The sequence below is a fragment of the Colwellia sp. M166 genome (genome assembly GCF_024585285.1).
Classification (GTDB): domain Bacteria; phylum Pseudomonadota; class Gammaproteobacteria; order Enterobacterales; family Alteromonadaceae; genus Cognaticolwellia.
This window is the reverse complement of the sequence record NZ_CP040755.1, coordinates 1,614,799-1,672,469: the sequence shown is the minus strand read 5'-3', so window position 1 is coordinate 1,672,469 and position 57,671 is coordinate 1,614,799. Positions and strand designations below refer to the sequence as shown.

Here is a 57,671-nt window from a genome sequence, read left to right as displayed (position 1 = left end):
TAACTACGGCCCGAGACAAAATCATAAAGGATATCTAGCTGGTATTATTCCAATTACCGCATGGCGTATTCATAATGACATTGCCCCGGAGATACATGGCGAAGGTAATCAAAGTCGCGATTTTATTTATGTTAGTGATACTGTTGATGCCGTTGTTAAGTTATTTACCGTTATGCCAGTAGGTGAAAGTGTCAATATTTCAACAGATAATCAGTGTAAAGTTAAAGATTTATTACAGAAAATACTTACTCACTATAACTATCAAGGCGAGTTAGTTAAAAAAGAAGCTCGTGGTGCAGATGTACTTGGGCATAACGCCAGCAATGAAAAGGTTAAAAGTCTTATAGAGTACAATTTAACACCTTTCGATGTTGGCTTAGCAAACACGCTAGATTGGTATCAAGCAAAGTTTTCAGGTTAATAGATAATGAAAGATAGAATTAAACTAATTAAGCCTTATATTTCTTTTGATGAAGTAGCTTCAGAGTTAGAAGAAATATTTGACTCAGGTCAATTAACTAAAGGCCAGCATGTTGCTAAGTTTGTTAAAAGTTTAACAAACTACACTGGTGGTTTATATGCCGTGCCGATGACTTCAGCAACAACAGCATTGACCATGTGTTTGAAAGCTCTTGGCATAAAAAAGGGCGATAAGGTTGCAATTTCTGACTTTTCGTTTCCTGCAACAGCGAATGTCGTTGAAGATGTTGAAGCAACACCCATTTTCATCGATGTTGATCAAGACACTTATAATATGTCAGTAGATGACTTGCGCAGTAAATTAGATGATAAAGTCAAGGCAGTGATATTTGTTGATGCTTTAGGCAGCCCCTCTGGTATAGATAAAATAAAAGCTGTTTGTGAAGAGTTTAGCATACCGTTAATTGAAGATGCCGCATGTGCAATTGGCAGCTCTGTAAATGGTGTGAAAGTTGGCAATATCGCAGATTTAACCTGCTTTAGTTTTCATCCACGTAAGTTGCTGACTACGGGGGAAGGTGGTGCGATTCTTACTAATAACCCTGAATATGCAACTTGGTTAGATATGAAAGCCAATCATGGTGCATCAGGCTTACGTGGTAAAGTATTTGACTTTATAGACTTTGGCTATAACTATCGTATGAGTGAAATACAAGCACTCATGGGCTGGAAACAAATTGCTAAACTTGATGGCATTACCGAACGACGCAATTTAATTGCTGACCAATATGCCGAAGCTTTAGAGCCATTAGGTATGAAGCGGCAAAAAATCGCTCAAGGTGTATACCATAATATTCAATCATTAATTTTTACAGTACCAGAGACTGTAAAACGTGATGATTTAATTGATTATTTAGCTGAGCATAATATTGAGTCAACACTGGGCACTTATTGTTTGAGTGGTACAACTTTTTATACCAACAAATATAATTCGGTGCAAGCAACAGCGCACTGGCTTGAAAATCACACTATCACATTACCTTGTTATGATGGTGTTGACGTTCAAACGGTTACTGACGTAATATCTGGTTTTTTTGCCTAGCATGCCAAATATCACTAAGCTTTTAACAAGATTTATTCACTACCTTCGCTTTCGAATGAAACGTAAATTTAATCGCCATGTCTCGTTAGGTGATTTGTTGACAGATCGCTGGGAAACGGCAAAATTTTTAGGTTTTGGCGAAGGTACATCTTGTTATAATAATGTCTTAGTTTTGGGTAATGTAAAAGTTGGCAAAAACACTTGGATCGGGCCTAATGTTATTTTAGATGGCAGTGGTGGTGAGCTGGTTATTGGTGATTTTTGCTCAATAAGCGCCGGTGTGCAAATATATACTCATGACTCTGTTTCTTGGTCAACCAGCTTAGGAGAGAGTGCTGTTAAAAAAGCACCTACTTATGTTGGCAATGGTGTATATATTGGGCCTAACACTATTATTCAAAAAGGCGTTAAAGTAGGAGACAAAGCGATTATCGGTGCGATGTCTTTTGTTAATAAGAACGTGCAGTCTAATGCAAAAGTATTTGGTATTCCTGCTAAGTAGAGACTAGGTTATAAAATGATCTCAATAATTGATTATGGTGTGGGAAATTTAGGCTCAGTAAAGAACATGCTGAAGTTCCTTAATATAGAAAGTAAAATTATTACTACAGCTGAGGAATTGAGTACCGCAACTAAAATTATACTTCCAGGTGTAGGTAGTTGGGATAACGGTGTTGCGAAACTAACGGAAAGTGGCTTGCTTTCAGTACTTAATAAGCGTGTATTATCTGACAAAGTGCCAGTGTTAGGTATCTGTCTAGGTATGCAAATATTGCTTGATGCTAGCGAGGAGGGCGAGTTAGCAGGTTTAGGTTGGATCCCAGGTGAAGTAAAAAAGTTTTATTTTACACCAGAGCAACAAACTGCCAATAAGCTAAGAATTCCACACATGGGCTGGAATGTTACGCATAACAAAAAACAAACTGCGCTTACTCAATTGAATGATGATGAAACTCGTTACTATTTTGTTCATTCTTACCATGCTGAGGTTGCAAACAAAGACCATGCATTGATGACTTGCAATTATGGCTATGAATTTACCTGCGCCATTCACAAAGACAATATATGGGGTGTTCAGTTTCACCCTGAAAAAAGTCATAAATTTGGTATGGCATTAATGAAGTCATTCGCGGAGCTATAATAGAGTGCTTAGAACACGAGTTATGCCTTGTTTGCTATTACAAGGTAGAGGTTTAGTTAAAACGGTAAAGTTTAAAAACGAACGTTACGTTGGTGATCCTATTAATGCTGTACGAATTTTTAATCAAAAAGAGGTAGACGAATTAGTGCTGTTTGATATTAACTGCACGAGTGATTCAGGCACCATTAACTACTCCTTACTTGAGCAAATAACATCAGAATGCTTTATGCCCGTATGCTATGGCGGAGGTGTGAGAACCTTAGAGGACTTCCGAAAGCTTTTCTCTCTAGGCATTGAAAAGGTATCTGTAAGCTCTTTGCTGTTTGATAGCCCTGACGTTGTGGCTCAAGCAGTAGCAATATATGGCTCACAGAGCATAATTGCGACATTAGATATAAACCTATCTAAATATAGAAAAAAATATCAAGTATGTACCCATTCGGGTAAACAAAAGAGAAAATATACGCCCGTTGAAGCTGCAAAATATGCGTGTAGTCTTGGGGTAGGAGAAATTATTGTTAATGCTATCCATCGCGATGGTACTTGGTCTGGTTTTGATCAAGAACTCATTAGTCAAATTTCTGCAAACGTTAATGTTCCTGTTGTAGCTGCCGGCGGTGCTGGCACATTAGACGATATTAAAAATGTTGTTGTAAGCGCTAATGCTTCAGCCGTTGCGCTTGGCAGTATGGCAGTATTTCAAGCAAAAGATATGGGGGTTTTAATTAAATTTCCCAAGCAAACTGAACTAACTAAAATTTTACCCTAGGCAATAAAAATGACTTATCAAATCTGTACTCGCTGTATTTACGATACTGAAGTTCCAAATATATCCTTCGATGTTCGAGGCGTATGCAATTACTGTGTGCAAATTGATGAACTTTCAGCGCAGTTCCCAAATGATGAAAAAGGCGAAATTGAATTACAACGTTTAGTCGATGAGATGAAGCAGGCAGGTAAAGGAAAAAAATACGATGCGTTAATTGGTGTTAGTGGTGGTTGTGATTCGTCTTATTTATTAGACCTAATGACAAATAAATATGGCTTGCGATTATTAGCTGTGCACTTTGATAATACATGGAACTCAACGGTAGCGACTGAAAATATTCATTGTATGACAGAGAAACTAGGTATCGACCTATATACTCATGTTGTGGATGCCCATGAGTTCGATGACTTGATCTTAGCGCACTTGAAAGCCGGCGTTAAAGAAATTGAAAACCCAACGGATATTGGTTTAGCTACAACCATGAATCTTGCCGCTGAAAAATACGGTATTAAATATAAAATTGACGGTCATTCGTTCAGAACTGAAGGCTCTGCACCTATGGGCTGGATATACATGGACGCTAAGTACATACAGAGTGTTCATAAAGAGTTTGGTACTGTACCGATGAAAACATTTCCCAATTTATGGCTTTCAAAACAATTGAAATGGATGTTGTTTAATCAAATAAAATCGATTAGACCGCTTTATTATCTGCAATACGATAAAGAAGCAGCTAAAGCAATGTTAGCTAAAGATTACGGATGGACATGGTATGGCGGTCATCATCTAGAGAATAGAACCTCATCATTTTTTCATAGTTATTTCTTTCCTAAACGTTGGAATACAGACTTTCGAATTGCAGGATATTCAGCTTATTGTAGAGATGGGCGAATGACTCGGGAAGAAGCCCTAAATCTGATGAAAGAAGAGCCTCATATTGAAGACGGTTTATTAGAGTTTTACAAAAAACGTTTGAATCTTTCAGATGAAGAATTTGAGCGCTTAATGAATTTGCCTAAAAAGCACTATACGGACTTTAAAACGTATAAAAAAACCTTTGAACGCATGCGGCCATTTTTCTATTTAATGGCGAAATGGAAGCTCATACCATGGAGCTTTTACATTAAATATACCTTGCCCCATAATGTAGAAAAAAAATAGTCGCATTATTTTAATCCAAGCCTTTGTTGCGTATTTAGTTAGGTATTTTGTTATTTTGAAAAAACTATTAATTACATGCACGAGTATCATGCAAATGATACTCGTTAGAATTAGCTACTATATTTGTAGATTTTTTAATATAAAAAAGCAAGATGGCTGGGTTGTTGTTGCTGTTGAAACGGCTTCAATGCTGAAGAATATTTCAAGCGCATTACCGAATTCAGTGTCGGTTAATTTTGCTCCTAATCGCTTTTATGATTTCAATTATAATTATGAAGTATATCCAAAAAAAGGTCTTTTAAAGCTCATCACCTTAGTATATTCCCCAATATTATTCGGCTATTTACTTAGTAAATACGATAAATTTATGTACCTTGGCGCTATTGGTTTTGTAAGTCCATACACAGATGGCCGCCAGCAAGAATTTAAGTTTCTTAAGAGTATAAATAAGCAGCTAGTATGCTATTTTTTAGGCTCTGAAATTCGCTCTTTTAAATTATTAAATCAATTTTCTCAAGATCGTTCACTAGATGTACTGACTACTTACCAAGCAATTTCTCATGTGGGTATTGATGCGCCAAAAAACGAGTATAAAAGAAAACAATTGGGGCAAATAGCCGATAAATATTCCGACGTTATATTTAACCCTAGCACAGATCAAATGGCCTATATTCAACGAAAAACCTTCCCATGTATTTATTTTTTAGCCGATGACTTATTTGAACCATCGTTAAACAAATTTGATGACCTCAGTGAAATTATTGTGCTTCATGGGCCCAGTTCACCAATTATCAAAGGTACGCCGATTGTTAGGGCCGCAATAAAAAAACTCCAAATGGAAGGTTACAAATTTAAGTATATAGAGTTAATTAATGTACCACATGAACAAATGCTTAAGACATTGTGTTCGGCTCATATTGTGCTTAACGAGTTTTATGCGTTTGTGCCTGGTGTTTTTGGTTTAGAAGCAATGGCAAGTTCTTGTGCATTGCTTACATCTGCAGATGAAAATATCGAGACTACATTAGATGAAGGTGCTAACCAGGCTTGGAAAGTTACACCATATTGGATGGTTTATGATCATTTAAAACTATTTTTAGATAATCCTGACATGATAAAACCACAAGCGCTAGCAGGTCATAATTGGGCTAAAAAACATTGCACCTATGCAGCTGGCGCCAAAAAAATGAACGATATTATTAATGATTAAGGCGTTTTTTAAGGACTCTCTACTTTATACCTTTGCGAACTTATTTACTCGTGGCATTGGTTTTATATTATTACCTATTTATACTCGTGTATTATCTAAGCAGGAATATGGGCTATTTGATTATCTTACAACTATAGGTCTGATGTTAGGTGTAATAATGACATTAGAAATAACACAAGCTATATACCGCTTTATTCCTGAATATAAAGGTCAGCCCCTTCAACAAGTGAAGTTAGCATCTACAAGTTTTTGGTTTTCACTGCTGATGTACTCATTTTTATGTGTGATTTGTTTTATTTTTTCAAATGAATTATCTAAAATTTTGCTTGATGACGCAAAGTATGCGGAACTGATTAAAACCACTAGCATACTATTCTTAACTAACGCTATTTTGTTTAATTTTTCGACGTTAATGCGAGCAAATCTCTTATCTAAGCAGGTGGTATTAGTATCAACTTTTAACGCGATTTTTGTAGCGAGTTTTTCGTTGGTATTAGTGGTTTATTTAAAATTAGGTCTTCTCGGCCTTATTGCAGGGCAGTTGATAGGTGTTAGCTTAAGTATTATTATTGCATTGTTTTTTGTAAAAGCTTGGATCAAGTTAGTTTTTTGTTTTAAAGAATTAAAAGACATGTTGTCTTATTCTGCACCTTTAGTTTTCTCTAGCATTGGTGTTGTATTATCAATGTTCGTAGATAGGGTGATGCTGAAAGAGTTTTTAGGTGCGGAGCAATTGGCACCTTATGCGGTAGCAATAAAAATTGCCAGTATAGCAACGTTACTGTTGATTGGTTTCCAGTCGGCATTAACGCCTTTACTTTATTCACATTATAAAGAAAAAGACACCCCTGAAAAAGTAGCTAAATTATTTCACCTTTACTTAATCATTTCACTTTTCAGTGTAATTATTTTATCGATATTAGGTAGTTGGCTAGTTAAGATTGTTGCTGGGGAGCAATATGTCGAAGCTGTAAACTATGTTGTTCCGTTAGTTTGCGCTGCATTATTTTCAAGTATGTATATTTTCTTTCCAGGGTTGAGTATTGCAAAAAAAACATCGATTATAGCGATTGTTAATGTTCTTGTAGGCCTACTGAATGTTATACTTAATTATGTGTTTATTCCTAAGTTCGGGGCATTAGGTGCTTCCTTTAGTACGTTGCTCTCAATATCTATTGCATTGCTTTGTAATGCACTACTCGCTCAACGATTTTATAAGATACCAATTAACTATATGCTTACACTTTTAATATTCAGCAGTATTTTTTGCATTTTGATTTACTCTATCCCTTTATGAGTTATTCTTTTTATACGACTTATGCACAAAATTTATGGAGTTCATTACAAATATCATCTAAATAAATTCATTATTCGTTTCCAAATAGAGCTATAAACCTTAAAATTATCTTTCACTTAGCAAATATATAGCCATAATAACCTAAATTAATTACGCTTTATCTTGAGGGATAAATATGCCAGGAATTACTTATTGTAAATCAAAAATAGCGATTGACGATATAAAATCATTTAAACAAGATATGAATTATTCGAGTACTATTGAGCTTAATAGTTATATAGAAACTGAGAATGAACTGTTTTTCTCTAACTATGCAATAAATTATCCTAATAAGGAGTATGTAGTAGGTTCTTATATCGTCTTGATTTCAGGCATGATTTATAATTTTACTGATGATGATTTATTGGGTAGATTAAAAGATATAATTGATAATATTGGTAATAACCAAAGCTTCCTGCGAAAGATAAAAAATTTCGTTGGTAGTGCTGATGGCGATTATATTTTGGTGATTTATAGTAAAGTCAATGATTTTAGGTTTATATTCAATGATATTTTGGGGCGTTTACCTCTATATTACTACGAAGGTGAGAATGGTCTTTGTATTAGTAGCGAATTTAAAGCAATATTACGATTTAGTGACAACGTTGAATTTAATATATTTGAAGTTGTCAATAAGGTGACGCTTGGCTATACGCTAGGGAAAAATACTATTTACAATAATGTTTATAATATCCAACCAGGTGAATTATTATGCGTAGGTCAGGGCTTTGCAATTGAAAAATTTAATACAACCCAAATAGACTATTTATCAGTCGAGCTTTATAAAACTAAAATGGATGCAATTAAGGATATTAAGAATCACTTCTTTGAATCTATTGAAAATAGAGTTAACAAGGTTGAAAGATTAGGTTATCGAGTAATATCAGATTTAAGCGGCGGCTTTGACTCTAGAGCTGTGATTGGAGGTGTGTCCAAGTTTTGTAGGACAGTCAACTATTATACGTTTGAATATACGCATGATGAAAGCCCTATAGCATTCGAGCTTTTTAACACTTTGGAACAACCAGGGAAATACAAAAAATTAAAATTCGAGAATAAATTAGATATACAGGAAACACCCAGAGTTTTATTTAATTTAGACTGTTTAACGAATTATTATACTTCATATATTTGTTATAAAGATGTAGACTTTTTATACCATAGCGAAGCATTAGGGAAAACAGTCCGTTTTGGCGGCCTAGGTGGTGAATTCTTTAGGCATCCATACAATACTGATATCACCCCTAGAGCTTTTGCTATTTTAGATGGTTCTTACAAAAAAGAACTTGAAGACCTTTCATCAATATTAAATTTTCAGGTAAAAGATTATAAATCTTATCTCTCGACGTACTTTAAGTCATATGCTGGTACTCATGAACAACAATTAAAAAAACTTTATGTTGAAGAGTATTACAGAATTGAAGTTGGGACAGATGCTGAGGATAGGGAGAGAATACATTTTTGGGGGGTCCAACCATTTTGGACTGTAAAATTAGTAAGAGCTTTTAATAATGTCCCTTTGTCATGGATAAATTATGATTTTTTTACACAGATTATGAATGAGATTGATAGTAAATTATTAGAAGTGGATATATTTGGGTCCGATATTAATTTGAAGTCAGCTCGAAGCAGGTATATTTATGATCTGAAGTCTAAAGTCAAACTAAATATCATTCAATTTTTAACTAAAAAATTACCTCAAGCCAAAAGCTTAATTAAAAAGAATATATATAAAGGTCGCTCTGAAAAAGTCAACTCAAAAGATATTACAGAAGAAGCTAAATTTATAATGGATAAATACTCTAGTATTTCGAAATATAAATATATTTTTAATGAAAGCTTAATTTATGATTACCTAAAGTCGAATGAAAGAAATGCAATGATTGACTCATATATAATTTATATTAATACCATTGAGTCTAAATATTGTTAAATAATGCTGTTAATTATGTAAGTTATTTATTGAATAAAGTATAGAAAGAGAATGTTGAAAATTGACTTGTTAGATTTACTTTAGGCCTTATTTATATTATTACGCTAAATCCTAGCTTTCCCCATATTGTGATTATGCAATAGGATGCCACCAGTATTTAGTTTTATTGATTTAATTATTATAATGTGATTTTTAATAGTATTTGCGACATTTCTTACCTGCAAATCAAAAGAAGAAAGCTAAAAATGAAAAAAACCTTAATTATTTTATTAGCAAGCAACCTTGATTCTCGAGGTGGGGGAAGAGAAACCTGGATAGGTAACTTCTTAAATGATCATGATATACTGAAACTTTACGACTCAATTATTGTACTAGGTAGTGAAATTACCATTTCTAATAAAGAAGTAGTTTTCCCCCGTAAAATAAAAGTTGTTAAAGATAAATATCGCAATAAAAGTTATTTACCTGGAATTATTTACTACGCAATTTTTGTAAGGAAGCAGCTAAGGACGCTTTATCGAACGACCGCTTCATATGATGTTATCTCATGTGGCTCATGGGGGGAGTCGATTTCTCTTTATTATAGCTCATTTTTTCGAAAAAAAAATGTAAGAAGTATTTGTTGGCTTCGCTCAATTATGGTGAAGGAACTTGCTCGAATTTACCCAAAATATATCCTGAACTTATGTGAAATATTAGAAGTTTATATTCTAAAAAAGTACAAGTTTATTATTGCTAATGGGAGTGATACTAGTAAGTACTATGTAGATAAAAAAGTTGATAACTTAACAATAGCTAATGGTATACATACAAGTGATTTTATTATTAATAATTCAACTGATGTCAAATGCCAGTTTATTGGTAGAACTAGTGTTGAGAAAGGAATCCTTCATTTAGCTAAGGCTATCCGAGTATTAAATATGGAAGATTGCCTTAAGGATATAACGTTTTCAATTATTGGGGATGGCCCTAAAACTAAAGAGATAAAAGAATTAGCGATAGATATTGACGGTCTGACCTATATGGGGGCGCTTGGTCCCAAAGAAGTTAAGTGCGAACTTGCTCAGGCCAACATATCTTTTCACTTAACGTTAAGCAAGGATATAGGGGGAGGGGGAGTATCTCACAGCCTATTAGAGGCTATGGCTTCCGGTCAACGGATAGTGTGCTGGGATAATGATATCTTTAATCAAGTTATTGGTTCAGAGTTGTTTTTTAAAGCTAAAGAAGGGGATGTAGAGTCTTTAGTTGAACAGCTGAAATTAGCAATAATAAACTGCAGGGAAGATCCGTTTGAGTACCCTAAAAAAATGAATGAATATTCTAGGAATTATGATTTTTCTGTCCATGTTGAAAAATATTGCAATTTAGTACGTTAATTTTTGAATTTGTAAGGTCATATAATGTGAAGCTAGATTTTCATAAACTAACTTTTAGGGATTTTTTACTATTTTTAGTTTTTATAGTACTCCCGATTTTTGATTCAATTAATGGGTACTTAGTTGCTAAAGGCCTGATTGCACCTGCAGGTTTAGCTTCTCCTTCTCAGTTAGGGCGCTTAGCGGTTTCTAGTTTATTAATATATATTTTGGCGACTAAAAAATTATCAATACCACCAGTATTTTTTTTAATATATTTATTAACAGTAGAAGTTTTTTCAGGTCTTTATCATCAAAGTCAATACGGCTTTACATACGGAGTTATATCGGCATATAAAATAGGGTATTTGATTTTTCTAACAGTTCTCCTGAAACATTACTCAAAAAGCCCTCAAGGCATGGGGCAACTTGTCGTTTTTTTAAAATACAACTTAATTATAATTGCAACAATGCTGTATTTTTCTACAATCACAGGAATTGGTAATAGTACTTATGGTTTCGGTTTTGGCACCAAAAGCTTTTTCGCATCAGGCAATGGGTTAGGCTTATATCTAGGTGTTGGTAGCCTGTTTTTAATTGGGGCAAGGCATTATAAACTTACAGGCTTTAGTCAAAAGACGTTACTTTACATTGTATTATCCATTGCTCTTATTGGTTCTAAAACTGCATTAATCCTCTGTGCTTTTAATTTATTGTGTATTATTGTACTTTCAAAATACAGAGCCAGCTTTATAATAGTATTGTCTGCATTGGTATTCATCTTTTTGCCTGCAATAATAGATACTTTGAGTGTTTTATTCGATGTTATTTTAAATAGATTAACCAATTCCGATAATTTAATATTGTATTTAGGCAGTGGTAGAATTGATTATGTAGTTGATGCCTTTGGCCTCTTTCTTCAAGAGGACCCTAATCCTTTTAGGTTGTTATTTGGAATGGGGGCTTATACATCTTTTCAAGATCCTTTGTTTGTTCGAGAATTTGATACATTAGAAACAGACCTTTTTGATTTATTGTTCATGTATGGTTTATTTGCTGTAATTGCATATTTAGCTGTTATTGGTGTCGTGCTGTTTAAGCTAAGAAATTATAAAGTCTTGTTTTTAGGTATGTTACTGCTTTCGCTGCACTCAATTATTGCTGGGCACGTACTTTTTAATGGTATGAGTTCAGTCTGTTTTGCTTTATTTATCTGTGTTGCTAGTTTTTTATCTAACAAAAGGACGTTAAATGATAAAGTCGATACTTAAATTTTCTGTGTTAAAAATCAAAGGTCGTACTATTACTTTTGATGAAAAAGTGCGTGATATTGATTTGCTCAGTTTACTCTTCACGCAAGGGTTTGCCGTGTTAAGAGGCTTGTTAAGATTCAGGAAAGTGGTTTTTTTAGGAAACAATGTTGTCATTAAAGCTAAACGAAACGTTAAATTTGGCAAAGGTGTTTCTATTGGTGACTATTGTACATTAGATGCACTAGGGCATGAGGGACTATGCATTGGGGCGGGTTCATCAATAGGTTCTTTTTCATTGTTAAAAGTAAGCGGCACATTAAAGTCTCTTGGTAAAGGTATAAATATTGGATGTAATGTCGGTCTCGGGGATTTTACTCATATTGGTGGGGCTGGCGGTGTTGAGATTGGTGATGACACTATTGCTGGTGCTTATCTAAGTATTCACCCAGAAAACCACGTTTTTTCAGACACTAACGAGCTTATCCGCAACCAAGGTGTCTCCAGAAAAGGGATATCAATAGGTAGGAATTGCTGGGTCGGAGCTAAAGTCACGGTTTTGGATGGTAGTATAGTAGGCGATGGTTGTGTTATTGCTGCTGGTGCGGTCGTTAATGGGGTGTTTCCCAATCATGTTGTTGTTGGTGGGGTACCGGCAAAATTTTAAAAGAAATAAAAAATGTCAAATAATATAGATTTGTTTTATGTCCACCTTTTCAATGACTTTAGTGGCAGTCCTAGAGTGTTTAAAGACGCAATAGATAGTAATATTAATAATTTCGGTAAAACTTATGTTGTAACGAGCAAACATCAAGGTTTTCTAGATGGTGTTAATGCTAGTCGAATTAATTGCTTCTATGCCAGAAGTAATAATAGGTATATGCAGCTTTTTTACTTTATTCTCTCTCAAATATTACTGTTTGGTCAGCTATCCTGTTTTTTACTTAAAGGGCGGCTTGAAGGCCGTAAGTCAACGGTTATTATTAATACTATGTTGCCATTCGGTGCAGGGCTTTCCGCTAAATTTTTTGCTAATAGTATTGTATATTATGTTCATGAAACACACATTAAACCTGATGTATTGAAGTGTTTTTTACGTTTTTTTATAGAGCATTGTGCAACCCATGTTATTTTTGTCTCGAAATACCTTCAGCAAACGGAGTCATTTAAAAAACCATTGGCTGAAGTGATTTATAATGGCTTAAGAACAGACTTTCCTGTGGTAAAGGACGTTGATTCGAAGGCAAAGTTTATGCATAAGCAATTGTTTTTTGCTGGTTCATTAAAATCTTATAAAGGAATTGACCAATTACTTCAACTTGCTTTGCATTTACCTGATTTCAAGGTGATCGCTGCGGTTAATTGCGAAGAGGTAGAGCTGGCCCAATATAAAAAGAGTAATATAATACCTAAAAATATGTTGTTTCATATTCGCCCACTTAACATCCAATCTTATTTCGAACAAAGTTTTTTAGTATTGAACTTATCGCTGCCTGATGGTTGGGTGGAGACCTTTGGTTTATCGCTTTTAGAAGGGATGGCTTTTGGCTCACCTGTAATCTCGCCACCGGTAGGGGGGCCTATTGAATTTGTAAACAGTAGTAATGGTTATTTAGTGGATTCGCGACAGACAGAGAAAATTGTTGAGTTCATTTTACATTTAAACAGCTCCTTCGATGTGTGGAATGCTTATTCGCAACAAGCGTTTCAAACGTCAAAGCTGTTCACCGCTGAAGAGTATAAAAAATCCTTTAAAGCATATTTTCAAAAATTTGATTTAGTGTGAAATTTTCCTATGAGTAAAAGAGTTATGATATCAATCATTGGCACCGTTGGTGTTCCTGCCTGTTATGGCGGGTTTGAAACGTTAGTTGAGAATTTACTCGATGAAAATGAAAATGATAAAGTGATTAGCGTTTATTGCTCTTCAAAAAGCTATAGCGACAAAGCCAAAAAATACAAAAATGCACAATTGTATTATATTCCTTTAAACGCCAATGGCGTACAAAGTATTCCATATGATATTTTCTCGTTATGTCATGCAGTAATTAAAGGTACTGATAATATTCTGCTGTTAGGTGTATCCGGTGCTATTTCCTTACCTTTTATCAGGCTGTTCACTAAGGCTAAAATTATCACAAATATTGATGGTTTAGAGTGGCGCAGAGCAAAGTGGGGTAAATGGCCGAAACGTTTTTTAAAGCTTTCTGAAAAATTAGCAGTGAAATATTCTGATGTTGTTATTTCCGACAATCAAGCGATCGCGGATTATGTAAAAAATGAATATGGTGTTGTGTCAGAAGTCATAGCTTATGGTGGTGATCATGCGGTTGTAAATGATTTAAACCGTTCGGATGAGGGGTATGCATTAGCTTTATGTAGAATCGAGCCTGAAAATAATATTGAATTAATTTTAGAAGCATTTAGCCAAAAAGATAAAGCATTAAAATTCATTGGTAACTGGGACAATAGTGAGTTTGGTCGAACCATGAAAGCTAAATATGACCAGTATGATAATATAGAAATTATTAATCCTATTTATGATATTAATACGCTTTTTGATATTCGTCAAAAATGTAGTTTTTATGTACATGGGCATTCAGCAGGCGGTACTAACCCTTCTTTAGTTGAAATGATGCACTTTAATAAAAGCATTGTTGCTTATGATTGCAACTACAATATTGCTTCAACCGAAAGTAAGGCTCGGTTCTTTAAAAACACTGAGGAATTAGTCGAGTTGATAGAGAATTCTGCAACCTTCAATAACGGCGTTGTTATGCAAGAAATAGCAGAGCGCCGCTATACTTGGAAAATAGTAAAAGAACAGTATTTTAGTTTGTTTAAATAAAGAGAAAATTATGAGAAAAGGAATTATCTTAGCAGGTGGTAGTGGTACTCGCCTTTATCCACTCACAAAAGTGGTTAGTAAGCAATTGATGCCAGTTTACGATAAGCCAATGGTTTATTATCCTCTTGCTACCTTAATGCAAGCAGGGATACGAGAGATATTGATTATATCAACTCCTGAAGAAACTAGTCGTTTTGAAGATTTACTCGGTAATGGCGAAAATTTTGGAATTTCAATTTCCTATAAAGAGCAGCCTAGCCCTGATGGTTTAGCCCAAGCTTTTATCCTTGCTGAAGAATTTCTTGATGGAGCCCCAGCTGCATTAGTGCTTGGCGATAATATGTTTTATGGACATGACTTAACTAAGTCACTGCAAAGCGCCAATGCGCAAACAACAGGTGGTACTGTTTTTGGCTATCATGTTTCCAATCCACGTTCTTACGGTGTAGTTGAGTTTGACGCTAGTGGTACGGCAATTTCTATTGAAGAAAAGCCGGCTGAGCCTAAGTCGAATTATGCAGTGCCAGGATTATACTTTTTTGATTCACGTGTAGTTGAATTTGCTAAAAATGTTAAGCCTTCAGCGCGTGGCGAATTAGAAATTACTGATGTTATTGACCAGTACTTGCAAGCAGGTGAATTAAAAGTTGAAATTATGGGCCGTGGTACGGCTTGGCTTGATACCGGTACTCATGATGATTTACTCGCGGCTGCACAATTTATTTCTACTATTGATAAACGCCAAGGTCTGAAAGTTAATTGTCCTGAAGAAGTAGCTTATCGCAATGGTTGGTTGAGTGAAGAGAAGTTGCGTGAAATAGCACAGCCTTTGCGTAAAAGTGGCTATGGTGAGTATTTGATTAAATTAATTGAAGATCGGGTGTTTTAAGTATTCTTTATTTTTTGTAGGGAGCGCGGCTTTAGTCGCTTGTTTGTGGTTAAATTTTGTTTGTAGCACTGCGAATAAATTCGCCTCTACGGTAGACAACAGAAACATAGCTATAAGCTGACAGTTTTGAGCTTGCAGTAAACCACAACCATGATGTGGCACTTGTTTAACTGATAGCTGCAAGCTTCTAACTTACAGCTTTAATGAGATTTTATGAATTATATAGATACTGCTATAGCGGATGTAAAAATTATTGAGCCAAACGTGTTTGGTGATGAACGTGGTTTTTTTATGGAAACCTTTCGTGTTGATGAGTTTACTAAGCACTGTGCAGCACGCACTTTTGTACAAGACAACCATAGTAAGTCAGGGCATGGCATTTTACGAGGCTTACATTACCAACTGAAAAACACTCAAGGTAAGCTTGTGCGTGTTACTTCTGGTGAAGTTTACGACGTTGCGGTTGATATGCGTAAATCATCACCTACTTATGGCCAGCATGTTGGTGTTGTACTTTCTGGTGAAAATAAACGTCAATTATGGGTGCCTGAAGGCTTTGCTCATGGTTTTTATGTGATGAGTGATTCAGCAGAGTTTGTTTATAAATGTACCGATTACTATGCCCCTGAGCATGAAGTTTCATTGTTATGGGATGATCCTGCGTTAAACATCCAATGGCCGCTACGCGATGGTAATTTACCTTCGTTATCTGCAAAAGATGAAGTAGGGTTATTGTTTAAAGATGCGCCCTCGTTCTAGTAAATAGACTAGCCAATAAATAGATATAGTAATATAGACAATAAAATGAAAATAATTGTTATTGGAAAATCTGGCCAGCTTGCTTGGGAATTAGCCCAGCTTTCGACGCCTGAGCATGAAATCGTTTGTTTTGGGCGAGATGATGTTAACCTTGAAGATGTAACTGCGCTTACTAACATGTTGCATCTTCATAATGCTGCAGGTGTTATTAATGCGTCTGCTTATACCGCAGTAGATAAAGCTGAAAGCGATGTTGAAAATGCTTTTATGCTTAACGCAAAAGCTGTGGGTAATTTAGCCCAAGCCTGTAAAGCCTTAGCTGTCCCGCTTGTACATGTTTCAACTGATTTTGTGTTTCATGGTGATAAAGGCTCGCCTTATTTACCAAGTGATAAAATAAACCCACTAGGTGTATATGGCGCGAGTAAAGCCCAAGGTGAACAGCTAATTGCCGATATTTATCCCGAGCGTAGCGCTATTATTCGGACGTCTTGGGTGTATTCCACGCACGGCAATAACTTTGTAAAAACCATGTTGAATTTAATGGCGTCTAAACCAGAACTTGGTGTTATCAGTGACCAAATAGGTAGCCCAACTTATGCGAAAGGCCTAGCGGAAACATGTATTGCATGCCTGAATAACCAAGTGATTGGTATTCATCATTATACAGATTCGGGTGTGGCAAGTTGGTTTGATTTGGCTGTGGCAATTCAAAACTTTGGCTTGGAGCTTGGCTTGTTAGATAAAAGAATAGCTATTAAGCCGATCACCACTGCGCAATATCCAACGCCTGCTAAACGCCCACATTATAGTGTGATGGATAAAGCGAGTTTAGCAAACGCTTTACCGGAAATATCGTTAACACACTGGCAAGAACAGTTAAAAGCTATGTTGACAGCGCTAAAAGTAGAGCGTGAAGCACAATTAGCGTTTATTAATTAGAGATTATTATGAAAAGATTATTAGTTACAGGTGGTGCGGGTTTTATTGGTGCTAACTTTGTGCACTATTGGATGGCTAAATATCCGACTGATAAAGTCGTGGTGCTTGATGCACTAACTTATGCCGGCAATGTTGCTAACTTAGATTCTGTAAAAGACCAAGCTAACTTTACCTTTGTGCACGGTAATATTTGCGACCAGGGGTTAATTGAAACATTACTGCTTGAACATGGTATTGATACCTTAGTGCATTTTGCGGCGGAATCTCATGTTGACCGCTCAATTACTGGCCCAGATGCATTTATTGAAACCAATATCATCGGCACGTATAGTTTACTTAAAGCGGCTAAAAAAGTGTGGTTAGACGGCGAGAGTATTCATGAAGGCCATCGTTTTCATCATGTATCTACCGATGAAGTATATGGCACGCTTTCATCTACTGACCCTGCTTTTACCGAAGATACGGCGTACGCCCCTAATTCACCTTATTCTGCCAGTAAAGCAGCAAGTGATCACTTAGTGCGTGCTTATCATCATACTTATGGCTTAAATGTTACTACCAGTAATTGTTCAAATAATTATGGGCCATTTCATTTTCCTGAAAAGCTTATTCCTTTAGTTATTACTAATATTTTGCACGATAAAGCCTTGCCAATATACGGAGATGGCCAACAAATTAGAGACTGGCTATACGTTGAAGATCACGCTTACGGCATTGATTTAGTTTTACAAAATGGCCGAGTTGGTGAAAATTACAATATTGGTGGCGACAATGAATGGGCAAATATTGATATTGTTAAAACTATTTCAAAATTGGTTGAACATGAGTTTGTTAAAAACACAAATTTAGCTACCCGTTTTCCGGCGGCTAAAGCGGCGATGGCGCAAAACACTGAATCACTTATTACTTACGTGAAAGACCGGCTTGGCCACGACCGTCGTTATGCCATTGACGCGACTAAAACCAACAATGAGTTGAGCTACCAACCGAAAGAGTCATTTGAAACGGGTATTGCTAAAACCGTTGCTTGGTATTTAAATAATGAAGCTTGGTGGCAGAGTGTGATGGATGGCTCATACCAAAACTGGATAGCAGAGCAATATTCATAAATATTACCCGTAGCTAAAAATAACTGAAATATATTAAATTATTGAGTTGTTGTAAGCAGTTTTGGTGATTTAAAATAGCGCTTTGTACTAGCTTTAGGTGTCATTGTTAGCAATCGTTTGAAAGGGGGGAAACGCTGTAATTATTCTATCGCTAGACAATACGGCTTCAAATTTTTCATCTATAAATGTCATGACAAGTACTGAAACAACCCATACAATAAATATAAAGTTGCCAATAAGGATAAAAATGCCAAATAAGATCACAAAAGCGGTAATACCTGTCGCAGGTTTAGGTACTCGAATGTTGCCAGCAACTAAAGCTATTCCAAAAGAAATGCTGCCGATTGTTGATAAACCCCTTATTCAATACATTGTTAATGAATGTATTGCTGCCGGTATTAAAGAAATTGTGTTAGTTACGCATTCTTCTAAAAACGCCATTGAAAATCATTTTGATAAATCATTTGAGCTGGAAACGACATTAGAAAAGCGTGTTAAGCGCCAGTTACTTGATGAAATTCAAGCAATATGTCCAAAAGATGTCACCATTTTGCATGTTCGCCAAGGTGAAGCAAAAGGTTTGGGTCATGCGGTATTAAAAGCTCGACCGATTATTGGTAATGAACCGTTTGTGGTGGTGTTGCCTGATGTTATTTTAGATGATGCGACTGCAGATTTAAAAACTGAAAATTTAGCCGCGATGTTAAGCCGTTATAACGAGGTAGGTGGTTACAGCCAAATTATGGTTGAGCCTGTTCCTATGGAGCAAGTCAGTAGTTACGGTGTGGTCGATTGTGGTGGTGTTGATCTCGCACCTGGCCAGTCACAACCCATGACTGCTATTGTTGAAAAGCCAGCGATGGAAGACGCGCCGTCAAATCTCGCTGTGGTTGGCCGTTATGTGTTATCTGAAAAAATTTGGGATTTATTAAAACTAACACCGCCTGGTGCGGGTGATGAAATTCAATTAACTGATGCTATTGCGATGCTAATGGAAAAAGAAACCGTTGAAGCATTTCATATGACAGGTAAGTCACATGATTGTGGTTCTAAGTTAGGTTATATGAAAGCCAATGTTGAATATGGTTTACGTCACCCAGAAATGGCTGATGAATTTAGAAGTTATTTGACTGAGTTGATGAATAGTTAAATTAAGTTTTAAGCTATCAGTTTTAAGCTTTCAGTTTAAAGAAAAGAAAAGAAAAAAGAATCGCAGACAGCTTAAAGCTAATCAGGTTTACTGCATTCTTAACACTCAAAGGTTATATATGTCTTTAGATGTTCGATGGCAACAAAGGTTGAGTAATTTTAATTTAGCCCTTAATGGGTTATCTGAGGCTGTAAATTTAAATAAAGAACGCCCACTCAGTAAACTGGAAGAGCAAGGCTTAATTCAGGCCTTTGAATATAACTATGAGTTAGCCTGGAATGTTATTAAAGATTTTTATGAAGCGCAGGCGGAAGTTGGTATTCAAGGTAGTCGTGATGCTATTCGTATAGCCTTTAAACGCGGTCTAATTGATAATGGCAGTTTATGGATGGAAATGATTAAAAGTAGAGTGCTAACTTCACATACTTATAATCGTGAAACTGCTGCTAAAATATCTGCACAAATTATTAATGAGTATTACGATGCTTTTGTCTTGCTGAATACCAAATTAAATGATCTTCAAACAAAAGATCAGAGTTTACTTTAATAATGTTTGGCTTAGAACCTGATGCTATTGATGCCATTAAAGCTATATTTAGAAAATACTCAACTATTGATACGGTAATACTTTATGGCTCGAGAGCAAAGGGAAACTTTAAGATAGGGTCTGATATTGATATAACGCTTTTAGGTGAAAAATTGACTTATAAAGACCTAATTAATATTAGTATTGAGTTAGATGATTTACTCTTACCTTATGAGTTTGACTTGTCGATTTATGAAGATATAGACAGTAATAGTTTACTTGAACATATTAAGCGAGTTGGTGTAGAGTTTTATCGTAAAGCGGGAAAAGAAAAGAGATATAGCTAAGAAAAATCTGTCAGCTATCAGTTTTAAGCTTTCAGAAAAACATAGCTGTAAGCTGTTAGTATTGAGCTGTCAGCTGTCAGAGAAAAGAAAAACCATAAGTTTGGTGCTTGTTTTACTAACACTTTAAACTGTCTCTTGTCTGACAGCTTAAAACTTCTTTAGAGATTTATATGGATATTGAGTATTTAACCAAGCTAAGTACTAAAGCGCGGATACGTGAGTTGTTTTCACTGTTTAGTGATGATGCACGAAGTGACAATTATTCGGTTTCGGCAGCGGGTTTATTTTTAGATTATGCTAAGCAAAATATTGTTGATAGCGAGTTTGCGCCGTTATTTACTTTGGCTGAGCAAGTTGACCTTGCCGGTAAAATAGCGGCTCAGTTTGCGGGTGATGAATTAAACTGCACTGAACAACGTGCGGTATTACATACGGTATTACGTGCGCCAGATGCGATGAAACATGATGTTTTAGGTGCAGAGGCGCAAGAGGTTATTGATACTGAAGCTAAAATGGCGAAGATTGTTGATGATGTGCAATCAGGTAATGTTCGCTCGATTACAGGCGAAAAGTTTACTGATATTCTCGCGATAGGTATTGGTGGCTCTTATTATGGCGTAAAAGTGGCCTTGTCAGCACTGGTTCCTTATCATCAGCAAGGTTTGAAAGCCCATGTGCTAGCCAATGTTGATGGTGACGCTGCACAAGAAAAATTTGCTAAACTTAATGCCTCAACCACACTCGTGGTGGTTATTTCTAAAACCTTTTCTACTCAAGAAACTCTACTGAACGCCACTATCGTTAAAGCGTGGATGCTTAAAGCTTTAGCTGATAGCGATAATTCACCTGCTGACATTATTGCTCAACACTGGTATGCGGTAAGCACTAATATTGCGGCTGCGACACAATTTGGTATAAATGCGGAAAACATTTTGCCTATGTGGGATTGGGTAGGGGGCCGATTTTCGTTATGGTCAGCGGTGGGTTTACCACTGGCATTGATCATTGGTAATACGCATTTTAATGCTTTAAAAGCCGGTGCTCACGCGATGGACGAGCATTTTAAACATGCAACGTTTGAGCAGAATATGCCCGTTATTATGGCATTATTAGGTGTTTGGAATCGTAACGGTTTAGGCTACCCGAGTTTAGCTATTTTACCTTACAACCATGCGCTCAGGGCTTTGCCGGGGTATTTGCAACAAACAGATATGGAAAGTAATGGTAAATCTGTTGATAATAATGGCAACAAGTTAAATTATTTAACTGCGCCGGTAGTTTTTGGTCAAGAGGGCACGAACGGTCAGCACGCTTTTATGCAATTAATGCATCAAAGTGCTGATATTATTCCCACTGATTTTATTTTATCACTGGCTCCTACCAGTGAACATTTAGCTAATCATGATGCCTTAGTGGCAAATTGTTTTGCGCAAAGCGAAGCGCTAATGCAAGGTAAAACCTTAGCACAAGCCGAACAAGAGCTGCGTTTATCTGGCGCAGATGAAGCTGAGATTAAAAGGCTCGCTAGCCATAAAACCATGAAAGGCAACACCCCAAGTAACACTTTATTGATGCAGCAGCTTGATCCGAAATCGCTAGGTGCGCTGTTGGCGCTTTATGAGCATAAAATATTTGTCCAAGGCGTTATCTGGCAAGTAAATTCTTACGATCAGTGGGGCGTAGAATTAGGCAAACAGCTAGGTAAAGAAGTACTAAATGTTATGGCTAAGCCGATGGCCGAAATTGATAGTACAACACTCTCTGCTTCCTCATTAGCACTGATCCGTCGCTATAAACATAATTTAGGTAACAGCTAAATTAATCCCAATAGCACTTTAGTTACTCTGAATTTTTAGCTTTATATTATTTTGGTATAACCAAGCTTTTACTTATATGGATAATGCTTGGTCGCTGTGGCATGATATTAACCAATATTATGTCAACACCTTTAGTGAACAGCGATGCCTTTAACACATTTACAAAAGCTTGAAGCCGAATCTATCCATATTATGCGCGAAGTTGCCGCAGAATTTGATAATCCCGTAATGCTTTACTCTGTAGGTAAAGATTCAGCGGTACTATTACACCTAGCGCGTAAAGCTTTTGCGCCGGGTAAAATACCTTTTCCACTACTTCATGTTGATACTAACTGGAAATTCAAAGAGATGATCGCTTTTCGTGATCAAATGGCGAAAGACCATGGCTTTGATTTACTGGTGCATAAAAATCCTGAGGGCATGGCGATGAATATCAGCCCTTTTGAACATGGTAGTGCTAAGCATACTGATATCATGAAAACGCAAGGCTTAAAGCAGGCATTAGACCAATATGGTTTTGATGCGGCCTTTGGTGGCGCACGCCGTGATGAAGAAAAGTCGCGTGCCAAAGAGCGTGTTTATTCATTCCGTGATAAAAACCATCGTTGGGATCCTAAAAGCCAACGTCCAGAGTTGTGGAATGTTTACAACGGTAAAGTTAATAAAGGTGAAAGCATCCGAGTTTTTCCCTTATCAAACTGGACCGAACTTGATATTTGGCAATATATTTATTTAGAAAGTATTCCAATTGTACCGTTATATCTAGCTGAAAAACGTCCAGTAGTTGAACGTGACGGGACATTAATTATGGTTGATGATGACCGCATGCCAATTGGTGATGATGAAGAAGTACAAATGAAAAGTGTGCGCTTTAGAACCTTAGGTTGTTACCCATTAACAGGTGCTGTTGAGTCAACAGCGACGACTTTACCTGAAATTATTCAAGAAATGCTATTAACCAAAACCTCCGAACGACAAGGGCGCGTGATTGATCACGACTCTGCTGGCTCGATGGAGAAAAAGAAAATGGAAGGATATTTTTAAAACTGCGTTTTAAAAATATCCGAGAGTTGTAAGTTTGAAGCTATCAGCTATCAGTAAAAACAAGGAAAAGAAAGTTTAAAGTTTGAAGCTATCAGCTTTCAGTAAAAACAAGGAAAAGAAAGTTTAAAATTTAAAGTTTGAAGCTATCAGCTATCAGTAAAAACAAGTGCCATACTGATGGTTTAGGTTTTACTGACAGCTTATAGCTATGTTTATAGGTTTTACTGACAGCTTAAAACTGACAGCTTATAGCTATGTTTTTAGGTTTTACTGAAAGCTTAAAACTGACAGCTTATAGCTATGTCTTTAGGTTTTACTGAAAGCTTAAAACTGACAGCTTATAGCTATGTTTATAGGTTTTACTGAAAGCTTAAAACTGACAGCTTATAGCTATGTTTTTAGGTTTTACTGAAAGCTTAAAACTGACAGCTTATAGCTATGTTTTTAGGTTTTACTGATAGCTTTAAACTGACAGCTGTTAGCTTTGTCTTAACAAGGATTTGTTATGAACTTTGAGAAGTTAGAGGTGTGGAAAAGAGCTGCGCGGTTATCGGCGGAAATTTATAAGCAAACGGTGTCTTTACGTGATTTTGGTTTTAGGGATCAAATTACACGCTCTGGATTGTCTGTACCGAGTAACATTGCTGAAGGCATGACTCGTGAAACACCGAAGGATAAACGGCATTTTATTACCATCTCGCGTTCATCACTGGCCGAGCTGAGAACACAAATTTACATTGGAATCGAGATTGGCTATTTACCAAAAGATAAAGGCCAATACTGGATTAAAGAAACAGAAGAGTTATCAGCCATGTTAACCGGGTTGAGAAACACGATTTAAAAAAGAAATTAAGAGCAGTTTAAAGCTATCAGTAAAAACGTTTTAAGCTGTCAGCTGTCAGTAAAAACAAGTGCCACACTGATGGTTTGTCTTTTAACTGAAAGCTTAAAACTGAAAGCTTACAGCTACAACGTAATTAGGAATAATGATGATTGATTCACCCGCGAAAGATGTGCTTGATAGCGATTTGCTTGAAACTGACATTGAGTCTTATTTAAAGCAGCATGAAAATAAAGAAATGGTGCGCTTTTTTACTTGTGGCAGCGTTGATGATGGTAAAAGTACCTTAATCGGTCGCTTATTGCATGATTCGAAAATGATCTTTGAAGATCAATTAGCCGCGATTGAAAATGACAGTAAGAAGTCAGGCACTACCGGTGAAGCGATTGATTTAGCTTTATTAGTTGATGGTTTGCAGTCTGAGCGTGAGCAAGGTATTACCATTGATGTAGCTTATCGTTATTTTGCTACTGATAAACGTAAGTTTATTATTGCTGATACTCCAGGCCACGAACAATATACTCGAAATATGGCTACGGGTGCATCAAATTGTGATCTTGCCATTATCTTGATTGATGCTCGTCATGGCGTGCAAGTGCAAACTCGTCGTCATTCTTTTATCTGCTCTTTGTTAGGCATTAAGCATGTATTAGTAGCAGTAAATAAAATGGACTTGGTTGATTACAGCCAAGATCGTTATCAAGAAATTAAAAAAGAATATCGTAAATTTGCGGATGACTTAGCGTTTGATGATGTGCGTTTTGTGCCTATTTCGGCGCTTAATGGCGACAATGTTGTTGAAGAAAGTGTCAACATGCCTTGGTATCCTGGCGCGACCATGATGAAGTTGCTTAATACCATTAAAGTTGATGATCAAAAAGGCTTTACGCAATTTCGATTGCAAGTGCAATATGTTAACCGTCCTAACTTAGATTTTAGAGGTTTTGCTGGTACGGTTGGCTCTGGCCATATTCGTGTTGGTGATGAAGTGGTTGCTTTGCCATCAGGTAAAGAAAGTATTGTTAAATCAATTGTTACCTTTGAAGGTAATATTGACCGTGCTGATCAGGGCATGGCTATTACGCTGACCTTAGAAGATGAAATAGACATCAGCCGTGGTGAAATGATTGTTAAGAAAGGTCATTTGCCGTCATCAGCTAAAGAACTCAGTGCAACCGTTGTTTGGATGCATGAAGATGAGCTTGAACCTGGTCGTGAATACTATATTAAACAGGGCAGTAAACTTACTACTGGCCATGCACTAAATATTAGTCATCGTATTGACGTAAATACCTTGGAAGAATCTAATGTTGACCAATTAGCGTTAAATGAAATTGGTGTGGTTAACTTTGAAGTCGCTGAAAAATTGCATTTTGATGCATACAACGACAACAAAGCAACAGGTGCATTTATCATTATTGATCGCTTGAGTAACATCACGGTTGGTGCCGGTATGATCAATGGTGCCTTAGAGGCACAGCAAGAACATCAATATTCTGACTTTGAAAAAGAACTGAACACTTTAGTGCGTAAACATTTCCCGCACTGGGGTGCTCGTGACTTGTTAAAGAAATAACCATAGGAATAGCTGTCAGTTAAGAGCAGCTATCAGCTATCAGTTAAAGACAAGAGACTCGTTTCGAATTTGTTTTTGATTTTACTGAGAGCTTAAAACTGAAAGCTTACAGCTATAAGTTTTAAGCTCTCAGCTGTCAGTTAAAGACAAAAGACTTGTTTTGAGCTTGTTTTTGATTTTTACTGACAGCTTAAAACTGAAAGCTTACAGCTATATTTTGTGTGTTTTATTGAAGGCTTACAGCTGTTTTTTAGGTTGATATTATGTTGTTTATGCAGTGGTTATTTGTGTTGATATTTGTATTAACACTTGTCGCGCTAGTTCGCTTTTCCAGTATTCCTGAGCGGGTATTTGGTAGTGCTACGCTGGCGTGTTTAGCTGCTTCTTTTGTTTCTTCAAATGATATTCTTCATAATGCGGTAAACCCTGGTTTAGTGACCTTATTGTTATTGGTGCTATGTTCATTTGCTTATGAACGTACCAGTATCTTAAGACGGATATCCGCTTTGCTACTCAGTGGTAATGAGAAGTCTGCCAGCACTAAAACCTTGTTGTTTACGGCATTAAGTTCAGCAGTAATAAGTAATACCGCTGTGGTTGCAACACTTATTTCTACGGTGAAAAAAAATACCCTGGTTAATCCTGCTAAGCTGCTTTTACCATTATCATTTGCGGCAATTTTAGGCGGTACATTGACGTTAATTGGTACTTCAACCAATCTTATTGTTAATTCTTTGTGGCTTAAACAAGGGCAAGAGAGCTTTGGCTTTTTTGATTTTAGTTTGGTAGGGCTTGTTGCGTTAATCGTGTGTTTAGTGGTTATTTTGGTGAGACAAAATACCCTTAAGGATATGAAAACAGATGACTTACAAGTTAAAGAGTACTTGGTAGAGGCTAGGGTAAGCGAGCAGTCTAAACTCATTGGTAAAAGTATTGAAGATAACGGTTTACGAAATTTAGACACACTATTCCTTGTTGAACTAGTTCGCTCTGGCCGCCTGATTTCTCCTGTTGCACCCGATGAAGTGATTCAGCAGCATGATAGATTAATTTTTAGTGGCGACATCAGTAAAGTGTTAGTTTTACAACAGTTTGATGGTTTAAGTTTATTTGCTGAAAAAAATGGTTTATTACGTGATAACTTGACCGAGGTATTGATTAAGCCGGATTCAGCCATTGTTGGTAAAACGCTAAAAACTGCTGGTTTTCGCGCTCGCTTTGATGCCGCCGTTGTCGCTATTCGTCGCGAAGGGATGGCATTGTCAGGTAAGTTAGGCGAGATAAAAATTCAACCAGGTGACTTTCTTGTCTTAGCCGTAGGTAATGACTTTTCTGCCCGTACTAACTTAACTAAAAATTTCTATATTCTTTCTGGCCATAAACCGGATAGCATGCTTTCAGGCTGGCGTGATTCGTTAGCTATATTTGGTTTTGTGTCAGCGATTGCCTTAACGCTATTTAGCTCGATAAGTTTATTGTCTAGTTTAATGTTTTACATTGCGATATTAATTTTAACGGGGTGTTTAACGGTTAATGAAATTAAGCGTCGTTTCCCGATTGAAATTTGGTTAATTGTGCTCGGTGCCTTAACCTTAGCGCAGGCTTTTGAAAATAGTGGTGCTGCAGCGATTTTTGCTGGTGAAATTGAGCAGTTATTAACAGGACAAAGTGCGATTATCGCGCTAGTGGTTATTTTCTTTATCACTTTATTGCTCACCGAAGTTGTCACTAATAGTGCTGCCGCGGCATTAATATTTCCCATTGCTTACAATGTAGCGATTGGGTTAGGGGTAAACCCAATGCCCTTAGTTATGGCAGTAGCGTTTGGTGCCAGCGGTAGTTTTATCAGTCCTTATGGCTACCAAACTAATATTATGGTCTTTAATGCCGGTAATTATAAAATATCAGACTTTGTTAAGTTCGGTTGGCCAATAACTTTCGCATATAGCGCGGTAGTATTAACCATGATACCGCTGGTTTATAAGTTTTAATACTGGTATTAAGCGATAAGTTTTGAGCTTTCAGTAAAAACAAGTAAGAGAAAGTTTGAAGCTGTCAGCTATCAGTAAAAACAAGTAAGAGAAAGTTTGAAGCTGTCAGCTATCAGTAAAAACAAGTAAGAGAAAGTTTGAAGCTATCAGCTTGCAGTAAAAACAAGTAAGAGAAAGTTTGAAGCTGTCAGCTGTCAGTAAAAACAAGTAAGAGAAAGTTTGAAGTTGTCAGCTTGCAGTAAAAACAAGTAAGAGAAAGTTTGAAGTTTTCAGCTGTCAGTAAAAACAAGTAAGAGAAAGTTTGAAGCTATCAGCTGTCAGTAAAAACAAGTAGAGAAAGTTTGAAGCTATCAGCTTGCAGTAAAAACAAGTAAGAGAAAGTTTGAAGCTGTCAGCTTGCAATAAAAACAAGTAGAGAAAGTTTGAAGTTGTCAGCTGTCAGTTAAAAATAAAGACTAGTTGGGAGCTTGTTTTGTGGTTTACTGAAAGCTTTGAACTGACAACTTACCGCTATTATCTATGTTTATTTTAGGAATTTTATGAAAACTGAAAATACTGTTTGGCATGAACAGCATATTGATAAACAGCAGCGTGCTGAATTGAAACAACAGAAGCCTTGTTTACTTTGGTATACCGGCCTTAGTGGCTCAGGTAAATCAACCATTGCGAATGCCGTTGATGCGATGTTATTTGAACGTAGTTGCCATAGCTATTTGCTCGATGGTGATAATGTTCGCCACGGTTTAAATGGTGACTTAGGATTTAGTGATGTAGACCGTGTTGAGAACATTCGCCGTATCAGCGAAGTAGCAAAATTGTTCGTTGATGCCGGCTTAATTGTTTCTACAGCGTTTATATCGCCATTTCGTGCGGACAGAGCTTTAGCTGAAAGTAAATTGGCACCAGCTGAGTTTATCGAAGTCTTTATTGATACACCGATTGAGATTTGTGAACAACGTGATCCTAAAGGTTTATATAAACTTGCCAGAGCGGGTGAGATTAAAGACTTTACTGGTATCGACTCTGCTTATGAAGCGCCTGAAAAAGCACAAATTCATATTAATACTGACGGTAAAAGCATTGAACAATGTGCTCAACAGGTTGTTGATTACTTGGCAGAACACGGAATTATAGCTAAGAGCAAAGCTGCAAGCTTTCAGTAAAACCAAAAAATAGCTGTAAGCTTTCAGTTTTGAGCTTTCAGTAAAACCAAAAAATAGCTGTAAGCTGTCAGTTTTAAGCTTTCAGTAAAAGCAAAACCAAGCGCCTAACCAAGAGTGTGGTGTTTGGTTTTACTTGTTTTAGCTGATAGCTTCAAACTAAGAACTTAGCTGTAAGCTATTAGTTTTTAGCTTTCAGTAAAAGCAAAACCAAGCGCCTAACCAAGAGTGTGGTGTTTGGTTTTACTTGTTTTAGCTGACAGCTGACAGCTTTTAACTGATAGCTATCTTTTACTGACAGCTCCAAACTGATAACTTTCTTTTACTGATAGCTAATAATTTATTTAGGATCTTTCATGCATTTTGATGTTTTTAATGGCGATGCCGACGGTATCATTGCGCTTTTACAGCTACGACTGGCTGAGCCAAAATCTTCAACATTAATCACCGGTGTTAAACGTGATATCGAGTTATTACAGCAAGTTGACATTAAAAAAGCGACTTCGGTAACTGTACTGGATATATCAATGGAGAAAAATCATCAAGCACTGACAAACATACTCAATAATGACGTTGAGGTTTTTTATGTTGATCACCATCGCGCGGGTACTATCCCAAAGTCAAAACAGCTAAAAGCAATTATTGATACCGATGCTAATACTTGTACAAGTTTACTGGTTAATCAGCATTTAGCAGGGCGCTTTGTTTTGTGGGCAATTGTTGCCGCATTTGGTGATAATATGAATCAGGCTGCTGAACAATTGTCAGCGCAACAAGGTTTAGCGCTCAATGAGCAGGCAAAGCTTAAAGCCTTAGGCACTTATATCAATTACAATGGCTATGGGCGCTCAGTTGATGATTTGCACTTCGCACCAGCGCAGCTGTTTGAAAAGCTACTTAGTTACCCTAATCCATTTACGTTAATCGCCGAGCCTAACTCAATTTTCAGCCAGCTTGAACAAGCCTATAATGCTGATATGCAGCAAGCCTGTAACGCCGAGATATTACACGATAGTAATGTACTGCAAATTATTGAGCTCGAAAATGCCCCTTGGTCAAGACGAGTGAGCGGTGTTTTTGGTAATGAATTAGCAAATAGAGCGCCCTACAAAGCGCATGCAGTGTTAACGTTAAATGCTGATAATAGCTATTTAGTTAGCCTGCGAGCACCTTTAAATAATAAGCAAGGTGCTGGCGATCTCTGCGTGCAATTTGAGACTGGTGGTGGCAGAGCTGCAGCCGCAGGTATAAATAAGCTTTCACCAGAAAACCTTGGCAAGTTCATCGAGATGGTGTCAAAATATTATCAAGCATAATTTATCAGCATTTCGCATCTGAGAATAAGATAAATTAAATTTTGATATTTATAAGGATTTTTAGATGAGTTTGTTGATCACTGGCGGTACCGGTTTTATTGGTAGCCACACGGTTGTGGAATTATTAGCTTTAGATAAAGATATTATCATTGTCGACAACCTGGCAAACTCTTCAACCTTAGTACTCGATCGGATAAAGCAAATTAGCGGTAAAACAGTCACTTTTATTGAAGCTGATATTTGTGATCGAGTTGCGATGCAGCAAGTATTCTCCGAACATGACATTGATGCGGTAGTTCACTTTGCCGGCCTAAAAGCGGTAGGTGAGTCTAGTACTATGCCATTAAGTTACTATCATAATAATGTCTCGGGCTCAGTAACCTTGCTACAAGTTATGGCTGAACATGGCGTTAAAAACTTAGTTTTTAGTTCGTCAGCTACTGTTTATGGTGAAAGCAATCCGTCACCACTTGATGAGACTATGCCTACCTCTGCGACCAACCCTTATGGTCAAACCAAATTAATGATCGAAAATATACTCTTTGATTTAGCAAAAAGTGATGCCGAATGGTCTATTGCCTGTTTACGTTACTTTAACCCAATTGGCGCACATGAGTCAGGCTTAATTGGCGAAAATCCGAATGGTATTCCTAATAATTTACTGCCATATGTTTCACAAGTTGCCGTTGGCCGCTTAGCACAGTTACAAGTTTTTGGTGATGATTACCCAACTGCCGATGGCACTGGTGTTAGAGACTACATTCATGTTGTTGATTTAGCCCAAGGTCATGTTAAAGCATTAGAAAAACTTAACGAAATTAAAGGCTGTGTAGCGATTAACTTGGGCACAGGTAATGGTACGTCGGTACTAGAAATTGTTAATACCTTCAAAGAAATTTCAGGCCAAGATATTCCCTTTAAAATAGTGCCACGTCGTGCTGGCGATATCGCCACTGTTTATGCTGATGCGAAAGTCGCCAATAAGCTCTTAAACTGGCATGCACAGCGTGATTTAGCGACTATGATTACTGATACGTGGCGCTGGCAGTCACAAAACCCTAATGGTTTTGAATAATTAATGGTTTAGTAAATCGTATATTTGGCCGTAGACAAGCGCAATTAAGCTTTTAAAATAGGAGAATTGAATGCACAAAGGAATTATTTTAGCCGGTGGTAGTGGTACTCGTCTTTATCCATTAACCAAAGTAGTGAGTAAGCAGTTGATGCCCGTTTATGATAAACCTATGGTTTATTATCCACTTGCAACATTAATGCAAGCTGGGATCCGAGAGGTCTTGATTATATCTACGCCGGAAGAAATTCATCGCTTTGAGGATTTGCTCGGCAATGGTGATAATTTTGGTGTGTCAATCTCCTATAAAGAACAACCTAGTCCTGATGGTTTAGCACAAGCTTTTATCTTAGCAGAAGAATTTCTTGATGGTGCACCTGCGGCATTAGTACTTGGCGATAACATGTTTTATGGCCATGATCTGGTTAAGTCACTGCAAAATGCTAATACGCAAATAACCGGCGGCACGGTTTTTGGTTATCATGTTTCAAATCCTAAAAGTTACGGCGTAGTTGAGTTTGATTCTGCTGGAACTGCTATTTCGATAGAAGAAAAACCTCTAGAGCCTAAATCTAACTATGCAGTACCAGGGTTATACTTTTTTGACTCGCGTGTGGTTGAATACGCTAAAAATGTTAAGCCTTCAGCACGTGGAGAATTAGAGATAACAGATGTTATTGATCAGTATTTAAAAGCTGGCGAATTAAAAGTTGAAATTATGGGCCGTGGTACGGCTTGGCTTGATACTGGCACGCATGATGATTTGCTGGCAGCAGCACAATTTATAGCCACTATTGATAAACGTCAAGGGCTAAAAGTTAATTGCCCAGAAGAAGTGGCTTATCGTAATGGTTGGTTAAGTGAAGAGAAGCTGCGTGAAATTGCTCAGCCGTTACTTAAAAGTGGTTACGGTGAATATTTAATAAAATTGATTGAAGAGCGAGTGTTTTGATGCAATACATTGATACCGCTATTGAGGATGTTAAAATAATCGAGCCGAATGTATTTGGTGATGAACGTGGTTTTTTTATGGAAACCTTTCGCGTTGATGAATTCACTAGTCACTGTGCAGAGTATAGCTTTGTGCAAGATAATCACAGTAAATCAAGTCATGGTATTTTACGTGGTTTGCATTATCAATTGAAAAACACCCAAGGTAAATTAGTTCGTGTAACTTCTGGCGAAGTTTATGATGTGGCCGTTGATATGCGCCAATCATCACCTACTTATGGCCAACATGTTGGCGTGGTACTTTCTGGTGAGAATAAACGTCAGTTATGGGTGCCTGAAGGTTTTGCGCATGGTTTCTATGTCATGAGTGAGTCGGCAGAGTTTGTTTATAAATGTACTGATTATTATGCGCCTGAGCATGAAGTGTCATTATTATGGAATGATCCGGCGTTAAATATTCAGTGGCCTTTAGTTGACGGCAAAAAACCTTCATTATCAGCAAAAGATGAAGTGGGCCTGTTATTCAAAGATGCGCCTACGTTCTAGTGCTCTGCTTTATCAATAAATAGATAATAGATAAATGATGATAGATAATAAGAAAATGACAATAATCGTTATTGGTAAATCTGGTCAACTTGCTTGGGAATTAGCTCAGCTGTCGACACCTTCACAAGCTGTTGTATGCCTTGGACGCGATGATATTGACTTACAAGATGTTGCTGCATTAGTTAAGACGTTAAAACAGCACAAAGCTACTGCTGTTATTAATGCCTCTGCTTATACCGCGGTAGATAAAGCTGAAAGTGATAGAGAAAACGCCTACTTATTAAATACGGAAGCGGTCGGGCACTTAGCGCAAGCATGTAAGTGCTTAGCTGTGCCATTTGTGCATATTTCAACCGATTTTGTTTTTCATGGTGACAAAGGCTCACCCTATTTACCCAGTGATGAAATAAATCCATTAGGTGTTTATGGTGCGAGTAAAGCGCAAGGAGAGCAGTTAATTGCCGATATTTACCCCAAACATAGCACTATTGTTCGCACATCTTGGGTATATTCAACGCATGGCAATAACTTTGTAAAAACTATGCTGAATTTAATGGCGACTAAACCCGATTTGGGTGTTATCAGTGACCAAATTGGCACGCCCACTTATGCTCAAGGCTTAGCAAAAGCCTGTATTGCTAGTATAGCTCAGCAAGTTACTGGTATTCATCATTATACTGATACCGGTGTTGCTAGCTGGTTTGACTTTGCTGTAGCTATTCAGAATATTGCTTTAGAGCTTGGCTTGTTGGATACAAAAATACCCCTTAAGCCGATAACTACTGCGCAATACCCTACAGCCGCTAAACGTCCACCTTATAGTGTGCTAGATAAGTCTAGCCTAGTTAATGCCTTACCGGAGCTTTCGTTAATGCATTGGCAAACACAATTAAGAGTTATGATGATAGCGTTAAAGGCCGAACGTGAAGCCTAGTAAAGCCGAGTTAGCCAAGTTTATTAATTAGAGATTATTATGAAAAAATTATTAGTTACGGGTGGGGCGGGTTTTATTGGCGCTAACTTTGTGCATTATTGGATGGCTAAATATCCAAGTGACCAAGTGGTGGTGCTTGATGCACTGACCTATGCGGGTAACATTGCTAACTTAGACAATGTAAAAGATAAAACTAACTTTACTTTTGTCCATGGTAATATTTGTGAGCAAGCATTAATTGAAACATTATTACTTGAATACAGTATTGATACCTTAGTGCACTTTGCTGCTGAATCACATGTAGACCGCTCAATTACTGGACCTGATGCCTTTATTGAAACTAATATTATCGGTACCTATAGTTTGCTGAAAGCGGCAAAAAAAGTCTGGCTAGATGGTGAAAGTGTGCTTGAAGGACATCGTTTTCATCATGTTTCAACGGATGAAGTGTACGGTACGTTATCAGCTACCGATCCTGCTTTTACCGAAGATACTGCTTATGCGCCTAATTCACCTTATTCTGCCAGTAAAGCGGCTAGTGACCATTTAGTACGTGCTTATCATCATACTTATGGTTTAAATGTGACGACTAGTAACTGCTCAAACAACTACGGCCCGTTTCATTTTCCAGAGAAATTAATTCCATTGGTTATTACTAATATTTTGCATGATAAAGCCTTACCAATATACGGTGATGGTCAGCAAATACGTGATTGGTTATATGTAGAAGACCACGCTTATGGTATTGATTTAGTATTACAAAATGGTCGCATTGGCGAAAACTATAATATTGGTGGTGATAATGAATGGGCCAATATTGATATTGTTAAGACCATTTCAAAATTGGTTGAACAAGAGTTTGTAAAAAACAAAGCTTTAGCTACTCGTTTTCCCGCGGCTAAAGCGGCGATGGCGCAAAACACTGAATCACTGATTAGTTATGTTAAAGACCGACTTGGCCACGATCGCCGTTATGCTATTGACGCGACTAAAACCAATAATGAGTTGGGTTATCAGCCGAAAGAGTCATTTGATAGCGGTATTGCTAAAACGGTGGCTTGGTATTTGAACAATGAAGCATGGTGGCAAAGTGTGATGGATGGCTCATATCAAAATTGGATTGCTGAACAATATTCGTAATGCTTACCGCTCCCCTAATATAAAGCTTAGAATATCCTAGGCTTTATATTTTGGTTTTAGTAATACCCAAGCCGATAGTTACTATTAGCTTTTAGTGCTTGATTGTTCATCAGCCCAAGCAATAGCTTCATTGTAATTTTTTATGACCTTAGCTTTTTCTAAGCCAAGGGTTTCTATAACCGTGGTGGTTTTTGACCACTCTGCTCGCTCAATAAACTCTAATAGCATAATGAGTGCCGCCATTGAGCCTTTACGCGTTAACAAGCTGTCTTTTATTTCTTGTGCTAAAGGCAACTTCGAGAGAATACTTGCTAGCTCTTCATCAACAATGGCGTCAATTAATGACAATAAACCGGTTAAAAATGCGATAGAATTATCTATTGGCGGTTTAACATCACTGGCCATTAGTTCACAAAATTTTGCACGTACCATGGCTGCGTTGATAAGCTCTGATGGCTTATCCGGATTAATATTAGACGCAAACATTAAGCCCAAAAAGCGTTTTAATTCCCCTGAGCCTAGTGTAACCAATGCTTGCTTAATGGTTGCTATTTCATTGCGTCGTTTGAAAATTGCTGAGTTTGCGTAACGCAATAATTTATACGATAAGGTTACGTCACGCTCAAAAACTGAGGTGATACTTGCGAGGTCTAGATCTTTTTTTGATGTTTCATAAAGCAATTCTGCCATTGCCATTTGTGATGGGGATAGGCTTTTAGTTTTTACCATTTCTGGTTTTGCAAAAAAGAAACCTTGAAAGAGCTCAAAATCTAACGCTAATGCTTGGTTATATTCTTCATAAGTTTCGACCTTTTCCGCTAGCAATTTGATATGAGGGAAATTTTTAATAGCAAATTTTACTGCTTTTATAGTTTCTAAGGACGTGACTTGCCAGTCGATTTTAATAATGTGAATAAACGGATAAAAGTGTTGCCAAACAGCTTGATGAATATAATCATCTAAGGCTATGGTATAACCTTTGTCATGTAAATTCTTACAGATTGCTAATAGCTTTTTACCTGGTTTTACTGTTTCCAAAATTTCGACAACAACTTCTTCAGGTGTCAGGGTTTCTGGGTACCCTTTGAGCAGTGTTGCTAAGGTGAAATTAATGAAAGCTGGCTTATTGCCGGTAAATTCACTGATGCCTAGATTAAAGTTACTCGCTTCGATCATTTTAGTGGTTGCTTCGTCAGCGTCAATGTCGGGAAAAATATTATCGATACTGTCACGAAACAATAGTTCATAGGCAAAGAGCTTTTTTTCTTTATCTAAAATAGGTTGCCTAGCAGCGTAGAAATACATACAAATTCCCGATTAATCTGATTTTATAATACATAAACTTATTATTATTGTTATTATCAACCAGTAAAAGTAATTTACTCGTTACAATCTTATTTATAACACAAATAAATGGGAACACTTATGAAAAAGCATGGTAATTAACCATTTACTTAACATAATGTTCCGGTTCATGTTTAATTGAATAGCAATGTGCTTTTTTTTTGAACAAATCAATGGCAGACAAACAATTTATTGTTGGCAGCTAACGAGAGTAGAATTTTATAGTAGAGGGTGTAAAGCTTCAATTTGAGTTTTAATTTGTCTACGATTTTGGTTGATAAAATAGCAAATAATGCTTTTTTATATCAAACGCAGTAACACTAGCGATAAAGTTCAGAGCTCTTCTTTTATTCACCCAGTGGTAAACGGGTGATGACGAAAATTAAATTTAGTATGAAATAACGATGTTTAACAAATTTTACTTGTTCTATGCTCGTCATTAACATGTTAGGTTGCACAATAAATCAGTCTGATTAGTCTAATTTTTTTGGAGGTTAAATGGCAGTAGGAACAATGATTTCATTGGCACTTTATTTTATTGTTATGTTAGGAATAGGTATATACGCCTATAGAAAGTCAACCAGTGATGTTTCTGGCTTTATGTTAGGAGGACGTAGTTTGGGCCCAGGGGTAACAGCGCTTTCTGCTGGCGCCTCGGATATGAGCGGTTGGATGCTTATGGGGGTGCCAGGACTAATGTTTGCTGTGGGGTTAAGTAGTGCTTGGATCTCTTTTGGTTTGATCTTGGGGGCATATTTAAACTACCTTATTGTCGCGCCAAGGTTAAGAACCTATACTGAACTGGCAAATGATTCTATTACTCTGCCTGATTTTTTTGAAAATCGTTTTGCTGATAAATCCCGTGCATTGCGAATTACTTCCTCTGTTGTCATTATTCTATTTTTTACCTTATACACGTCGTCAGGCATTGTTGCTGGCGGTAAACTCTTTGAAAGCTCGTTTGGTTTAAGCTATGAAGTTGGTTTGTATATTACTGCTGGTGTGGTGGTGCTTTATACGTTGTTTGGTGGCTTTTTAGCGGTGAGCTTAACTGACTTTGTTCAAGGCTGTATTATGTTTCTCGCCCTTGTTTTAGTCCCTATTGTTGCTGTTACCAACGTTGGCGGCACTGCAACTATGCTAGATACGATTGAGCAGATAAACCCTGAGTTTTTGAACTTATTTAGTGGTGTGAGTATTATTGCGATCATTTCTGCTTTGGCGTGGGGTTTGGGTTACTTTGGCCAGCCGCATATTATTGTTCGTTTTATGGCTATTCGTTCTGTTGATGACTTGCCAAAAGCAAGAAGAATAGGCATGAGCTGGATGATAGTATCTTTGTTTGGCGCTATGGCTACCGGTTTTGCTGGCGTGGCTTATGTAGCGAAAACCGGGATGAAAATCGATGATTCAGAGACGATATTTATTTTATTGGGACAAGTGCTTTTTCATCCACTTATTGCTGGCTTCTTATTGGCAGCGATATTAGCGGCAATTATGAGTACGATTTCCTCGCAATTATTGGTGACCTCGAGTTCATTAACTGGTGACTTTTACCAAGCGTTTTTGAACAAAAATGCCAGTGAAAAACAATTAGTATTCGTTGGTCGCTTATCTGTCGCTTTAGTTGCGCTTGTGGCTGTGTTTCTTGCTTATGATCGAAACAGCTCAATTTTAACCTTAGTCAGCAATGCTTGGGCCGGTTTTGGTGCGGCGTTTGGTCCATTGGTTATTATGAGTTTGTACTGGAAGAAGATGAACAGACACGGTGCATTAGCCGGTATGTTAACCGGAGCCTTTACTGTATTAGTGTGGATATATGCGCCAATAACAATTAATGGCGAGTCTTTGAGCTCGGTGATGTATGAGATAGTACCTGGTTTTATTATGGCAAGTATTGCTATTGTGGTAGTGAGCCGATTAACACCGAAAGAGCAACCAGAACTAGAGGCTGTGTTTGATCAGGTTGCTGCTAAACATTAGCGAACAAGCATGAGTAAATATAAAAACCAATCGAAAATATAACTTCGGTTGCTGTCATCATAAGCTGTACAGCATTTTTGAAAAATAAACAAAGTCGTTAATGAAATCATTAACGACTTTTTTAGTGCTTTTGATTTTCTCTTTGGCTTCTCCTTGTGCAATATTTTTTATTTTCACAGGGAGGAAAGAAAGTAAAAGAAGGGTTTTTTTTCCTTTAGCCTTCTTTGAATTCTCCCTGTGTGATAGTCACAGGGAGAATAAATAATGCACAGGATTTGATGCTAATTAGTCTAAATTGACCAAGTAATATTTTGCTTAACGCGTTCTTGCCACTGCTGTATCGGTTCATTCTTATCACCAACAACAACGATATTAGAATGATTAAAGTTCGAAGACTGACCTTGTAACTTGTCGTTGGCAAAATCAGCAATGAATTTAATATCTTTATCATCAGGCAAAATGAAAATATTGACCGGACTTGATTGGCCTTGAAACACTAAATGCAGGCTCATACTGCCATCAAAACGGCAATAATCAGCAAACATTAGCTTACCTAAGGTACTACTAAAACTGCCCTTAAATTTGGCCATTTTTTCGTTTAATGACGCCAATGTTACTGTTGGCTGAGCATCGTTTGAAAAATGAGCGGCTTCATGATTAACATGAGCAATGGCATAGTCACCTAAATTTTTATAGGTGCTAGAAAACATCATAAAGTTAACGGTTAAGCCCATAACAAATGCCACAGAAGCTGCCATCGCTAAACGTACACGTGTTGTTCTTTTTTGCTGCTGATGGCTGGCCATTGTTTGGCGTAAGATTAAATTATCGTATAAACCATCAGGTACGGGAATGTTCATTGCTTGCGCAATTTTATCATCTAATGCAGAAACATCGTGTGCAAACTTTTGTTTCGCTGCGTCGTTTTTGATGGCTTCATTTGTTGCATCATCACGACTTTTTGGATCTGCTAATATGCTACGTCTAAATTGCAAATCATCCATTGTGTAGACCTCTTAATTTTGGCTCGTCGTCTACGGCCTCTTTTAATTGATTGCGAGCACGAAATAATCGTGTCATAACGGTATTTTTATTTAATGACAAAATGTTAGCGATTTCTTCACCACTGAAACCTCCAATAACCTGTAAAACTAGCGGCTCTCGGTACTCTTCCGGCATTTGAGCGATTTTTTCGCGTAACCAATAGTTTTCAATTTCTTGTTCATTACTCGTTGCTTTTACATCGGTAATTGTCGCCTCTTCATATTCGCTCATTTCAAAACGCTTACGCTCAAATCGGCGGGCATTTTCTCTGCGAAGAATCGTAATTAACCATGACTTTGCTGCCTTTTCATCTTTCAATGAGTCAAGCGCGCGCCATGCACGTAAAAATGTTTCTTGCACTAAGTCTTCAGCAATATGCTTGTCATGGCATAGCCAGTAACCATACCGATATAAATCGGCATGTAATGCTTTAACGAGTGCTTCGTATCTAACTTGTTTTGTCGCCATGTTGTAAGAGACCTGAGGCTTTGTCATTCTATTTCACACTGATGCAAATTTTTAGATATGTTAACTATAGCGTGAATTACTAATTGATAGTTAACAGAAATTATATTCTGATTTATATTTTTTTGATTTGGGTTGTCGACAGAGGAGATTTTAATGGCTTTTGTCTAAGGGGATTGCAGACCAATGATGTTCACTGAAACGGAACATCATTTTGTCTGCATAGTTTGATTTCTCTTTCCCCATTGAGTGACGATTTAATTACTTATGGGTTAATGGTCACCTTAGTGCTTGATGATTTATGATGATGTTTTTTATGCAAAGTTTGTACTGCGTTAAGTAAGCTTTGGCCTACCCATGGGCTTGGTTGTTTACCATAGTAACTTTGTTGTAAGGCAATGATAGCCTCAGAAAGGGCTTTGTCGTTAAAATAACCGTGTAGAGAATCTAAGGTCGTTAACGAGGCTTTGTCTTTGTTGTCTGATGACTGTGATTGTGCCCAAGGCAGTAAGTTAGCTAATGCTGCCTCACCATCATTTTGTTTACATGCCGCTAATAATGCAAGATATGCACTATTAACGTCTGTATTCTTATTATCAAACTTCTGTTTCGCTTTAAAAGACCATTTAGCTGAGACAAACCAAGCGAGTGAGGTCAGCAACCATAAAGCGAGAAATAGCCACTGCCAAAAACTGTTTTGCTGAACTATTACCGTTTGTGGTGCTGGCGCTGCTGTCAATTGAGTTGCGTTATTGCTTAACGGTTTTGCTGTGATGCTCGGCGCTAAATCAGCGTTAGGTAATATAGTGATTTTTTGCCCCGGAATTTTAGCAATCTCAGCTTTATTGGTAATCGTATTCCACCAGTTAATGGTTATTTCTGGTAACTGATATTCACCAGCTTTACTAGCGACGATAGCAAAGTTAACCACTTTTTGGCTGACTAAACGTTCATTATTAAGACCTGTGTGTAGCTCGGCTTGATCGGGGTATACTTTTAATCCTTGTGGCATAGTCATGGTGATTTCAGGTAATTGTTCTTCTGATAGACCTGCTGCGGTTAATGTAATAGTTCGCGTGATTGGCTCGCCAACTTTAAATTGAGCGGGTTCAGGTTGCCATTCTTGATGCATGGCAAGTAGTTCACTCGGTAACCATGGACCACTGACTTGCGCCGGAATTGCTTTAATCGTTAAAGCAATATCATCACCAATAACACTGACAGGCTTAGTATCAGCGAAACTTAAAAAGTTTGAACGTCTTGAAGAAGGTACAATAATCTCTCCGGAAAAAACCGGTGATTTTAAGATTACTTCGCCACTTTGTTGCGGGCTAATAGCATAAACTCGCTCGATGATACGGTAACGTTTGCCATTAATAATGTTTTCTGATTCTTTATCTTGACCGATTTGTAAAATGTTTGCACCAGCTAAGGTTGGCTCGGTTAAGCTACCTCTTTTTAACTCAGCGGCAAAATGTAATTTTACTTTCAGAGTTATTTGTTGCTGAACGTAAATGTCGGTGGCTGAAGCTTGCGTGGTAATAAATAAATCTTGTTGGCTAGAGGCCGGTAATTGACTGGCTTCGAGTGCTTTAATCGCGATAGCTTGGGTTTGAATGCCGTCAATAGTAAATACTGGTATAAGCAACTCACCTGACTTACGCGGTATTAATACGGTTGTCCAAGTTGTGGTGCGCGAGGTATTAAAATTTACCATGCTAGTTTGTGAGCTAACCGATGTTCTGCCAACAATAAAGTCACCGAGTAGGGCAGAAGTATCTAATGCGTTACTGTTAACGTCATCATCTGCGGTCACGGTTAATATTAACGACTCGTTGACAACTACTGGGTTTTTATCAACGCTAGCACTGACTTTGGTTAATGCGTAGCTATTAAGTGATAATAAAATAGCTAACAGAGAAATTATAACTCTTACCACTTTTTCTTAACTCCTATATTTCGGCGATCTTGATGACGTTTTTGATACTCTAATTGCATTTTATTTCTTAGTAACATGTAAGGATCGTCAGTGACTTTATTGAGTAATTGTTGATGTTTTTGTTCGGTTTCTTTGGCTAATTGCTCTGCCATTGCTTGAGCTTGAGCACTTTGCTCTTCAGGTGCTGCTTCTGATTCATTTGCTTGCTGAGCATCTTTGGCTTGCTGTTGTTCTGCTGCTTTTTGCTTATCACTTTCAGCTTGCTGTTGATCGTTTTGCTCTTGCTGCTGATCTTCATTACTTTGTTCTGAGGTATCACTTTGCTGATTTTTATCTTCTTGTGCTGAGTTTTGGGATTGCTGCTCGCTCGGTTGACTTTCACTATCCTGACTCTCTTGGTTTTCACCATTTTGATCATCACCATTTTGTTGCTGGTCTTGTTGGTCTTGGTTTTTATCTTGTTGTTGGTCGTCGCCAGATTGCTGTTCTTGATTTTCTTGTTGTTGTTTTAATTGCTCAAGAATAGCTTTGTTGTCTTGTGCATCGGTTAAGTTAGGATCAAGTTGTAAAGCCTGATTGTAAGCGGCTATTGCCTCATCAAGTTTTTGTAATTTTGCTAAAGCGTTACCTTGGTTATACAAAGATTCAGCACTATCAACTTGCTGATAAGCAGATAATGCTTGCTCGTAATCTCCTGCCTTATAGTGTGCACTACCTTGCCAAAGTGGGTCGTTAAATTGTTCAGCCGCTTGTTGGTATTGTTCTTTATTAAAATGCGCTTGGCCTTGCTGATCTTTGGTTTTCCATAAATCTTGCCAAACATTAGCTTGGGCTTGATGATTAGGAATTAATAGTAAGGCAAAGGGTAAAGTAGCCATAAGTGCACCACGTCTAAAGTAACTTAGTAACATAGGTAAAACGAGTAATAACAAGTAAGGACCAAATTCTTGCCATTGATCGCCAGTATTATCACTTTCTTTAGTTTGCTCTGTGTCGTTAAGTAGTGGCTTAGTGGTCAGTTTTTCAATATCTTTATTATTATGTGTTAGCGTGGTGTAGTTACCTTTGCCACGTGCGGCAAGCCCTTGGAGTAACTTTTCTGTTAACTTGGGAATAATAATGGCACCGTTGTCGTCTTTCATTAACTCGCCATTACTGAGCTTAATGGGCGCACCTGCTTTTGTACCAACGCCGAGTATATTTAGGCGATAGGGATGCTCACGTGACCATTGGGTGATGTCTTGAATATCAATATTATCGACACCGTCAGTAAACCAATAAATATCACCGCTATTATGGCCAGCATTCACTAGCATTTCATTGGCTAAGGCTAGCGCTGATATCGGATTACTGCCTAATGCTGGCATCAGCTCTGGGCTTAATGACGGCAATAACAATTTGATATTGTTGCTATCATCGGTCAGCGGACTAATACTAAAGGCATCGCCTGCGTAGGCAATAAGCCCAACTTCGCCTTCATTGATACTGTCGAGTAAATCTATCGCCTTGTAGCGAGCACGTGTTAGGCGATTAGGCGCAACGTCGGTCGCATACATTGAATATGACATATCCATGATTAGCACTGAGCCTTGTGCGACTTGGTATACCGGTTGTGGTAGTTTCTGCCAACTAGGACCTGCCATTGCTATAATTGACAGTAAGCCAATTAAAAATGGCAGCGCTAGTGAACTGGACTTAGCCTTACTATTACCTTGTACTAATACTTTCGCTAAGTGTGCTGGTAAAAGTTGTTGCCAGCCTGATTGCTTAATACGCAGCTTTTTTAGCATCAATAGCATGACTATTAAGACGATAAGCGCGAGTAGCCACAGTGGGCGAATAAAATGAAAGTCAGCCATATTAGTGCTTCGCTCCTGACGTTTTATTGCTTGGTGTGAAAAAATAACCATTGGAAACGGTTTTGCTGAGCAAGGTTACTAAACTTATCAATAGCGCTAGACCTAGAGGCCAGTAGTACAGAGCGGTTAATGGTCGCATTTGTTGCTGTTCTTGTTCTACCGGTTCAAGTTCGTCCAATAGTTGGTATATTTTGCTCATGTCTTCACTGGCGCGGGCACGGAAATAATAACCACCGGTTTCATCAGCAAGGCGCTGCAAAGACTCTTCATCAAGTTCACTTGAAGGGTTAACACGACGAGCACCAAATAATGAGTTTTGGATCATAACATCGGCGCCGATACCGATAGAGTAAATAGTGATGTGTTTTGCTACGGCCAATTCAAGCGCTTGTTCTGGGGTGATCTTCCCCGCCGTATTTTGGCCATCAGTCAATAATAGTAAAACGCGGTTCGAGTCTTTCTTTTCATCGAAACGTTTAACGGCAAGCGCAATTGCATCACCAATAGCGGTTTGTTTACCCACTAAACCTAGCACGGTTTCATCTAGCATTTGTTGTACGGTTTTGCGGTCAAAGGTCATGGGCGTTTGCATATAAGCATCATCGCCAAATAAGATCAAACCGAGTCTGTCGCCATTACGTCGTTCAATGAACTCGCCCAATAGTACTTTTAGCATATCAAGGCGATTGACACTGCGACCATTAAGCGTCATGTCTTCAACTTGCATACTGCCAGATAGATCAACCGCAATCATCATTTCGCGACCTTCTGTTGGTACATTTACTGCCTCACCTAGCCATTGCGGTTGAGTGCTAGCAAATACCACTAGAAGCCAGATAAGGCTTAAGATGACTAAGGATGTTTTTTTCTTTTCGGGCGCAAAATCTTGTGCTTGCACACCTTTAACTACGGTCGGCATTCTCAATGGCGCGGCTTGTATTTGTTTTTTAGCGGGTAGCCAATAAACAAGTAAGGGTAAAGGCAGGGCGATTAAAGCCCAAATAAAATCAAAATGGATCATGACTTTACTCCATTACGCTCAGTCAGTTGTGGTGAAGAGCTAGCTGATGAAATTGTGTTATTTTTACTGGTTAAATCGGCTTGTTCAGGCATAGGTGTTAACGTACTTATCACATTTTTTTGCGGTGGTAAGGCATGGTTAAGCCATAGTTTTGCTGCTTGATGAAACTCTGCTGACGCTTTACTGCCGGCTTGGTGTTGATAAGCCGAGGTAAAATAATCAGCACTGAGTTTAGAAAAATCAGCTTGATACTTAGTAGGCAAGGTTGTGGTTAAAAAGCTTTTAAAGTGCTCGCCGGTTAAATTTGCCACTGTTTGACGTGGAAAATACTGTAATGCTGCCCATTTTAGTAAGGTAACAACCGTGCCGACATCGGCATTTGGCGAAAGTTGTTTTAGGGCACTTTTTTGGTTTTTACGTTTAGTTATGTATTGTCGTAACTTAACAGAGCCATAAATAATCAATGCCAATATAAGTGCAACTAAAAGCCACCAACCTGGTGCAATAGGATAACTGTGTATATTTTCCGGCAGATGAATATCATTTAACTGTGCTAACGGATCCATGACGCTACTCCGCGATTTAATTGAGTTTCAAGTGCTTCACTAGCGCAGAAGTGCAATAGTCTAGCGCCGGCTTTAGTTAACTTTTCTTCCATGGTGCTATTTAAGGCCATGGCTTGTTGATGATATTGCTCAGCTATTGCTTTATCACCTAAAATAAGCTGTTGGCGATCATCGCCATCATTATCTGTACCGTTAGTAATAGCAACGCTGATTTTACTTTTACTCTCAGGTAATTGTTGCTCTAGAGGATCGCTAATTAAACACACCACTAATTCACAGTGGCGGCTAATATTGGCTAAATGTCGCACGGCTTCATCAGTGAGGTTGTAACCATCGGTGATTAAGTACACTAAACTTCCAGGTTTAGCGAGTTGACGTAAACGTGCACAGTTTTGTTCAAAAGCGAGTTTTGCTTGCTGGTGATCTAATGCCTCTGTTGATTTAATGGCAGAGTTTGCGTGGCTTTCGACTAGCGCATGTAAATAATGTAATACGCCTTGTTGTCTACTACGGGGCTTTAATTCGGTATGAGCATATTGGTTAAACACCACGCCGCCAATACGATCGCCACGTGACTTAGCATGCCAAGCGACTAATGCCGCGACATGTGCAGCTTGCACGGATTTAAACAGTAAACGGCTGCCAAAAAACATACTGGTGCTTAAATCACTGGCAATAAGCACCGGGCGCTCAATTTCTTCACGAAATAATTTTGTGTGAGTTTGACCGGTACGCGCAGTTACCCGCCAATCTATGGCGCGAATATCATCGCCATTTTGGTAGTGACGTACTTCGTCAAACTCCATGCCCCGGCCTTTGCTACGGGCGAGGTAATTACCGGACATTTTACCATGCAAGCTTTTTGCTGCTGCTAAGTTAATCAGCGAGCTTTTAGTCTGATATCGAATTAGCTCTTCAATGGTTAAGTCAATGCCATTACTATCAAGTTCATCAAGCAAAACTTGTGGATTGTCTTGCTCGGTTGATTTTTTTTGAGTAAACCACATAACGTTATTTTGCGCTTAGGCAACCGCCACTAGGCTGAGTAAATGATCAAGCAGTTGATTACTACTGATACCCTCAGCTTCTGCTTGATAGGTCATTAAGATACGATGACGTAAGACATTATGAAAAACCGCTTGTACATCTTCAGGGCTAACAAAGTCGCGATTATTTAACCAAGCGCGTGCACGTGCGCAGCGGTCAAGGGCAATAGTCGCACGTGGACTGGCGCCGTAAGCAAGCCATTGTTTTAATTTATCGTCATATTTTTCAGGGTTACGTGTCGCCATAATGAGATCAACAATATAATTTTCTACCGCTGGCGCCATGTGAATTTGCATCACTTGTTCGCGAGCGGCGAAAATATCGGCCTGTGTGATTTCTTTTACTGCTTGTTTTTCTACTTTTAAAGCTTCGCCACGGTTAAGTTTTAAAATTTCTAATTCGCTGGCTGCATCAGGGTAATCAATTTCCACATGCATTAAAAAGCGATCGAGTTGTGCTTCGGGTAATGGGTAAGTCCCTTCTTGCTCGATGGGGTTTTGTGTTGCCATAACTAAAAATAGTTCAGGCAATGGGTAAGTATTGCGACCAACGGTAATTTGGCCTTCTGCCATCGCTTCTAGTAAAGCCGACTGAACTTTGGCTGGCGCACGGTTAATTTCATCTGCGAGCACTAAGTTACGAAATAGTGGCCCCGGTTGAAATACAAATGTACCATCTTCAGGGCGGTAAATATCTGTGCCGGTTAAATCTGCTGGTAGTAGATCAGGCGTAAATTGAACGCGGTGAAAGTCGGCTTCTAGGCCTTGGGCTAAGGCATTAACGGCACGCGTTTTTGCTAAACCTGGAGGACCTTCTACAATAAGATGACCATTCGCTAAAAGTGCGATGAGTAAGTTTTCAACCAGCGCGTGCTGTCCGATAATTTGCGAGGATAAGTGTTCTTTTAATGATGAAAAATGTTCAATAGCCATAGTTTATCGTTCTTATTGATTATAAAATTTTAGTCAGCAGGTCTGACCCATAAATTGATATAAGGTTCATGTTTAACAAAAACAACCATAATGACAAAATTGTCGGGGGTTTTCTTTAGCTTTTTAGTACCTTGGCATTAATTTGCTCAAATTTTGTTAGCTAAGCATTGAATTATTTCTATATATCGTTAGAATTATCTTAAGTCAAAGAGGTCAGACCTCTTGAGTATTGCCACAAAATGGAAACAAAAATGACAAAATCAAAATTAATAACAGGCAGTGGAGAGCGTATTGCGGTTGTTGCAGGATTGCGCACACCGTTTGCTAAACAAGCAACCGCTTTTCATGGTGTACCTGCGGTCGATTTAGGAAAAATAGTAGTTAACGAATTACTTAAAAAACATGATGTTGATCCTAAAATTATTGATCAACTTGTTTTTGGTCAAGTTGTGCAAATGCCCGAAGCGCCAAATATTGCTCGTGAAATCGTCTTAGGCACCGGCATGAATACTCATACTGATGCTTACAGTGTATCTAGAGCTTGTGCGACGAGTTTCCAATCAACGGTTAATATTGCTGAGTCGATTATGGCCGGTTTTGTTGATGTTGGTGTTGCTGGTGGTGCAGATTCAACATCAGTTGCTCCTGTTGGCGTATCAAAGAAATTTGCTCGTACCTTACTTGATTTAAGTAAAGCCCGTTCATTTGGCGCTAAAATGGCGTTAATACGTCAACTTAACTTTAAAGATATTTTACCTGTTCCTCCTGCCGTTGCCGAATACTCTACCGGCCTTTCAATGGGACAAACTGCCGAGCAAATGGCAAAAACTCACGGTATTACGCGTGAAGCACAAGATGCATTAGCGCATCGTTCGCACACGCTTGCGACGAAAAGTTGGCAAGAAGGCAAGCTTGATGGTGAGGTAATGACTGCGCATTGCGAACCTTATAAAACCTTTATTTCTAAAGATAATTGCATTCGTGAAAACTCAGAATTAGCCAGTTACGCTAAGCTTCGTCCCGTCTTTGATCGTAAGCATGGTACGGTCACTGCGGCAACAAGTACGCCGTTAACTGATGGTGCGTCAGCAATTTTGATGATGCGTGAAGGGCGAGCAAAAGAATTAGGTTATAAACCATTAGGTTATATTCGTAGCTATGGTTTTGCCGCTATTGATGTTTGGGAAGATATGTTGATGGGGCCTAGTTTTGCTTCGCCAATTGCTTTGCAACGCGCTGGCATGAATTTAGCCGATCTTGACTTAATTGAAATGCATGAAGCGTTTGCTGCGCAAGCACTGGCCAATGTTAAAATGTTTGGTAGTAACAAGTTTGCGCAAACACATCTTGGTCAAGACAAAGCCATTGGTGAAATTGATATGGACAAGTTTAATGTTATGGGTGGCTCACTCGCTTACGGTCATCCTTTTGCTGCAACGGGCACGCGCTTAATTGTGCAAACATTGAATGAATTAAATCGTCGTGGTGGTGGGGTTGGTTTAACGACTGCTTGTGCTGCAGGTGGTTTAGGTGCGGCTATGATCGTGGAGACAGATTAATGACTGATGTAACAGAAGTAGTTCAACAAGAAAACAATAATACCTTTAGTTTAGTGCGCCAAGAAAATGGCATAGCACATTTGATCATGGATGTTAAAGGCGACACCATGAATACGCTAAAGGCTGAGTTTTCTGATGAAATTGCTGAAATATTAAAAGAAATACGCGAAGATAAAAGTATTAATGGCTTAGTTTTAGTGAGTGGTAAAGCTGATTCTTTTGTCGCTGGCGCTGATGTACATATGCTAGCAAATTGCACCTCAGCTGCTGAAGCAACAGCTTTGTCGCGTCAAGGGCAAATTATTTTTGATCAGCTAGAGAATTTATCAATTCCAGTTGTTGCTGCGGTTCATGGCGCTTGTTTAGGTGGTGGTTTAGAGCTTGCGATGGCATGTCATGCCATTGTTTGTAGCGATAGCCCTAAAACCGCTTTAGGTTTGCCTGAAGTACAATTAGGCCTACTGCCTGGTGGTGGTGGCACACAACGATTGCCGAAACGTGTAGGTATTCAAAAGTCATTAGATATGATGCTTACCGGTAAGCAACTTCGCGCTAAGCAGGCATTAAAAGCCGGTTTAGTAAATGATGTAGTACCCAACAGTGTGTTACTTGCAACGGCTGAGAAGTTAGCGCTTTCTGGTAAAGTTAAGCCAAAAGCTCGTAAGTTATCATTGATGGACAAGCTGCTTGAAGGTAACGGTGTGGGTCGTAGCATTGTATTTAGTCAAGCAACAAAAACTGTCCTAGGAAAAACGAAGGGTAACTATCCTGCACCGTTAAAAATTATTGACTGTATTCGAGCGGGTGTTGAACAGGCTCCTTCAAAGGGCTATCAAGTAGAAGCTGATCATTTTGGCCAACTAGTGATGTCTGATGTTTCAGCACAACTTCGACAGCTATTTTTTGCCACGACTGACATGAAAAAAGAGCAGGGTGTTGAGGGCGTAGCGCCGGCAAAAATTTCCAATGCCGCTGTGCTTGGTGGTGGCCTTATGGGCGGTGGTATTGCTTTTGTTACCGCGACTAAAGCTAAACTACCAGTGAGAATTAAAGATATTTCACATCAAGGTATTAGCTCTGCTTTGAAATATGGTTATGAACTATTAAACAAAAAAGTTAAACGACGTTTTATGCGCCACAGTGAAATGCAAAGCCAACTTTCACTGATAACGGGTACAACGCAGTATAGCGGTTTCAATAATGTTGATATTGTTGTTGAGGCGGTATTTGAAGATCTAACTTTAAAACAAAATATGGTGGCAGATATTGAAAGCCATTGTAAAGAAAGTACTATTTTTGCTAGTAACACGTCTAGTTTGCCGATTGGCCAAATAGCTGAAAAAGCATTACGTCCTGAAAATGTGATAGGTCTACATTACTTTTCACCCGTGGATAAAATGCCATTAGCAGAAATTATTGCTCACGATAAAACCTCGGATCAAACCATTTCTACAACCGTAGCATTTGCTAAGAAGCAAGGTAAAACACCGATTGTGGTTAAAGATAAGGCCGGCTTTTATGTAAATCGTATTTTAGCACCTTACATGAATGAGGCGGCTATTTTACTGCTTGAAGGGTGTTCTATTGAAGCACTTGATAAAGCGATGATGAAATTTGGTTTTCCGGTTGGTCCTATGCAATTACTCGATGAAGTGGGTATTGATGTCGGCGCTAAAATTGGTCCAATTTTACAAGCTGAATTAGGTGAAAGATTCGCGCCACCAGCAGCATTTTCAAAATTAATTGATGATGGCCGCTTAGGCAAGAAAGCTAACAAAGGTTTCTATCAATATAATACCAAGAGTAAAAAGAAATTAGTTGATGAAAGTGTTTATAGCTTATTAGGACTGCAAGTAAGTAATACCGCTGTTACTGATGCTCAGGCTGAACGTTGTGTTTATATGATGTTAAATGAAGCCGCTCGTTGTCTAGATGAAGAGATTATTCGCAATGCCCGTGATGGTGATATTGGCGCAATTTTCGGTATAGGCTTTCCGCCATTTCTTGGCGGACCATTTCAATACATGGATAAAATCGGCGCTGCAACACTCGTCAGTAAATTAAGACAATGGCAAGCTGAATTTGGTGAACGATTTGCGCCTTGTGATGCATTGCTGAAAATGGCAGAACAAGGCGGAAAGTATTATTCGTAATTGTGAGCTATTAGCAGATTAATGGTTTCGTTAATGGAATAATTTAGCCGTAAGTTGGCAGATATTTGATTTTAAAAGTGGCAATTCGTTGCCTCTTTTTTTTTTGAATAAATACTCTACACTTGTTAACATACGCGTATATAGCAAGTGCTAATATTGCATAAATTTTATTTCTCTCACTAGGTAAAGCTGTGTTTTTGTTACTGATAACCGTATTAGGTATTGTCTTTTCTATATTTTTTTATTGTCAGGCGGTAAGTAGTGGCTTGGGTGCTAAACGATGGGCAATGGCTGGTTTGATGTTTGGCCCTTTTATTTGGCCAATGTTTTGTATTAATAAACGTTTAAAAACATATCAGCGCTTTGGTTTTGACTGTTTATTATTTTCGGCATAATTTTAACTACTCCTGATTTATTTGCACGTAACGATTAAAGTTCAAATAAACACGCTAACTTCCTTGTCGCGAAGTGTCTATTTATTGCCTGTTAAGCGCTTCTTAACGCTTAACTCCACCAAGTACTGGCAGGCATTTCTTTAATTTCAATACCTGCTGCAATCGCGTTTTCTGTCGCTTTGTTCACAAATAATGATTTGATTAAGTTGATCATAAACGCTCCTAGATACGAACTTGACTACGTTTAGTACCAATTCTTACTTGACTGCGTTTGGTTCCAACTTCTTCGACTGCTAATTCTTGGCTGTTGATGCGAACTTGGCTACGTTTAGTGCCAATTCTTACTTGGCTGCGTTTGGTTCCAATTTCTGCTACTGTGAGCTCTTGAGTATTGATACGAACTTGGCTACGTTTAGTGCCAATTCTTACTTGACTACGCTTTGTGCCAACTTCCTCAACGATAAAGGCTTCATTGGTGATTTCAGTAGTAGGTGTCGCAGACATTGCGAAAGAAAGAATGATTGAACTAAGCATGTTATTCCTTATTATTATTAAAGTTAATTGAAATTCAATAAGGTATAAGCGAGAAATGTGCCACTAATGAAAGGCCTTTGTTTATAAGGCGCTTAATGGATTATTTATGCAGAATATTTAGTGTCATAAAGTCGACACTAAATGGTATTTTTACTAAATGATGTCGATTTGTTGGTGATCTGAAAGGATAATAAGTATTTTTGAAAGTCATTTTCAGGTAATGGCTTACTATACAAGTAACCTTGCAATTGTTCGCAACGTAAGCCAGACAAAAAGCTTAATTGTTGATTGGTTTCAACACCTTCTGCTACCACTGCCATGCCTAAGTTGTGCGCGATAGTGACGATGGTTGCCACCATGTTTCGGCCTTTCTCTGAGGTTTCAATGTCATCAACAAAAGCCTTGTCAATTTTTAGGGTATTGAGAGGGAATTTTTTCAAATAAGCGAGTGAAGAATAACCAGTACCAAAATCATCTAACGATAAATGGATGCCCATCGCACGAATTTGCAACATGGTATCAATCGCTTTTTGTGGTGAATCCATTACCGTACCTTCTGTTATTTCTAATTCAAGGTATTTGGCCGCTAGTTTACTTTCTTTTAAAATACTCGCGATCATGGCGACTAGGTTAGGTTGAGTAAACTGAACTGCCGATAAGTTAACGGCAATTCGACCTTCAAAAAGTCCAGCATCAACCCATTTCTTAGTCGCAAAGCAAGCTTTACGTAATACCACTTCACCAATATCAATAATTTGACCTGTTTCTTCTGAAACTGGAATAAAAATCGCTGGACTAATAATACCTTTACCTGGGGTTTCAAAGCGAACAAGTGCTTCCATACCGGCTATTTTTCCGGTTGCGATTTCAATTTTGGGTTGATAGAACACGGAAAAGAAATCTTCTTTGAGGCCATGGCGAATAAGACTCTCGATTTGTAAACGCTTAACGGCAGCTTTGTTCATCGAGTCGCTGAAAAATTGATACTTATTACCTCCAGCATTTTTCGCATGATACATCGCCGTATCAGCATTTTTAAGTAGTTCTTGTGGGTTTGTACCGTCTTCAGGGTAAAGCACGATACCTATGCTACTATAAAGGACTATTTCTTGGCTCTTCAGCCTCAGCGGCAGAGCAATTGATTTTAATACTTCTTTAGCAATACTGGTGATGGTATGAATATCGTTGGTATCTTCGATAATTAAACTGAACTCATCTCCCCCTAAACGATAAACAGAGTCTTGATTTCGCCCTAATCCCCTAATGCGCTCAGCAACCTTGCATAATAGAACATCGCCTGCTTCATGGCCTAGAGAATCATTGACTTTTTTAAAGTTATCCAAGTCAAAAACTAATAAAGCATGGTGAATTTTATTTTTTACTAATCGTTGTAGATTGGCTTGAAAGTATGAGCGATTAGGTAGTCCTGTTAATGTATCTGAGTTGGCAAGTTTTCTTAATTCAGCTTCTGTTTGCTTACGTTTGGTAATATCAGAAAACACACCAACAAAGTGTGAGATATTGCCGTCTTCATCACGAATAATATCGATATTTAAATCGGTTAAATAGAGCGCACCATTATCACGTAAGTTTTCTATTTCACCGTGCCAGTTACCTTTGGTAATTAAGTGCTTTTTAATGTTCTGGCTAAAACTATCTGGGTATTGTTCAAATTTAAGCTGAGTGCCGCGCATTTGTAGTTTATTCTTTCCTGTGATGCGCTGAAATGCTTTATTGACATCGACGACAGTGAATTTGCGATCATAAATTACAATCGCGTCGGAAATGTTCTCAATGCATTTGGCAAAAAGCTTTAAACGCTCATCGGCACGCTTAATTTGACTAATATCTTTTAAGGTACCTGTCATTCGACTTGGAACGTCTTTTTCATCGCGCTCAACAATTTTGCCGCGATCGAGTACCCAAATCCATTTATCGTCTTTGTCTTTTACGCGATAGGTAGCTTCGAAATGTTGGCTACTATCTTCAAAATGTTGATTTAGCGCTTCTCTAACTCTTGGGATATCATGTTGATGAATATTGGTTTGATCGGCACCGACATTGCGTTTACCGTCTTGTGGAAATTCCAGTATTCCCCATATATTAGAGCGGTATATTTTACCTTTCTTAATGTTCCAATCCCACATTTCATCACCACTACCCCAGAGCGATAATTTAAGACGTTCTTCACTTAACTTTATTTGTAGATGATAAAGACGCTTATGGCGCATTTGTTGAAGAATGTAGGTTATGATTAATAGCGCCATAAGGCTGTAAAGTAATATGGCACTACGAGATAGCCACCAAGGGGGCAGGATTGTAATGTTCAGAGATTTTATTGCACTTTTTTGGTTATTCTGTAAATCAAGTGCTTGCACTTCAAAAACATAATCACCAGGACTTAGGTTAGTGTATGTCGCTCTTTGGTTATTTTTACCAGCATCTATCCAATTTTCTTCTAACTCAAGAAGACGATAACGATATTTTAAATGCCCTAATAATTTTACATTAGGTGTAATAAACTCAATACTGAATGGGGATTGGCTGTGTGTTAAATTCAGCACTTTCAGTGCGTTAGGTGAGCTGCTTAAAGTGAATGGAAATGTAGGTTGATTTGGTTTTAAACTTGAAACAGCAAGCTCTTTGTTAGCAACTAAGATACTTGTGAGATACGGGGCTGATAATTTTTGCTTTATGCTGAGTAATTCTTTCGGGATAAATGAATGAAAACCATTAATACCACCGAAATAAATGGTATCGTTTTTCGTTAAAATAGCACTATCACTAATAAACTCATTGTTATCTAATAACAGGTCTTTGTTAAATGCTTTTACCACTTTGGTATTAGGATTGACAGCATTCACTCCTCTGTTGGTAGATACCCAAGCTATCTGTTGGTTATCGACAATAATGTCTGCTATAAAGTTGTTACTTAAGTGGTTACTCTCATTTATTATCGACACTGTTTTGATTTTTTTATTATAAAGGGCAATGCCTTGTCCTCTTGAACCAAGCCAAATCCAATCTTTTGATAGACCAATATTTGATATATTGCCAAATTGCAAATTAGCAGGAATGCTTGTGATAATGTTAGAGAATTTTTTTGAAGATATGCTGTAATATAATATTTTATTATCTGTTGTAGCTAACCATAATTTATCGTTATTATCATACTTAATTGCAGTGTAAATGGTTTGGTTATCATCGTCGATTTGTTCTAATTTATTAGAACCTAAATGAAATGAAGAAAATTGTTTTGCTTCGTCGATAAACCATAATCTACCGTCTGCCAATATTAAGTTACTAAAGTCATTGTTTGTTGATTTTTCTTGCCATTCATAGTTTTCTGTCAGGCTGCCTTTATCTGTTTGGTAATAATATAGATTACCAGGTTCTGAAGGGTTATTAGGTTCTGTTTTTAACCAAAAATTATCTTTTGCATCAACAAATAAATGTGAAATTGGCTTATTGTTTTTAATAATAGCTTGGCTAATTTCTCCGTTTGAAGCAATTTTATTGAGTTGTCCGTTATCTGTTGTAAACCAAACCGTTCCGTCTGAAGTTTCAGCAAAAGCATAAACAGCTTGCCCAGAATCATCATAATTAAATAAACCGTGGTTAATCTTTAATTGCAAAGAATTGAAGGTGTTAATGCCGCCACCATTAGTGCCGATCCACATTTTACCTGAGTTATCTTTGTATACTTTTAATATAAGATCAAACGATAAGGCATTTTTATGTGGTGAGCTTTGATAAGAGGTGATCTTATCAGTGAGTATATTGATACTATTCAAACCGTTTAGAGTACCCAACCAAACGGCTGAGTCATTTAATTGCTCAATCGAACGCACTTTATTTGACAGTATATTCAAACTACTATCATTATTACTTGTTATATAATGCTTGGTTATTTGGTAATCTTGTGAAATAACAAATAAACCATTATCAGTGCCTAACCAATATTGGTTATCAATAAACTTTAAGTCATAAAGTGCACTAGCGTTAAGATTAAGGTGCCACTTATTTTGCGCATTTAAAGATACCACAGACGTCATAGCGCTATTGGTTAAGAATATCCCCTTATCATAAGTGCCTAACCAATAGTTACCTTTCTTATCTTGATATATGGTTTTAATTTCTTTTAAGGCATTATTAAAACCACGAATTCTTATTTGAGAGAAATTTTTGTTTTCAACATCATATTTATGTAAACCAGTTTTGGTCGAGATCAGAATACTATTTTGCTGATCTTGATAAATATCCCAAATTTCATTGTCTTTTAATGAGCTACTATCATCAGTTTGATGAAAAAAGTTTTCAAAACTATCTAAGGTTTCATCGTAACGGCTTAAGCCTGCATTTGTACCAACCCAGAGTAGGTTTTTATTATCAATAAATAGTTTGCGAATAAAATTGTCGGCTATTGAAGTTCTATTTGTACTATCGTGACGATAGTAGACAAAATTTTTGCCGTCATAACGGTTTAAGCCATCTTGTGTGGCGATCCATATGAAACCGTTTTTATCTTGTACTATGTCGTAAACATAGCTTTGCGATAAGCCTTCGGCAATTGAAATACTTTCAAACTTTAGGGGAGGCTGATTGATATTGTGTTCTGCAGCGGTAGCTGTACTTGAAAGGGATAGTAAAGCTGATATAACCAAAATGGAAAAGGTTAAATAAAATTTAGAAATCAACTTATTTTTAAAAAAAAGCAATAGCACTAACTCAGCCTTTTGGTAGTGAAAATCATACCCAGATCTTTGAGTATGCTGTTATTATTATTTTTTTGGGCGCTACACCCCATTACAAATGATGTGAGGTGTTAAGTCAATCTTTGGTGTTATTGTATTGGGCAATAAGGGGCGTTTTTGTCAATAAAATATCTATTTTCTGTATCGGTAAAGCTAATATTTTTTTTGACACTTTTTTAATAAAGTTGAGATATTGTCATTATTTATTAAGTTATTGGCCATTTTCTCTAACTGAGCGCTATTCTCATAACTGAGTAAAGACAAGCGATCCTTAGCTTTTGCGCCATTAAAATACTGTTGCAGGAATTTAGCGACATCATTTATTGATGCACTTTCAATGATTGCAATAAGCTTTTGCTTTTCTGTAAAAGAGGCTTCTTTATTGCAAATTGCCGCCCAATAACGTTGGCTTTTTATTCTTAGATTAGTATCTTTTTCTTGTAGTTGACTTGCTAGGCCAAATTGTAGGTGTTGCCAATGCTCCTTAGGTAGCTCGGCTATATAGTCGCTTGCTTTAGCAATGAAGCTGTCCATTGCTGCTATTAAAGTGGCTGAGTTGGTATGCGGAGATTGAATATAGAAAGCAATACCCGGATAACGATTAATAGGGATAAAACCGACACCAACCAAATATCCGTATTGTTTTTCTGTGCGCATTTCTTGGAAAAAAATAGGTGATAATAGCTGATTGGTTAGCATGGTTAATGCCACCGTGTGTAAATCTTTTTTCGGCATAGGGTAATAGAGAACCGCGGCATGATCGTGTTCGGGTAACTCCATCGGTATAGTCAATGTTCCTTGTCCTTGTATATCAATACAAGGAATTTTCACTTGATTTTTATGTGATAACTTTCCCTTAAATATGGTTTTAATGTCGGCAATGATATTGTCTGCTGACTGTCTTGACCAATTACCATGGATGAGTACATCTATGGCCGTATGCTGAAAAATTTGTGTTATAAAACTTTTAAACTGATTAAATTCGACCTGTTGCAGGGCATTAATTAAGGTGTGACTACTAGGGCTTTTAGGTTGCATTGTGGCACTAAGATTAGCAAATAGCTGTGAAATTGATTTGCTGTTTTCTGCATTGTGCCAATGACTCAGTAGCTGTTGTTTAAATAATTCGAACTTTTCTTGGCAAAAGTCACATTGCATTAAGCTATTTAATAATAAAGGTAATAGTTGCTCTTGCTTGGTACTAATGCCAGATAATTGTAATGTTAGGCCACTTTGATGTGAATACAGGTGATAGTGAATGCCTGCTAACTCAGCATCATAATGCTCTTCTATAACTGCGTCACTGTATAAGTCAATAAATAAGCGGGTCATTGCGATTGTGCTGGTATTTTCTATGACCGCAGGTGAGTCTATGGAGAGATAGATATAACCTTTTGGGGTGTTAAAGCTTGTATCCTGCTTAAACCAAACATTTAGC

At 37.7% G+C, this 57,671-nt stretch carries 49 protein-coding genes (2 of these 49 only partly in view); 37 read left to right on the top strand and 12 right to left on the bottom strand.

Annotated elements, in window-relative coordinates; translation table 11 throughout:
- From FGD67_RS07560 to rfbB (FGD67_RS07400), 33 genes are all read left to right on the top strand, one after another.
- Nucleotides 1–421, top strand: partial view of an NAD-dependent epimerase/dehydratase family protein gene (locus FGD67_RS07560; protein WP_257174430.1) — the 3' end only. Its footprint begins 545 nt before the window's first position; only the last 421 of its 966 coding nucleotides appear in the window; the start codon falls outside the window, past its left edge; the stop codon is at nucleotides 419–421.
- 6 nt (nucleotides 422–427) lie between these two features.
- Nucleotides 428–1,522 carry a DegT/DnrJ/EryC1/StrS aminotransferase family protein gene (locus tag FGD67_RS07555; protein WP_257174429.1) on the top strand — a complete coding sequence of 365 codons (1,095 nt, stop codon included), beginning with the start codon at nucleotides 428–430 and terminating at the stop codon, nucleotides 1,520–1,522.
- A gap of 55 nt (nucleotides 1,523–1,577) precedes the next feature.
- Nucleotides 1,578–2,024 carry a DapH/DapD/GlmU-related protein gene (locus tag FGD67_RS07550; RefSeq protein WP_257174428.1) on the top strand — a complete coding sequence of 149 codons (447 nt, stop codon included), beginning with the start codon at nucleotides 1,578–1,580 and terminating at the stop codon, nucleotides 2,022–2,024.
- A 15-nt stretch (nucleotides 2,025–2,039) separates the two neighbouring features.
- A complete protein-coding gene (hisH, locus tag FGD67_RS07545; protein ID WP_257174427.1) occupies nucleotides 2,040–2,663 on the top strand; it encodes an imidazole glycerol phosphate synthase subunit HisH in 624 nt (207 codons plus the stop codon).
- Nucleotides 2,664–2,667: 4 nt separating this feature from the next.
- Nucleotides 2,668–3,432: an AglZ/HisF2 family acetamidino modification protein gene (locus FGD67_RS07540; RefSeq protein ID WP_257174426.1), complete on the top strand. Its 765-nt coding sequence runs from the start codon at nucleotides 2,668–2,670 to the stop codon at nucleotides 3,430–3,432.
- Nucleotides 3,433–3,441: 9 nt separating this feature from the next.
- Complete coding sequence (locus FGD67_RS07535; protein ID WP_257174425.1) at nucleotides 3,442–4,593, top strand: N-acetyl sugar amidotransferase; 1,152 nt, start codon at nucleotides 3,442–3,444, stop codon at nucleotides 4,591–4,593.
- 55 nt (nucleotides 4,594–4,648) lie between these two features.
- Nucleotides 4,649–5,803, top strand: coding sequence for a hypothetical protein (locus tag FGD67_RS07530; protein WP_257174424.1), 1,155 nt, complete (start codon nucleotides 4,649–4,651; stop codon nucleotides 5,801–5,803).
- On the top strand, nucleotides 5,796–7,100 hold the full coding sequence (locus FGD67_RS07525) for a flippase (RefSeq protein WP_257174423.1): 1,305 nt from the start codon (nucleotides 5,796–5,798) through the stop codon (nucleotides 7,098–7,100). The genes FGD67_RS07530 and FGD67_RS07525 overlap by 8 nt, the downstream gene beginning before the upstream one ends.
- Nucleotides 7,101–7,275: 175 nt before the next feature.
- Nucleotides 7,276–9,072 (top strand): hypothetical protein, encoded by a 1,797-nt coding sequence (locus FGD67_RS07520; RefSeq protein ID WP_257174422.1) that lies wholly within the window; start codon nucleotides 7,276–7,278, stop codon nucleotides 9,070–9,072.
- Between the two features lie 245 nt (nucleotides 9,073–9,317).
- On the top strand, nucleotides 9,318–10,451 hold the full coding sequence (locus FGD67_RS07515; RefSeq protein ID WP_257174421.1) for a glycosyltransferase: 1,134 nt from the start codon (nucleotides 9,318–9,320) through the stop codon (nucleotides 10,449–10,451).
- A 26-nt stretch (nucleotides 10,452–10,477) separates the two neighbouring features.
- Entirely contained in the window at nucleotides 10,478–11,701 is a 1,224-nt protein-coding gene (locus tag FGD67_RS07510) for a hypothetical protein (RefSeq protein ID WP_257174420.1), read from the top strand.
- A complete protein-coding gene (locus FGD67_RS07505) occupies nucleotides 11,682–12,347 on the top strand; it encodes an acyltransferase (protein ID WP_257174419.1) in 666 nt (221 codons plus the stop codon). Before FGD67_RS07510 ends, FGD67_RS07505 begins: the two co-directional genes overlap by 20 nt.
- Nucleotides 12,348–12,359: 12 nt before the next feature.
- On the top strand, nucleotides 12,360–13,466 hold the full coding sequence (locus FGD67_RS07500; RefSeq protein ID WP_257174418.1) for a glycosyltransferase family 4 protein: 1,107 nt from the start codon (nucleotides 12,360–12,362) through the stop codon (nucleotides 13,464–13,466).
- A gap of 9 nt (nucleotides 13,467–13,475) precedes the next feature.
- Nucleotides 13,476–14,528 (top strand): DUF1972 domain-containing protein, encoded by a 1,053-nt coding sequence (locus tag FGD67_RS07495; RefSeq protein WP_257174417.1) that lies wholly within the window; start codon nucleotides 13,476–13,478, stop codon nucleotides 14,526–14,528.
- A 10-nt stretch (nucleotides 14,529–14,538) separates the two neighbouring features.
- Entirely contained in the window at nucleotides 14,539–15,417 is an 879-nt protein-coding gene (gene rfbA, locus FGD67_RS07490; RefSeq protein WP_257174416.1) for a glucose-1-phosphate thymidylyltransferase RfbA, read from the top strand.
- A 213-nt stretch (nucleotides 15,418–15,630) separates the two neighbouring features.
- Nucleotides 15,631–16,176, top strand: a complete 546-nt coding sequence (rfbC, locus tag FGD67_RS07485) for a dTDP-4-dehydrorhamnose 3,5-epimerase (protein ID WP_257174415.1) — start codon at nucleotides 15,631–15,633, stop codon at nucleotides 16,174–16,176.
- Between the two features lie 45 nt (nucleotides 16,177–16,221).
- Complete coding sequence (gene rfbD / locus FGD67_RS07480; RefSeq protein ID WP_257174414.1) at nucleotides 16,222–17,118, top strand: dTDP-4-dehydrorhamnose reductase; 897 nt, start codon at nucleotides 16,222–16,224, stop codon at nucleotides 17,116–17,118.
- Nucleotides 17,119–17,126: 8 nt separating this feature from the next.
- On the top strand, nucleotides 17,127–18,227 hold the full coding sequence (rfbB, locus tag FGD67_RS07475; protein ID WP_257174413.1) for a dTDP-glucose 4,6-dehydratase: 1,101 nt from the start codon (nucleotides 17,127–17,129) through the stop codon (nucleotides 18,225–18,227).
- 247 nt (nucleotides 18,228–18,474) lie between these two features.
- On the top strand, nucleotides 18,475–19,377 hold the full coding sequence (gene galU, locus FGD67_RS07470; protein WP_257174412.1) for a UTP--glucose-1-phosphate uridylyltransferase GalU: 903 nt from the start codon (nucleotides 18,475–18,477) through the stop codon (nucleotides 19,375–19,377).
- Nucleotides 19,378–19,525: 148 nt separating this feature from the next.
- Nucleotides 19,526–19,924 (top strand): nucleotidyltransferase substrate binding protein, encoded by a 399-nt coding sequence (locus FGD67_RS07465; protein ID WP_257174411.1) that lies wholly within the window; start codon nucleotides 19,526–19,528, stop codon nucleotides 19,922–19,924.
- A gap of 2 nt (nucleotides 19,925–19,926) precedes the next feature.
- Entirely contained in the window at nucleotides 19,927–20,250 is a 324-nt protein-coding gene (locus tag FGD67_RS07460) for a nucleotidyltransferase domain-containing protein (protein ID WP_182240334.1), read from the top strand.
- A gap of 170 nt (nucleotides 20,251–20,420) precedes the next feature.
- Complete coding sequence (gene pgi, locus FGD67_RS07455) at nucleotides 20,421–22,067, top strand: glucose-6-phosphate isomerase (protein ID WP_257174410.1); 1,647 nt, start codon at nucleotides 20,421–20,423, stop codon at nucleotides 22,065–22,067.
- A gap of 144 nt (nucleotides 22,068–22,211) precedes the next feature.
- A complete protein-coding gene (gene cysD, locus FGD67_RS07450; protein ID WP_257174409.1) occupies nucleotides 22,212–23,111 on the top strand; it encodes a sulfate adenylyltransferase subunit CysD in 900 nt (299 codons plus the stop codon).
- A 505-nt stretch (nucleotides 23,112–23,616) separates the two neighbouring features.
- The gene (locus FGD67_RS07445) at nucleotides 23,617–23,952 is read left to right on the top strand and encodes a four helix bundle protein (RefSeq protein ID WP_257174408.1); all 336 of its coding nucleotides are present in this window, start codon (nucleotides 23,617–23,619) and stop codon (nucleotides 23,950–23,952) included.
- A 148-nt stretch (nucleotides 23,953–24,100) separates the two neighbouring features.
- Nucleotides 24,101–25,528 (top strand): sulfate adenylyltransferase subunit CysN, encoded by a 1,428-nt coding sequence (gene cysN / locus FGD67_RS07440; protein ID WP_257175086.1) that lies wholly within the window; start codon nucleotides 24,101–24,103, stop codon nucleotides 25,526–25,528.
- A 263-nt stretch (nucleotides 25,529–25,791) separates the two neighbouring features.
- Nucleotides 25,792–27,519, top strand: a complete 1,728-nt coding sequence (locus FGD67_RS07435; protein ID WP_257174407.1) for an SLC13 family permease — start codon at nucleotides 25,792–25,794, stop codon at nucleotides 27,517–27,519.
- Nucleotides 27,520–28,058: 539 nt separating this feature from the next.
- Nucleotides 28,059–28,682, top strand: a complete 624-nt coding sequence (gene cysC, locus FGD67_RS07430) for an adenylyl-sulfate kinase (protein WP_257174406.1) — start codon at nucleotides 28,059–28,061, stop codon at nucleotides 28,680–28,682.
- Nucleotides 28,683–29,035: 353 nt separating this feature from the next.
- Nucleotides 29,036–29,995, top strand: a complete 960-nt coding sequence (locus FGD67_RS07425) for a DHH family phosphoesterase (RefSeq protein ID WP_257174405.1) — start codon at nucleotides 29,036–29,038, stop codon at nucleotides 29,993–29,995.
- A gap of 64 nt (nucleotides 29,996–30,059) precedes the next feature.
- The gene (gene galE / locus FGD67_RS07420; RefSeq protein ID WP_257174404.1) at nucleotides 30,060–31,070 is read left to right on the top strand and encodes a UDP-glucose 4-epimerase GalE; all 1,011 of its coding nucleotides are present in this window, start codon (nucleotides 30,060–30,062) and stop codon (nucleotides 31,068–31,070) included.
- 70 nt (nucleotides 31,071–31,140) lie between these two features.
- On the top strand, nucleotides 31,141–32,019 hold the full coding sequence (rfbA, locus tag FGD67_RS07415) for a glucose-1-phosphate thymidylyltransferase RfbA (RefSeq protein ID WP_257174403.1): 879 nt from the start codon (nucleotides 31,141–31,143) through the stop codon (nucleotides 32,017–32,019).
- Complete coding sequence (gene rfbC / locus FGD67_RS07410) at nucleotides 32,019–32,564, top strand: dTDP-4-dehydrorhamnose 3,5-epimerase (RefSeq protein WP_257174402.1); 546 nt, start codon at nucleotides 32,019–32,021, stop codon at nucleotides 32,562–32,564. The genes rfbA (FGD67_RS07415) and rfbC (FGD67_RS07410) overlap by 1 nt, the downstream gene beginning before the upstream one ends.
- Before the next feature lie 55 nt (nucleotides 32,565–32,619).
- Entirely contained in the window at nucleotides 32,620–33,498 is an 879-nt protein-coding gene (rfbD, locus tag FGD67_RS07405) for a dTDP-4-dehydrorhamnose reductase (RefSeq protein WP_257175085.1), read from the top strand.
- A 39-nt stretch (nucleotides 33,499–33,537) separates the two neighbouring features.
- The gene (rfbB, locus tag FGD67_RS07400) at nucleotides 33,538–34,638 is read left to right on the top strand and encodes a dTDP-glucose 4,6-dehydratase (protein ID WP_257174401.1); all 1,101 of its coding nucleotides are present in this window, start codon (nucleotides 33,538–33,540) and stop codon (nucleotides 34,636–34,638) included.
- Between the two features lie 84 nt (nucleotides 34,639–34,722).
- On the opposite strand, the gene FGD67_RS07395 is transcribed toward rfbB (FGD67_RS07400), so the two are convergent.
- On the bottom strand, nucleotides 34,723–35,943 hold the full coding sequence (locus tag FGD67_RS07395; protein ID WP_257174400.1) for an EAL and HDOD domain-containing protein: 1,221 nt from the start codon (nucleotides 35,941–35,943) through the stop codon (nucleotides 34,723–34,725).
- Nucleotides 35,944–36,480: 537 nt separating this feature from the next.
- On the opposite strand from FGD67_RS07395, the gene putP reads away from it, so the two are divergent.
- Nucleotides 36,481–37,965 (top strand): sodium/proline symporter PutP, encoded by a 1,485-nt coding sequence (gene putP, locus FGD67_RS07390; RefSeq protein WP_257174399.1) that lies wholly within the window; start codon nucleotides 36,481–36,483, stop codon nucleotides 37,963–37,965.
- A 290-nt stretch (nucleotides 37,966–38,255) separates the two neighbouring features.
- Here putP and FGD67_RS07385 read toward each other — a convergent pair whose 3' ends face one another.
- The 8 genes from FGD67_RS07385 to FGD67_RS07350 form a co-directional block, all read right to left on the bottom strand.
- Entirely contained in the window at nucleotides 38,256–38,969 is a 714-nt protein-coding gene (locus tag FGD67_RS07385) for a DUF3379 domain-containing protein (protein ID WP_257174398.1), read from the bottom strand.
- Nucleotides 38,962–39,504, bottom strand: a complete 543-nt coding sequence (locus FGD67_RS07380) for a sigma-70 family RNA polymerase sigma factor (RefSeq protein ID WP_077285833.1) — start codon at nucleotides 39,502–39,504, stop codon at nucleotides 38,962–38,964. The genes FGD67_RS07385 and FGD67_RS07380 overlap by 8 nt, the downstream gene beginning before the upstream one ends.
- Nucleotides 39,505–39,739: 235 nt before the next feature.
- Nucleotides 39,740–41,413, bottom strand: a complete 1,674-nt coding sequence (locus FGD67_RS07375; RefSeq protein ID WP_257174397.1) for a BatD family protein — start codon at nucleotides 41,411–41,413, stop codon at nucleotides 39,740–39,742.
- Nucleotides 41,407–43,272, bottom strand: coding sequence for a VWA domain-containing protein (locus tag FGD67_RS07370; RefSeq protein WP_257174396.1), 1,866 nt, complete (start codon nucleotides 43,270–43,272; stop codon nucleotides 41,407–41,409). Before FGD67_RS07370 ends, FGD67_RS07375 begins: the two co-directional genes overlap by 7 nt.
- A 1-nt stretch (nucleotide 43,273) precedes the next feature.
- Nucleotides 43,274–44,293 (bottom strand): VWA domain-containing protein, encoded by a 1,020-nt coding sequence (locus FGD67_RS07365; protein ID WP_257174395.1) that lies wholly within the window; start codon nucleotides 44,291–44,293, stop codon nucleotides 43,274–43,276.
- Nucleotides 44,290–44,859 (bottom strand): DUF4381 domain-containing protein, encoded by a 570-nt coding sequence (locus tag FGD67_RS07360; protein WP_257174394.1) that lies wholly within the window; start codon nucleotides 44,857–44,859, stop codon nucleotides 44,290–44,292. Before FGD67_RS07360 ends, FGD67_RS07365 begins: the two co-directional genes overlap by 4 nt.
- On the bottom strand, nucleotides 44,847–45,866 hold the full coding sequence (locus FGD67_RS07355; protein ID WP_257174393.1) for a DUF58 domain-containing protein: 1,020 nt from the start codon (nucleotides 45,864–45,866) through the stop codon (nucleotides 44,847–44,849). The genes FGD67_RS07360 and FGD67_RS07355 overlap by 13 nt, the downstream gene beginning before the upstream one ends.
- Nucleotides 45,867–45,881: 15 nt before the next feature.
- Nucleotides 45,882–46,838 carry a MoxR family ATPase gene (locus FGD67_RS07350; RefSeq protein ID WP_257174392.1) on the bottom strand — a complete coding sequence of 319 codons (957 nt, stop codon included), beginning with the start codon at nucleotides 46,836–46,838 and terminating at the stop codon, nucleotides 45,882–45,884.
- A gap of 251 nt (nucleotides 46,839–47,089) precedes the next feature.
- On the opposite strand from FGD67_RS07350, the gene fadI reads away from it, so the two are divergent.
- The 3 genes from fadI to FGD67_RS07335 all read left to right on the top strand — a co-directional run bounded on the left by fadI (nucleotide 47,090) and on the right by FGD67_RS07335 (nucleotide 50,945).
- Nucleotides 47,090–48,397 carry an acetyl-CoA C-acyltransferase FadI gene (gene fadI / locus FGD67_RS07345; protein ID WP_257174391.1) on the top strand — a complete coding sequence of 436 codons (1,308 nt, stop codon included), beginning with the start codon at nucleotides 47,090–47,092 and terminating at the stop codon, nucleotides 48,395–48,397.
- Nucleotides 48,397–50,550 carry a fatty acid oxidation complex subunit alpha FadJ gene (gene fadJ / locus FGD67_RS07340; protein ID WP_257174390.1) on the top strand — a complete coding sequence of 718 codons (2,154 nt, stop codon included), beginning with the start codon at nucleotides 48,397–48,399 and terminating at the stop codon, nucleotides 50,548–50,550. The genes fadI and fadJ overlap by 1 nt, the downstream gene beginning before the upstream one ends.
- A gap of 191 nt (nucleotides 50,551–50,741) precedes the next feature.
- A complete protein-coding gene (locus tag FGD67_RS07335) occupies nucleotides 50,742–50,945 on the top strand; it encodes a hypothetical protein (protein WP_257174389.1) in 204 nt (67 codons plus the stop codon).
- 222 nt (nucleotides 50,946–51,167) lie between these two features.
- Here the strand turns inward: FGD67_RS07335 and FGD67_RS07330 are convergent, their stop codons facing one another.
- From FGD67_RS07330 to FGD67_RS07320, 3 genes are all read right to left on the bottom strand, one after another.
- Nucleotides 51,168–51,479 carry a hypothetical protein gene (locus FGD67_RS07330; protein ID WP_257174388.1) on the bottom strand — a complete coding sequence of 104 codons (312 nt, stop codon included), beginning with the start codon at nucleotides 51,477–51,479 and terminating at the stop codon, nucleotides 51,168–51,170.
- Nucleotides 51,480–51,616: 137 nt separating this feature from the next.
- A complete protein-coding gene (locus tag FGD67_RS07325) occupies nucleotides 51,617–56,203 on the bottom strand; it encodes an EAL domain-containing protein (RefSeq protein ID WP_257174387.1) in 4,587 nt (1,528 codons plus the stop codon).
- Nucleotides 56,204–56,386: 183 nt separating this feature from the next.
- Nucleotides 56,387–57,671 carry the end of an insulinase family protein gene (locus FGD67_RS07320; protein ID WP_257174386.1) on the bottom strand. The gene runs 1,511 nt beyond the window's last position, so 1,285 of the gene's 2,796 nt are visible here — the last part of the coding sequence; its start codon lies beyond the right edge, outside the window; the stop codon is at nucleotides 56,387–56,389.

Excerpts from the sequence above, each read along its gene's own strand:
- FGD67_RS07500 (WP_257174418.1), top strand. The coding sequence starts at position 12,360 with ATGTCAAATAATATAGATTTGTTTTATGTCCACCTTTTCAATGACTTT.
- cysC (WP_257174406.1), top strand. The coding sequence starts at position 28,059 with ATGAAAACTGAAAATACTGTTTGGCATGAACAGCATATTGATAAACAG.
- FGD67_RS07360 (WP_257174394.1), bottom strand. The coding sequence starts at position 44,859 with ATGGATCCGTTAGCACAGTTAAATGATATTCATCTGCCGGAAAATATA.
- FGD67_RS07515 (WP_257174421.1), top strand. The coding sequence starts at position 9,318 with ATGAAAAAAACCTTAATTATTTTATTAGCAAGCAACCTTGATTCTCGA.
- FGD67_RS07535 (WP_257174425.1), top strand. The coding sequence starts at position 3,442 with ATGACTTATCAAATCTGTACTCGCTGTATTTACGATACTGAAGTTCCA.
- fadJ (WP_257174390.1), top strand. The coding sequence starts at position 48,397 with ATGACTGATGTAACAGAAGTAGTTCAACAAGAAAACAATAATACCTTT.
- rfbB (WP_257174401.1), top strand. The coding sequence starts at position 33,538 with ATGAAAAAATTATTAGTTACGGGTGGGGCGGGTTTTATTGGCGCTAAC.
- rfbD (WP_257175085.1), top strand. The coding sequence starts at position 32,620 with ATGACAATAATCGTTATTGGTAAATCTGGTCAACTTGCTTGGGAATTA.
- hisH (WP_257174427.1), top strand. The coding sequence starts at position 2,040 with ATGATCTCAATAATTGATTATGGTGTGGGAAATTTAGGCTCAGTAAAG.
- FGD67_RS07350 (WP_257174392.1), bottom strand. The coding sequence starts at position 46,838 with ATGGCTATTGAACATTTTTCATCATTAAAAGAACACTTATCCTCGCAA.
- FGD67_RS07425 (WP_257174405.1), top strand. The coding sequence starts at position 29,036 with ATGCATTTTGATGTTTTTAATGGCGATGCCGACGGTATCATTGCGCTT.
- FGD67_RS07505 (WP_257174419.1), top strand. The coding sequence starts at position 11,682 with ATGATAAAGTCGATACTTAAATTTTCTGTGTTAAAAATCAAAGGTCGT.
- FGD67_RS07355 (WP_257174393.1), bottom strand. The coding sequence starts at position 45,866 with ATGTGGTTTACTCAAAAAAAATCAACCGAGCAAGACAATCCACAAGTT.
- cysD (WP_257174409.1), top strand. The coding sequence starts at position 22,212 with ATGCCTTTAACACATTTACAAAAGCTTGAAGCCGAATCTATCCATATT.
- cysN (WP_257175086.1), top strand. The coding sequence starts at position 24,101 with ATGATTGATTCACCCGCGAAAGATGTGCTTGATAGCGATTTGCTTGAA.
- pgi (WP_257174410.1), top strand. The coding sequence starts at position 20,421 with ATGGATATTGAGTATTTAACCAAGCTAAGTACTAAAGCGCGGATACGT.
- FGD67_RS07435 (WP_257174407.1), top strand. The coding sequence starts at position 25,792 with ATGTTGTTTATGCAGTGGTTATTTGTGTTGATATTTGTATTAACACTT.
- FGD67_RS07460 (WP_182240334.1), top strand. The coding sequence starts at position 19,927 with ATGTTTGGCTTAGAACCTGATGCTATTGATGCCATTAAAGCTATATTT.
- putP (WP_257174399.1), top strand. The coding sequence starts at position 36,481 with ATGGCAGTAGGAACAATGATTTCATTGGCACTTTATTTTATTGTTATG.
- fadI (WP_257174391.1), top strand. The coding sequence starts at position 47,090 with ATGACAAAATCAAAATTAATAACAGGCAGTGGAGAGCGTATTGCGGTT.
- FGD67_RS07385 (WP_257174398.1), bottom strand. The coding sequence starts at position 38,969 with ATGGATGATTTGCAATTTAGACGTAGCATATTAGCAGATCCAAAAAGT.
- rfbD (WP_257174414.1), top strand. The coding sequence starts at position 16,222 with ATGAAAATAATTGTTATTGGAAAATCTGGCCAGCTTGCTTGGGAATTA.
- rfbC (WP_257174402.1), top strand. The coding sequence starts at position 32,019 with ATGCAATACATTGATACCGCTATTGAGGATGTTAAAATAATCGAGCCG.
- FGD67_RS07365 (WP_257174395.1), bottom strand. The coding sequence starts at position 44,293 with ATGATCCATTTTGATTTTATTTGGGCTTTAATCGCCCTGCCTTTACCC.
- FGD67_RS07520 (WP_257174422.1), top strand. The coding sequence starts at position 7,276 with ATGCCAGGAATTACTTATTGTAAATCAAAAATAGCGATTGACGATATA.
- FGD67_RS07525 (WP_257174423.1), top strand. The coding sequence starts at position 5,796 with ATGATTAAGGCGTTTTTTAAGGACTCTCTACTTTATACCTTTGCGAAC.
- FGD67_RS07445 (WP_257174408.1), top strand. The coding sequence starts at position 23,617 with ATGAACTTTGAGAAGTTAGAGGTGTGGAAAAGAGCTGCGCGGTTATCG.
- galU (WP_257174412.1), top strand. The coding sequence starts at position 18,475 with ATGCCAAATAAGATCACAAAAGCGGTAATACCTGTCGCAGGTTTAGGT.
- rfbA (WP_257174403.1), top strand. The coding sequence starts at position 31,141 with ATGCACAAAGGAATTATTTTAGCCGGTGGTAGTGGTACTCGTCTTTAT.
- FGD67_RS07550 (WP_257174428.1), top strand. The coding sequence starts at position 1,578 with ATGAAACGTAAATTTAATCGCCATGTCTCGTTAGGTGATTTGTTGACA.
- FGD67_RS07395 (WP_257174400.1), bottom strand. The coding sequence starts at position 35,943 with ATGTATTTCTACGCTGCTAGGCAACCTATTTTAGATAAAGAAAAAAAG.
- rfbA (WP_257174416.1), top strand. The coding sequence starts at position 14,539 with ATGAGAAAAGGAATTATCTTAGCAGGTGGTAGTGGTACTCGCCTTTAT.
- galE (WP_257174404.1), top strand. The coding sequence starts at position 30,060 with ATGAGTTTGTTGATCACTGGCGGTACCGGTTTTATTGGTAGCCACACG.
- FGD67_RS07495 (WP_257174417.1), top strand. The coding sequence starts at position 13,476 with ATGAGTAAAAGAGTTATGATATCAATCATTGGCACCGTTGGTGTTCCT.
- rfbB (WP_257174413.1), top strand. The coding sequence starts at position 17,127 with ATGAAAAGATTATTAGTTACAGGTGGTGCGGGTTTTATTGGTGCTAAC.
- rfbC (WP_257174415.1), top strand. The coding sequence starts at position 15,631 with ATGAATTATATAGATACTGCTATAGCGGATGTAAAAATTATTGAGCCA.
- FGD67_RS07330 (WP_257174388.1), bottom strand. The coding sequence starts at position 51,479 with ATGCTTAGTTCAATCATTCTTTCTTTCGCAATGTCTGCGACACCTACT.
- FGD67_RS07380 (WP_077285833.1), bottom strand. The coding sequence starts at position 39,504 with ATGACAAAGCCTCAGGTCTCTTACAACATGGCGACAAAACAAGTTAGA.
- FGD67_RS07370 (WP_257174396.1), bottom strand. The coding sequence starts at position 43,272 with ATGGCTGACTTTCATTTTATTCGCCCACTGTGGCTACTCGCGCTTATC.
- FGD67_RS07555 (WP_257174429.1), top strand. The coding sequence starts at position 428 with ATGAAAGATAGAATTAAACTAATTAAGCCTTATATTTCTTTTGATGAA.